General features: G+C 60.3%; 53 protein-coding genes. 24 read left to right on the top strand and 29 right to left on the bottom strand.

All coding sequences use genetic code 11. The features are described from left to right. Positions 1-229 precede the first annotated feature (229 nt). The 4 genes from GG26_RS06375 to GG26_RS06360 form a co-directional block, all read right to left on the bottom strand. Positions 230-2,338 carry an NAD(P)/FAD-dependent oxidoreductase gene (locus GG26_RS06375; RefSeq protein WP_049749753.1) on the bottom strand — a complete coding sequence of 703 codons (2,109 nt, stop codon included), beginning with the start codon at positions 2,336-2,338 and terminating at the stop codon, positions 230-232. A 171-nt stretch (positions 2,339-2,509) separates the two neighbouring features. After that, entirely contained in the window at positions 2,510-4,033 is a 1,524-nt protein-coding gene (locus tag GG26_RS06370; protein ID WP_240527872.1) for an AAA family ATPase, read from the bottom strand. Between the two features lie 154 nt (positions 4,034-4,187). After that, a complete protein-coding gene (locus GG26_RS06365) occupies positions 4,188-5,234 on the bottom strand; it encodes a thiamine phosphate synthase (protein ID WP_011430411.1) in 1,047 nt (348 codons plus the stop codon). A 68-nt stretch (positions 5,235-5,302) separates the two neighbouring features. Next, complete coding sequence (locus GG26_RS06360; protein WP_011430410.1) at positions 5,303-5,608, bottom strand: hypothetical protein; 306 nt, start codon at positions 5,606-5,608, stop codon at positions 5,303-5,305. A 127-nt stretch (positions 5,609-5,735) separates the two neighbouring features. Between GG26_RS06360 and GG26_RS06355 the strand changes: the two genes are divergently transcribed. Beyond that, complete coding sequence (locus tag GG26_RS06355) at positions 5,736-6,905, top strand: lipid-A-disaccharide synthase-related protein (RefSeq protein ID WP_011430409.1); 1,170 nt, start codon at positions 5,736-5,738, stop codon at positions 6,903-6,905. Here GG26_RS06355 and GG26_RS06350 read toward each other — a convergent pair. The 5 genes from GG26_RS06350 to GG26_RS06330 form a co-directional block, all read right to left on the bottom strand. Beyond that, positions 6,902-8,251 (bottom strand): cytosine deaminase, encoded by a 1,350-nt coding sequence (locus tag GG26_RS06350; RefSeq protein ID WP_414389488.1) that lies wholly within the window; start codon positions 8,249-8,251, stop codon positions 6,902-6,904. The genes GG26_RS06355 and GG26_RS06350 overlap by 4 nt on opposite strands. A gap of 75 nt (positions 8,252-8,326) precedes the next feature. Next, the gene (locus tag GG26_RS06345) at positions 8,327-8,656 is read right to left on the bottom strand and encodes a YggT family protein (RefSeq protein WP_011430407.1); all 330 of its coding nucleotides are present in this window, start codon (positions 8,654-8,656) and stop codon (positions 8,327-8,329) included. 162 nt (positions 8,657-8,818) lie between these two features. Continuing rightward, the gene (locus tag GG26_RS06340) at positions 8,819-9,193 is read right to left on the bottom strand and encodes a hypothetical protein (protein WP_011430406.1); all 375 of its coding nucleotides are present in this window, start codon (positions 9,191-9,193) and stop codon (positions 8,819-8,821) included. A 42-nt stretch (positions 9,194-9,235) separates the two neighbouring features. Continuing rightward, complete coding sequence (locus tag GG26_RS06335; RefSeq protein WP_011430405.1) at positions 9,236-11,008, bottom strand: ABC1 kinase family protein; 1,773 nt, start codon at positions 11,006-11,008, stop codon at positions 9,236-9,238. A gap of 152 nt (positions 11,009-11,160) precedes the next feature. Then, positions 11,161-12,447 carry a glucose-1-phosphate adenylyltransferase gene (locus GG26_RS06330; RefSeq protein ID WP_011430404.1) on the bottom strand — a complete coding sequence of 429 codons (1,287 nt, stop codon included), beginning with the start codon at positions 12,445-12,447 and terminating at the stop codon, positions 11,161-11,163. A 117-nt stretch (positions 12,448-12,564) separates the two neighbouring features. On the opposite strand from GG26_RS06330, the gene GG26_RS06325 reads away from it, so the two are divergent. The 3 genes from GG26_RS06325 (at position 12,565) to sat (ending at position 15,127) form a co-directional block, all read left to right on the top strand. Further along, entirely contained in the window at positions 12,565-13,347 is a 783-nt protein-coding gene (locus tag GG26_RS06325) for a ParA family protein (protein WP_011430403.1), read from the top strand. A 122-nt stretch (positions 13,348-13,469) separates the two neighbouring features. Then, on the top strand, positions 13,470-13,841 hold the full coding sequence (locus GG26_RS06320) for a hypothetical protein (RefSeq protein WP_011430402.1): 372 nt from the start codon (positions 13,470-13,472) through the stop codon (positions 13,839-13,841). A 113-nt stretch (positions 13,842-13,954) separates the two neighbouring features. Then, the gene (gene sat / locus GG26_RS06315) at positions 13,955-15,127 is read left to right on the top strand and encodes a sulfate adenylyltransferase (protein WP_414389458.1); all 1,173 of its coding nucleotides are present in this window, start codon (positions 13,955-13,957) and stop codon (positions 15,125-15,127) included. Positions 15,128-15,235: 108 nt separating this feature from the next. On the opposite strand, the gene GG26_RS06310 is transcribed toward sat, so the two are convergent. From GG26_RS06310 to pstS, 8 genes are all read right to left on the bottom strand, one after another. Next, positions 15,236-17,236 (bottom strand): primary-amine oxidase, encoded by a 2,001-nt coding sequence (locus tag GG26_RS06310; protein WP_414389455.1) that lies wholly within the window; start codon positions 17,234-17,236, stop codon positions 15,236-15,238. 244 nt (positions 17,237-17,480) lie between these two features. After that, a complete protein-coding gene (locus GG26_RS06305) occupies positions 17,481-17,657 on the bottom strand; it encodes a hypothetical protein (RefSeq protein WP_414333583.1) in 177 nt (58 codons plus the stop codon). 295 nt (positions 17,658-17,952) lie between these two features. After that, complete coding sequence (locus GG26_RS06300; RefSeq protein WP_011430399.1) at positions 17,953-18,387, bottom strand: hypothetical protein; 435 nt, start codon at positions 18,385-18,387, stop codon at positions 17,953-17,955. A gap of 43 nt (positions 18,388-18,430) precedes the next feature. Next, positions 18,431-19,258, bottom strand: a complete 828-nt coding sequence (locus GG26_RS06295; RefSeq protein WP_414389453.1) for a TlyA family RNA methyltransferase — start codon at positions 19,256-19,258, stop codon at positions 18,431-18,433. Between the two features lie 65 nt (positions 19,259-19,323). Beyond that, positions 19,324-20,151, bottom strand: a complete 828-nt coding sequence (gene pstB / locus GG26_RS06290; RefSeq protein ID WP_011430397.1) for a phosphate ABC transporter ATP-binding protein PstB — start codon at positions 20,149-20,151, stop codon at positions 19,324-19,326. Between the two features lie 36 nt (positions 20,152-20,187). Further along, complete coding sequence (gene pstA / locus GG26_RS06285) at positions 20,188-21,087, bottom strand: phosphate ABC transporter permease PstA (RefSeq protein WP_011430396.1); 900 nt, start codon at positions 21,085-21,087, stop codon at positions 20,188-20,190. 6 nt (positions 21,088-21,093) lie between these two features. After that, positions 21,094-22,062, bottom strand: coding sequence for a phosphate ABC transporter permease subunit PstC (pstC, locus tag GG26_RS06280; RefSeq protein ID WP_099812078.1), 969 nt, complete (start codon positions 22,060-22,062; stop codon positions 21,094-21,096). 24 nt (positions 22,063-22,086) lie between these two features. Beyond that, a complete protein-coding gene (gene pstS, locus GG26_RS06275) occupies positions 22,087-23,166 on the bottom strand; it encodes a phosphate ABC transporter substrate-binding protein PstS (RefSeq protein WP_414389449.1) in 1,080 nt (359 codons plus the stop codon). Positions 23,167-23,514: 348 nt separating this feature from the next. Here pstS and rplI point away from each other — a divergent pair, with 348 nt between their 5' ends. The 8 genes from rplI (at position 23,515) to glmS (ending at position 32,985) form a co-directional block, all read left to right on the top strand. Beyond that, positions 23,515-23,976: a 50S ribosomal protein L9 gene (rplI, locus tag GG26_RS06270; protein WP_011430393.1), complete on the top strand. Its 462-nt coding sequence runs from the start codon at positions 23,515-23,517 to the stop codon at positions 23,974-23,976. Positions 23,977-24,104: 128 nt separating this feature from the next. Continuing rightward, positions 24,105-25,862: a replicative DNA helicase gene (gene dnaB / locus GG26_RS06265; RefSeq protein ID WP_414389485.1), complete on the top strand. Its 1,758-nt coding sequence runs from the start codon at positions 24,105-24,107 to the stop codon at positions 25,860-25,862. 128 nt (positions 25,863-25,990) lie between these two features. Next, complete coding sequence (locus GG26_RS06260; RefSeq protein ID WP_414389446.1) at positions 25,991-26,884, top strand: universal stress protein; 894 nt, start codon at positions 25,991-25,993, stop codon at positions 26,882-26,884. A 23-nt stretch (positions 26,885-26,907) separates the two neighbouring features. Beyond that, entirely contained in the window at positions 26,908-27,717 is an 810-nt protein-coding gene (gene larB, locus GG26_RS06255) for a nickel pincer cofactor biosynthesis protein LarB (protein ID WP_011430390.1), read from the top strand. 252 nt (positions 27,718-27,969) lie between these two features. Beyond that, positions 27,970-28,791 (top strand): TerC family protein, encoded by an 822-nt coding sequence (locus tag GG26_RS06250; RefSeq protein ID WP_228375215.1) that lies wholly within the window; start codon positions 27,970-27,972, stop codon positions 28,789-28,791. Positions 28,792-29,101: 310 nt separating this feature from the next. Continuing rightward, complete coding sequence (locus GG26_RS06245) at positions 29,102-29,839, top strand: ABC transporter ATP-binding protein (RefSeq protein WP_414389442.1); 738 nt, start codon at positions 29,102-29,104, stop codon at positions 29,837-29,839. Further along, positions 29,839-31,026: an MlaD family protein gene (locus GG26_RS06240; protein ID WP_414389439.1), complete on the top strand. Its 1,188-nt coding sequence runs from the start codon at positions 29,839-29,841 to the stop codon at positions 31,024-31,026. Before GG26_RS06245 ends, GG26_RS06240 begins: the two co-directional genes overlap by 1 nt. Positions 31,027-31,137: 111 nt before the next feature. Next, positions 31,138-32,985 (top strand): glutamine--fructose-6-phosphate transaminase (isomerizing), encoded by a 1,848-nt coding sequence (gene glmS / locus GG26_RS06235; RefSeq protein ID WP_099835917.1) that lies wholly within the window; start codon positions 31,138-31,140, stop codon positions 32,983-32,985. On the opposite strand, the gene GG26_RS06230 is transcribed toward glmS, so the two are convergent. Together GG26_RS06230 and atpC are read right to left on the bottom strand one after the other, a co-directional pair. Further along, entirely contained in the window at positions 32,946-33,452 is a 507-nt protein-coding gene (locus GG26_RS06230; RefSeq protein ID WP_206336901.1) for a heavy metal-responsive transcriptional regulator, read from the bottom strand. The genes glmS and GG26_RS06230 overlap by 40 nt on opposite strands. Positions 33,453-33,534: 82 nt before the next feature. Continuing rightward, the gene (gene atpC / locus GG26_RS06225; protein ID WP_011430385.1) at positions 33,535-33,942 is read right to left on the bottom strand and encodes an ATP synthase F1 subunit epsilon; all 408 of its coding nucleotides are present in this window, start codon (positions 33,940-33,942) and stop codon (positions 33,535-33,537) included. A gap of 257 nt (positions 33,943-34,199) precedes the next feature. Here atpC and GG26_RS06220 point away from each other — a divergent pair, with 257 nt between their 5' ends. Beyond that, positions 34,200-34,838, top strand: a complete 639-nt coding sequence (locus GG26_RS06220) for a Crp/Fnr family transcriptional regulator (protein WP_011430384.1) — start codon at positions 34,200-34,202, stop codon at positions 34,836-34,838. A 5-nt stretch (positions 34,839-34,843) separates the two neighbouring features. On the opposite strand, the gene GG26_RS06215 is transcribed toward GG26_RS06220, so the two are convergent. Next, entirely contained in the window at positions 34,844-35,506 is a 663-nt protein-coding gene (locus GG26_RS06215) for a Uma2 family endonuclease (RefSeq protein ID WP_414389433.1), read from the bottom strand. Positions 35,507-35,632: 126 nt separating this feature from the next. Then, on the bottom strand, positions 35,633-36,457 hold the full coding sequence (locus GG26_RS06210) for a creatininase family protein (RefSeq protein ID WP_011430381.1): 825 nt from the start codon (positions 36,455-36,457) through the stop codon (positions 35,633-35,635). A gap of 154 nt (positions 36,458-36,611) precedes the next feature. Here GG26_RS06210 and GG26_RS06205 point away from each other — a divergent pair, with 154 nt between their 5' ends. Continuing rightward, positions 36,612-37,025, top strand: coding sequence for a hypothetical protein (locus tag GG26_RS06205; RefSeq protein WP_011430380.1), 414 nt, complete (start codon positions 36,612-36,614; stop codon positions 37,023-37,025). Here GG26_RS06205 and GG26_RS06200 read toward each other — a convergent pair. After that, positions 37,022-38,278, bottom strand: coding sequence for an aspartate aminotransferase family protein (locus GG26_RS06200; RefSeq protein WP_414389430.1), 1,257 nt, complete (start codon positions 38,276-38,278; stop codon positions 37,022-37,024). The genes GG26_RS06205 and GG26_RS06200 overlap by 4 nt on opposite strands. Positions 38,279-38,368: 90 nt before the next feature. Between GG26_RS06200 and cysC the strand changes: the two genes are divergently transcribed. The 3 genes from cysC to lspA all read left to right on the top strand — a co-directional run bounded on the left by cysC (position 38,369) and on the right by lspA (position 39,909). After that, positions 38,369-38,899 (top strand): adenylyl-sulfate kinase, encoded by a 531-nt coding sequence (cysC, locus tag GG26_RS06195; protein WP_011430378.1) that lies wholly within the window; start codon positions 38,369-38,371, stop codon positions 38,897-38,899. A 77-nt stretch (positions 38,900-38,976) separates the two neighbouring features. Further along, a complete protein-coding gene (locus GG26_RS06190) occupies positions 38,977-39,201 on the top strand; it encodes a hypothetical protein (RefSeq protein WP_011430377.1) in 225 nt (74 codons plus the stop codon). A 237-nt stretch (positions 39,202-39,438) separates the two neighbouring features. Then, on the top strand, positions 39,439-39,909 hold the full coding sequence (gene lspA / locus GG26_RS06185; protein WP_011430376.1) for a signal peptidase II: 471 nt from the start codon (positions 39,439-39,441) through the stop codon (positions 39,907-39,909). A gap of 5 nt (positions 39,910-39,914) precedes the next feature. Here the strand turns inward: lspA and GG26_RS06180 are convergent, their stop codons facing one another. Next, on the bottom strand, positions 39,915-40,799 hold the full coding sequence (locus GG26_RS06180) for a carotenoid biosynthesis protein (RefSeq protein ID WP_414389426.1): 885 nt from the start codon (positions 40,797-40,799) through the stop codon (positions 39,915-39,917). A gap of 244 nt (positions 40,800-41,043) precedes the next feature. On the opposite strand from GG26_RS06180, the gene GG26_RS06175 reads away from it, so the two are divergent. Then, complete coding sequence (locus tag GG26_RS06175; RefSeq protein WP_228375209.1) at positions 41,044-41,928, top strand: M23 family metallopeptidase; 885 nt, start codon at positions 41,044-41,046, stop codon at positions 41,926-41,928. A 166-nt stretch (positions 41,929-42,094) separates the two neighbouring features. Here the strand turns inward: GG26_RS06175 and GG26_RS06170 are convergent, their stop codons facing one another. From GG26_RS06170 to GG26_RS06160, 3 genes are all read right to left on the bottom strand, one after another. After that, the gene (locus tag GG26_RS06170) at positions 42,095-42,712 is read right to left on the bottom strand and encodes a hypothetical protein (RefSeq protein ID WP_228375208.1); all 618 of its coding nucleotides are present in this window, start codon (positions 42,710-42,712) and stop codon (positions 42,095-42,097) included. A 120-nt stretch (positions 42,713-42,832) separates the two neighbouring features. Further along, the gene (locus GG26_RS06165; RefSeq protein ID WP_099887460.1) at positions 42,833-43,921 is read right to left on the bottom strand and encodes a polysaccharide deacetylase family protein; all 1,089 of its coding nucleotides are present in this window, start codon (positions 43,919-43,921) and stop codon (positions 42,833-42,835) included. A gap of 79 nt (positions 43,922-44,000) precedes the next feature. Continuing rightward, on the bottom strand, positions 44,001-44,993 hold the full coding sequence (locus tag GG26_RS06160) for an NAD(P)/FAD-dependent oxidoreductase (protein ID WP_414389423.1): 993 nt from the start codon (positions 44,991-44,993) through the stop codon (positions 44,001-44,003). A gap of 204 nt (positions 44,994-45,197) precedes the next feature. Between GG26_RS06160 and GG26_RS06155 the strand changes: the two genes are divergently transcribed. The 3 genes from GG26_RS06155 (at position 45,198) to gyrB (ending at position 48,848) form a co-directional block, all read left to right on the top strand. Then, complete coding sequence (locus tag GG26_RS06155) at positions 45,198-46,166, top strand: SPFH domain-containing protein (RefSeq protein WP_011430369.1); 969 nt, start codon at positions 45,198-45,200, stop codon at positions 46,164-46,166. 11 nt (positions 46,167-46,177) lie between these two features. Continuing rightward, positions 46,178-46,738 (top strand): ribosome maturation factor RimM, encoded by a 561-nt coding sequence (rimM, locus tag GG26_RS06150; protein WP_414389419.1) that lies wholly within the window; start codon positions 46,178-46,180, stop codon positions 46,736-46,738. Positions 46,739-46,919: 181 nt separating this feature from the next. Further along, entirely contained in the window at positions 46,920-48,848 is a 1,929-nt protein-coding gene (gene gyrB / locus GG26_RS06145; protein WP_011430367.1) for a DNA topoisomerase (ATP-hydrolyzing) subunit B, read from the top strand. Here the strand turns inward: gyrB and GG26_RS06140 are convergent. Beyond that, the gene (locus GG26_RS06140; protein ID WP_414389417.1) at positions 48,799-50,058 is read right to left on the bottom strand and encodes an ATP phosphoribosyltransferase regulatory subunit; all 1,260 of its coding nucleotides are present in this window, start codon (positions 50,056-50,058) and stop codon (positions 48,799-48,801) included. The genes gyrB and GG26_RS06140 overlap by 50 nt on opposite strands. Positions 50,059-50,111: 53 nt before the next feature. Then, positions 50,112-51,188: an isochorismatase gene (locus tag GG26_RS06135; RefSeq protein WP_099812090.1), complete on the bottom strand. Its 1,077-nt coding sequence runs from the start codon at positions 51,186-51,188 to the stop codon at positions 50,112-50,114. Between the two features lie 152 nt (positions 51,189-51,340). Here GG26_RS06135 and GG26_RS06130 point away from each other — a divergent pair, with 152 nt between their 5' ends. The 3 genes from GG26_RS06130 (at position 51,341) to rpsD (ending at position 54,761) form a co-directional block, all read left to right on the top strand. After that, on the top strand, positions 51,341-52,702 hold the full coding sequence (locus tag GG26_RS06130; protein ID WP_011430364.1) for a nicotinate phosphoribosyltransferase: 1,362 nt from the start codon (positions 51,341-51,343) through the stop codon (positions 52,700-52,702). Positions 52,703-52,848: 146 nt separating this feature from the next. After that, entirely contained in the window at positions 52,849-53,985 is a 1,137-nt protein-coding gene (gmd, locus tag GG26_RS06125) for a GDP-mannose 4,6-dehydratase (RefSeq protein WP_011430363.1), read from the top strand. 164 nt (positions 53,986-54,149) lie between these two features. After that, positions 54,150-54,761: a 30S ribosomal protein S4 gene (gene rpsD, locus GG26_RS06120; protein ID WP_011430362.1), complete on the top strand. Its 612-nt coding sequence runs from the start codon at positions 54,150-54,152 to the stop codon at positions 54,759-54,761. Between the two features lie 242 nt (positions 54,762-55,003). Here the strand turns inward: rpsD and GG26_RS06115 are convergent, their stop codons facing one another. Beyond that, entirely contained in the window at positions 55,004-56,554 is a 1,551-nt protein-coding gene (locus GG26_RS06115) for a TolC family protein (protein WP_099812091.1), read from the bottom strand. Positions 56,555-56,862: the final 308 nt, after the last annotated feature.

Below are 56,862 nucleotides of genomic sequence, written 5' to 3'. Positions count from 1 at the left end.
AGCAGGTGGACACAGCTCTTTTGCCGCTGGCCACTACCTGGGAATCGGCTGCTGCGGCAAACAATCTTGTGCAGATAAGGCCGAAAACTGCTAGCAAACCAAAGCAAGGACTGCCAGCACTCCTCGAGATTTTTTGTGAGTTGACTCTGCCGACAAAACAGTTGACGCCCGCCTTTCCTGGAGGCGCCAGAGAGACGGTGGAAACAACGGCTTGGTGAAAGTCTCCGGCCTAGGCCCTTTCTTCTATCCAGGTCGGTATTGGGTTTTGCAGGTTTTGCGCGGCAGGAGAGCTGGGAGCGGGGAGATGAAACTCCAGGCGCGGCTGGCCTACCCCGTAGGTGAGAGTGTAGCTCCAGCTCAGGCAGCGCAACCACAGGCGGGGGTAGCGGGACTCCAGCCAGGGCTGCAGGCGCCGCACCAGCTTGGGAAACCAACTTCCCAGGAGGGCCGAGAGCAAAGCCAGTCCGGTGTAGCTGAAGTAGGTAGGTAGCCACTGGGCAAAGCCTTCCGCTCCTACTGCCTCCCAGATCCACAGCAGCAGCCGCGGGTTCTGCAGAGCCGCTTTGATAGCCATGCGGTTAAAGGCCAGCCAGCCAGCCCGGTCTTTGATAAAGTCGTCCACCACCTCAGGCGGCTCGGTGGCGAGAATACCGAAAAAGCTGTTGAGGATGGCGTTGATGCGCTCGGGCGGCAACACCTTGCCGGTGGGCACCATCATCCCCCGCGAAAACAGCCAAGTGACGGCGGAGTTGCCCTGGTAGGCGCGGATCTGGGCTAGGTCGGCGGCTTTGAGGAGATTATGGCGCAAGGCTGTGTCCAGCAAATCGCACAGGCGAGGGCAGTTGCGCACCAGGGATCCAAACCCCGTAAAGCTCAGGGGCGATTGCAGAGCTGCCGCATCCCCAATTAAAAGGAGGCGGTCGAAGGGCTCTTGGGGAGCTGGCTGCTGGCCAAAGCGTCCGGGGATGTAGCCAAAGGTGGCTTTTTTCCACTGCAGGCGCTCCGGGTCGCAGCGGCGGTATTCCGGCAGGATGGTGAAAAAGTCTTCGTACAGCTCCAAGAGGGAGCCCGGGTTTTCCGGATGCACCTGGTGGTAGTGGAACAGGTAGAAGGTGAGATCCTCCCCCGGCCCAGGGAACAGTTCCCAGATGAGCTGCCGACCGCGGCTGATGTCGCCGTGGCTGGCCAGGATGTCGCCAAATTGGGGATCCCAAACTCCTGGCTCAAACCCCCCTGCAATGGTGGCCCCTACCGTGGGGCAAACGCTGTCGAAGGCGCGGCGGCCGTAGAGCTGCTGGGCAATGGGGGAGGCCGTCCCCATGGCATCCACCAACAGGCGGGATCCCAGAGAGAACTCTTCTTGAGTGGTTAGGTCCTTAACCACCACCGTGACGCCTTGCTCCTCGATGTAGGCCCGCTGAAACTCGCTGCGCTCGTAGATGGCACCACCCCTGGATCTCAAGATTTGACCACAGAGCTGCAGGAGCTTTTCGGCATCAATGGCCAGGTTGAGCACCGTCGGCGTGTGCAGGACGGGGGCGCGCACGGGGCTGTTGCCATCAAAAAACTTGTTAAAACCATCCGTGTATTCCCTGAGGATGAGGCTCTCCATCTCCTCAGGGCTGAGGAGGCCAAACTCCACCAGCGTCTGCAGCTCCCGCCGCGAGATGTTCCACTCCCGGTTCATGCGGCCAAAGGGCAGCCGTTCCACCAGGGCCACGCGGTAACCTAAGCGGGCCATGGCCGCGCCGTAGATAGCCCCCAACGCCCCGCCCACGATCACCAAGTCCCACTCTTGGGGGGCGGGCTCTGGGGCAGGCTGGCGAAATAGCACGGGGGGCCGGCAAGCGTGAGGGGATTGGACTTCTTCCCGCCAGCGTTTCTCCCACCAGTAAACCCGCTGCAGGTCAAACTCCCCGTTGGGGATGCGGCGGAAATACTTCACCGTCTGCGGGTAAAAGGGCTCCAGTTGCTCAAAGATGGATCCCTGGCTGAGATCGACATCTGGCAACTGCGGGTAGCGGTGGGGAAATTGGCTTTGGATAGCCCTTTCCACTTCCTTTAGCCAGCGGCCCTGCTGGGGGAAAGGCCGCTCTGACCACTGAAAGATCTTGAGATAGGTGGTGTTCAGCCCCGACCAGAGGAAAACGGCCAGCTGCGCTCCGGATCCCTCTAGGCGTAGCCCAGTGGGGGTGAGTACCTTTTGGCTGCTCGCAGGCAGAGGCAGGTGCTCCTGCAGCCAGCTCAGCACTTGAGCGGTATCTGGGCAAGGGATCTCGCGGTAGTACAGGAGCTTGAGCACAGCGCCAAGACACAAAAAAAGCCGATCTTTACCCATTGTGACACGAGGGGATGCCGGAGGTGGGGTTATCTCGACCATCCATTCCCAGAGACGAAGGGGAAGAGGCGAACTAATGCCTCAGTGACGGGATCCGACTCCAAGGCCCAAACCCGAGCCTAGGGGGCTTCCCACTCGCTCCCCTCAAGCAGGAAAAATCGGGGATCCCCTCTAGGAAGCTGCAAAACACTGCTTCATCTCCTGCAGCACCTGAGCATCCTGGGAGGCGGTTCTAGCGCCTGCCTGGGCGGCCCAGCACTTAAGGCTTTCGATCTGGTCGCGGGCAATGGAGGCCAGGGGCACAGTTTCGCGGATGGCCTGCAGGATGTCTTCCTGGGTAAAGTCTCGCCGAGCGCCGCTGCCGCTGCCTCCAAAGGCGTTGTACATAGCGTCAACGATAGCCTGCTCGATCTCGGCGCCACTGAAGTTTTGGGCGGCTGCTGCCAGCTCATCTAGGTCAAACTCCCGCAGCCGGCTGGGGCGCAGCCGCTGGAGGTGCACTCGGAAGATCTCCTTGCGCTCGGCCTGGGTGGGCAGGTTGAGAAAGAAAATCTCGTCAAAGCGGCCCTTGCGCAACAGCTCCGGCGGCAAGAGGGGCACGTTGTTGGCGGTGGCCACGATGAAAACGGGGCTGGTCTTCTCCTGCATCCAGGTAATGAGGCTGCCGAACACCCGACGGCTGGTGCCCGAGTCCCCGTCGGCGCTGCTGGTGATGTTGCCAAAAGCTTTGTCGATTTCGTCAATCCAGAGCACACAGGGGGCCATGGCCTCCGCCAGTTGGATCATCTGGCGCACGCGGCTTTCCGATTCGCCAACAATGCCGGCAAACAGCCGCCCAACGTCCAGCCGCAACAGCGGCAGCCGCCACTCGTTGGCGATGGTTTTGGCGGAGAGGGACTTGCCGGTACCCTGGATCCCCACCAGCAGCACGCCCTTGGGATTGGGCAGGCCGTAGCGCCGCGCCTCTTCGGTAAAGGCTTCCTGGCGCACCCGCACCCAAGCTTTGAGGTTGTCCAGCCCGCCCACGCTTTTCAGGGTCTCGCGGGCGGTGAAAAACTCCAGGATGCCGGTCTGGCGGATGGCCTGCTTTTTCTCCTCCAACACCAGGTCGATGTCGGCCTCGTTCACCTCCTGCTTGGCGGCCAGGGCGCGAGCCAAGACGCGGCGGATGCGCTCCCGGCTCAGCCCCTGACAGGCTTTGACCAGTTGCTCGCGGGCCAGGGGGGTGAGCTTGAGTTTTTCCGGGGCCACATAGAGCTGGATGAGGCGGCTGATCTCTTCGCTGTTGGGCAGGGGAATGTCGACGACGGTGATCTCCTCGGCCAGGTCGCTGGGCACTTCTAGAATGTGGCTGAGCAGGATCAGCGTCTTGCGGGTGCGCTTGAGCTCGCGGCTGAGGTTTTTCAGCTCCCGCAGGATAGGGGCGTTTTTGTCGCTGCTGGCGTTGCGCAGCACAAAGTGCAGATCCCGCAACACAAACAGGGTGTCTTCCTGAGGAGCCGAGCGCCACACCCGCCCCAGGGCGGCCATGATGGAGCCGCGATCTTCGCCGCTATCTTGCCAGCCCCGCACCACGTCCCAAAACAGCAGCCGCCGCGGCGGATCGGTTCTCTTGGCTACTTGCACGAGCACAGCATCCGCTGGCTCCTCTTCTGGAGAAACCAAGTAGATCAGGGGGTAGCGAGCCCGGATCATCAGATCCAGCTCCCGCACCAGTTCCCCTTGCACTTCGGTGGCGATCCCGCTCAGGATGGGATCCCCGCCGCTTTGCCGAGTGGGGTCAGTGAGATCTTTTACGGCTTCTGCCATCGGGAGTTAGGAGGGTTTTGAGAAGATTCTGTGTCTAACTTCAGGATAGAGCAGGGATCCGTTGCAGTTCGGCCAGCATGGCACGGGCGGTCTGGGTGGGATCCGCCGCCTCCATGAGAGCCCGCACCACGGCTACGCGGCTGGCGCCTGCCTGGCGCACCTCGGCCAGGTTGTGGAGGTCGATGCCGCCGATGGCAAACCAGGGCAAGTGGGCCTTCTCAGCGGCCAGGCGCACGTACTCCAGGCCGGCGGGGGGTTTTTCCGCTTTGGTGGGGGTGGCATAGACGGGGCCGACACCGATATAGTCCACGCCGCTATTGAGGGCTTGGGCCAGCTCTTCGGCATTGGTGGTCGACAGGCCAATCAGGCGCTGGGATCCCAGCAGGTGCCGCGCCTGGGCAACCGGCAGATCCGTCTGGCCCAGGTGCACCCCATCCGCTTGGCTGACCAAGGCCAAGTCCACCCGGTCGTTGACGATCATCAACGCCTGGTAGCGGTCGCACACTTGCCGCAACTGTTTGAGATCCCAGAGCATCTCCCTATCGGTGAGGTTCTTGCGGCGGTACTGCACCAGCGTCACCCCTCCCCGCAGCGCCTTTTCCACCACCTCCAGCCAGTGGGGCACCGGGCTGGTGACCAGGTAGAGATGGGCCGCCAACAGCCGTTGGCGCAGGGATCCCCCCAGCAGCTCGCTTTCTAGAACATAGAGCCGATAACGCATGTCTTTGGCCAGCTTGGCCAGGCCGGGTGCTACCCAATGACTGGACTCGGCCAACTTGCCGTATTCTTCCAAGACCCGCAGCGCTTCTTGCACACGGCTGCAATTGGCCTGCAGCAGGTGGCCGAGATCCCGCCGTTGCTCCTCTTGCGGATGGGAGATCTGGGTGCCCGGATCGGCAGGGGTGTCGCGGGCCAACCGCAGCGGGTCGCTGTGCCAGCGGGCCAGGGCTTGGCGCATGGCCTTGCATTCGCTGGCCAGCTCGCCGTTTTCTAGGCCAAAGCGAAACCACTCCTCTAGCACCCGTAATCCCTCACGAGCTCGGTCGAGGTTGGCATCCAGGATACGGGCGACGGCCTGCGGTTTCATGTCCCCTGCGCGTGGAAGTTTTAATCTTTTTTTTACTGTAAGTTGAAACGGTTTCTCTGGCACCTGTCCTAGCCTTTGTCCGAAAAGGAGGCAGGCTGTTGCCAAAGGGCGTTGAGGAAAGCTTGCTGTGGCGTGTGTCCCCAGGCAAACTCACGGGGGCCGATCCCTTCCGGCAGGTAGGCCCAAGCATAGCACTCGCAGGCAGGAAAGTAGCGGATCTCCCACCAGGGCTGGCCGGCGGCCACATCCTTCACCGCCCGCCAAAAATACCCCCGCTGACGGGTAAGACGGGTCTCGACGAAGTAAGGGCCTTCCAGGCGCAAAGCTTCCACCGCTGCAATAAACTCGGCTCGTTGTCGCTCATTTCGGATCATTACCCTGGCTTCCCCTCGCAGGTTGGCTCTATTTTAAGAAGAGATTTTTGGTAAGCTACAGGGTTCTGCTCGTTTAGCTCGAATGGAGGCGGCAACACCCCAGAGTTGAACTCCCATCCTCTACCCAATGAATCCACAGAATTTGTCGCGGGTGCTGTGCCTGAGCAATGGCCACGGGGAAGATGAGGTGGGCAGTCGCATCGCCCTGGCCCTGACCGGCCTGGGGATCTCGGTGCAAGCCCTGCCGATTGTGGGGGAAGGCACCGCCTATTGCCGCCGCGGCATCCCGCTGCTGCCCCTGACCCAGGTGATGCCTTCAGGGGGATTTATCTATCAAGATTGGCGGCAGTTGTGGCGGGATCTGCGCGCTGGCTTGCTGGGCCTGACGGGGCGGCAACTGGCTTTGGTTCGCCGGGCGGCGGCTCAGGTCGAGCTGGTGCTGGCGGTGGGGGACATTGTGCCTTTGTTAATGGCCTGGTGGAGCGGCAGCCCCTACGTCTTCGTGGGCACAGCCAAGTCGGACTATTATTGGCGGGACGAACAAGGGCCCTACCGACGCGCTTGGCTGGGACAGCCGGTTTCCGATTACCTGCCCTGGGAGCGCTGGCTCATGGCCCGCAGGCGCTGTCGCGGCTCCTTCTTGCGAGATGAGCTGACGGCCACCGCTCTGCAAAAACGGGGCCTCCGGGCTTTCTACCTGGGCAACCCGATGATGGATGACCTGGAGCCGCGGGGAGAATTGCCTTTGGATCCCGACCGGCCCGCGGTGCTGCTGCTGCCGGGATCCCGCCCGCCGGAAGCCTACCGCAACTGGGCCTTGATGATGCAGGTGGTAGAGCAACTGCCGCCGGAAATCCAAGTTTACGCCGCCCTCAGCCCTAACCTGGAGCGGAACCCCCTTCAAGAGCGGATCCCTGCTCGACGCCGCGACCTGCTCCTGGTGTGGGGAGATTTTGGCACCTGTGCTCACCGGGCAACAGCGGTGCTGGCCATGGCGGGGACGGCCACGGAACAATGCGTGGGCCTAGGGAAGCCGGTGGTCACCCTGCCGGGGGAGGGGCCGCAATTTACCCCCCGCTTTGCCGAAGCTCAAACCCGTCTCCTGGGATCCGCAGTCCACCTCACTTCACCCCAGCAGGCCCCTGCCGTGCTCTGCCGGATTCTGAGCCGCCTGGCCAGCGATCCCGCTTACGCCGACCAACTGCGAGCCCACGGGCAGCGGCGTATGGGATCCCCTGGCGCTGCTCAGCGCATTGCCGCCCAGATTAAAGCCTGGCTCCCCAACCCCGCTGGCTAAGTCCGCCCCACCTTCTCCATCAAGTCGTCCAGTTCGCTGTAGTCCGGCAGAGTCGTGTCGATGGCCTGCCCCTGACGCAACACCACCCGGTCATGTTGGGGTCGCGAGAGCAGCTCGTCAAAGCCACGTCCCTTGAACAGCACCAGATCTGCCGGCAAGCCCACCCCAATTTGCCCTCGCTCGGTCAAGCCCATGATGCGGGCAGGGGTGGTGGTGATGGCCTGGGGCCAATCCCCATAGGGGGTATCCAGGTGCAGGATGCGGGTGGACTCCCGAAACACTTCTAGGCCATCGTGATCTCCAAAGCCGTAGAAGGGATCCCGGCAGTTGTCGCTGGCGATCATCACCGGCACGCCCAAGGCTTTGAGCTCGTGCAGCAGCGTCACCCCCCGCCAGCGGGGCGTGTGGCCGGGGCGGCGGTCTTGCAAATAGAGATTGCACAGGGGCAGGCTGACCACGGCAATTCCCGCCTCTCTGACCAAGGCCATAGTCTTGTGGGCCACCTCCGGCGGTTGCACGGCCAGGCTACAGCAATGGCCACACACCACCTGATGGGGAAAATCGTTGCGCAAGGCCGCCGCTGCTACGTGTCTCAATGTGAGGGATCCCGGATCATCCGTCTCATCCGTATGAAAGTCCAGAGCCAAGCCCCGCTCCTTGGCCAGGGCAAACACCCGATCCAATTGCCGATCCAGCTCTGGCCCCATCGTCACCACCCCACCCAGGAGCCCGCCCAGCTCTGCCACCTTGTCTGCCAGCTTCTCCCCTGCGGGGGTGAGAAAGAAGTCTAGGTCCACCAGCGTTACTGCTTGCAGCTCCAGTCTGCCCGCCCACTCTCGGCGCAACTGGACAAACACCTCCCAGTTGGCCCCCATAACCTGAGGATTCTCACAGACCAGATGGGTGCGCACTGCCTGGGATCCATGGGCATAGCTGCAGCGCAAACCAAAGCTGAAGCGACGGTAGAGATCCTCCCGAAACTGCTCCGGATCCCCGTCATAGGCTTGCTTCATCTTCACCCAATCTTCCTGGCCGGCCTGCCTCGCCCCGGCAAAGGTACCATCGGGATTGGGGGTGCGCGGCCACACATGCCCCTTGTCCAGGTGGGTATGGATGTCCACAAAACACGGCCACACTTGGCCCCGCCTTAGATCCACGCCGGGGATCCCCTGGGGCGGGATCCCTGTTGCCAGCCGAATTTGGCGGATCTGCCCCCCTTCGATTTCCAGATCCAGCAACACCAGGTTATCGCGGTTGGGAACAGCTCCTGGCACCGCCTCCTTCAGTACCGACAGGGGAACCTGAGCATTCAGCAGCCAGTAGTGGGCAACGCCGGGGATCTGCATGGCGGGCAACGAAAAAAGCAGCTCTCCATCGTAAAGGGATCCCGGCCTATCCAGATGAATCCAGTGCTACAGCAGCTAGGCAAACTGGCCCACCACCTGCATGGCAAAACTGAGCAAAATGAAGGCCAGCCAGGGGGAAAAGTCCAAGCCGCCGATGGGGGGGATGAGGCCGCGGAAGAGGTTGAGATAGGGATCCGTGAGCTGGCTGAGCACCGACAGAATGGGGTTAGACCAGTTCAGTTGCGGGAACCAGCTCAGCAAAATCCGCACAATCAACAGCGCGTTGTAAATGACGATGAACTGGTAAAGGGAGCGAAACAGCAAAGACGCGGCACTGCCGTAGACCAGCCCCAGAGAGAGGCCGTCTGTCCAAGGGAGAGGGAGCAACAAAGGGCTGAGCATCATGGTTAGAAACAGCGAGGGAACAACTCTTCAACAACTTAAGCGCTGTCGGCAGAGGCAGACCTGATCCAGGAGAGCAACTCAGCCGAGAGGCGAGAACGCTGGCACTCCCCAGAGGAGAAAGCCAGTGCCGCCTCTAGTTTGGCATGGACAGGGGTCCCCTGCTTAAGGCTTTTCCTCGACAGCGCTAGAAGATATCTCCTTGACGAGCAGTTGTGCGCGGGTGGCCTGGATCGCCTCGTTCAACTCGGCAATCTTGGCTTCGAGGGTGCGGCGGGCCTGGGCAATCCGCTCTGTTTCCTGTTCCCACTCCCTCCAGTCGCCGGAGCTGGGCACAGCCGGCTCACCCGAGGCTCGGAGGCGCGGTCGTTCAGGAGGGACAGAGGTGCCGTTGAGACGGTCGGGATCCCGGCGCTGGCCTTCGGCGGATCCCTTGCTTAGTCGGGGGGCCAGCACAAAGGCGATCACCCCGCCGATGATCCCGCCCAACACAGCGCCGGCTACCACACCGGCAATGAAGTCGCCTTTCTGATCTGCCACGCTTTTGTCCAGCTCACCAAACTTAAGCTATCTTTTTCCGTTTTACCTTTCCTGTCCCACTCCCGCCAGCCAATTCGGCCAGGGCTGGGGAAGTCGCCAGGGGCTGAGCCGCTCCAGGTGGGCCTGCACCTGTTCCCTCAACTCGGCCAAAGTATGTTGCAGATCGCTGGTTGAGGGCAGGGATCCCAGTGCCGCCTGCCAGAGGTGAGTTGGAGACAAGTCGGGGCTGATCACATGCCACAGCCGCTGCAGCTCCTCAAAGTGAAGGCGGTCATCTTCCGTGAGAGAAAGCACCAACTGGCGGCGCAGTTCACGGGCCTCCTCCGACATCAGGTAGCGCAAACCCATGCGGGCGGTGGGTACCCAATCCAGCCCCCCATCGCTGCGGGCAATTTGGATCAGGTTCTCCAAGCGGTTCCAGCGGAACTTGCCATCTTTAATTAGCACTTGCAGCAGCCGCTGGCGAATGCGGGGCGATTCGTCCGTCAGCAGGCGCTTGGCCACATAGGGATAGGCCACGCCGACAATGCGAAACTGCGGATAGAGGCTGAGGGCCACCCCCTCTTGGGTAACCAAAGAGCGGATGACCAACGCAAAGTGGGAGGGCACCTGAAAGGGGTAGCGGTACATCAAATCGGAGAACTGGTCGGTGGCGGTTTTGAAGTTAAAGTTGCCCACCTCCTGGTTCAACACATCCGCCAACACCGTCTCCAAAGCAGGGATCAGCTCTTGACGGTTGACATCCGGCTGTAAAAAGCCCAAGTGAATAAAATCGTCGATCAAGGCGTCGTAGTCGCGATCCACCAGGTGAACCAGCGCGTCCACCAGGTACTCCTTCATTTCTTCGGTGAGCTGATCCATCATGCCAAAGTCGATGTAGGCCAGGCGGCCATCGGGGAGGGCAAACAGGTTGCCCGGATGGGGATCGGCGTGGAAAAAGCCGTATTCCAGCAACTGCTTCAGTCCGGCCACCACGCCGATGCGCACCAGTTGTTTCACCTCCAAGTTGGCCGCCCGAATGCGCTCCACATCGGTGAGCTTGATGCCGTCAATCCACTCCAGGGTCAACACCCGGCGGGTGCTGTAGGCCCAAAAGATGCGCGGCACATACACATCGGGATCGCCGCGAAAGTATTCGGCAAAGCGCTCGCAGTTCCGTCCCTCCTGCAGGTAGTCGATCTCCTCAAACAGCTTGCGACCAAACTCATCCACCACCGCCGTCAAGGTGTTGCCCAGGTTCAGGGGCAGCCAAGGCCCCAGCCAGGTGGAGGCCCAGCGGATGAGGTACAGATCCAGGCTCAGCCGCTCCCGCAGGTGGGGCCGTTGCACCTTCACCGCCACCCATTCGCCACTGTGCAGTTGCGCTTTGTAAACTTGGCCCAAGCTGGCGGCAGCCACCGGCTCGGGCGAGATCTGGGCGTAGATCTCGGTGATCGGACGGCCCAACTCTGACTCAATGCGGGCAAACGCCTCCTGGGAAGGAAAGCTGGGCAATTGATCCTGCAGCTTGGTGAGCTCTTCCAAGTAGTCTTTGCGCACCAAGTCCGGTCGCGTCGAGAGGGCCTGCCCCACCTTGATGAAGGTAGGCCCTAGGTCAGTGAGCAGCTTGCGCAACTGCTCTGCCCGCTGGGGCACTTTGCGATCGCCCTGTCCCCAAAGCTGATCCCAGCGTAGACAGAGAACAAACCAGAGGAGGGGCCAGAGAATGGCCAGCGCCCGACCCATCACCCGGAGCAGGCGCCAGCGGTAGTAACGAGTGATGAATTGCGGATCGTAAACTTCTAGGTCGGCAATGGAGGAAATCCTGTTAACCACGCTCAAGGGATCTCACAATCTGTTTTTAAAGCTCTTAATATCTATCGTAATCTATCGTAATGGCAAAAGCCTCTTGTTTTCTCTTATCTTGCTTAACAGCGCCTCCTCAGCGTTCGCCAGCCAGGTTCTCGGCCAAAGCCGGCTTCCCCCGATCAAATGACGGTGTTGTCCGGGATCACCGAGTCCTTGATGATGGTGACGATGCCGTTGCTGATCCAGATCCCTTCCTCTTCCCGCTGCGCTTCGCTGACGTGATCCTTGTTGAGGATGCGGACATTGCGCCCGATGCGGGCGTTTTTGTCCACGATGGCGTTGACGATGTGGGAGTTGGCGCCGATGCCCACCGGTGGGATCCCAGCCTCCAGCTTGGCCTGCCGCTCTTCTGCCGACTCGTAGTAATCGGCCCCCATGACCAGGGTATTCTCTACAATGGTATTGGCCTCCAGGCGGCTGCGAATGCCGATGATGGAATTGCGAATTTGAGCATTTTTGATGATGCAACCGTCGGCAATCATGGAGTTGACGATCTGGGAATCGAGGATTTTGTTGGGGGGCAAAAAGCGTGGGCGGGTGTAGATGGGCATTTCGCTGTCAAAGAAGCTGAAGGGAGGGTTGGGCTGCTGCACCAGCGCCAGGTTGGCTCGATAAAAAGCCTCGATGGTGCCGATGTCCTCCCAGTAGCCCTTGAACGGGTAGGCCTGCAGATGGTACTTGCCGATGGCTGACGGCAGCACCTCTTTGCCGAAGTCGGTGTGCTCCTTCACCTTCAGCATCTCGATGAGGGCCTCCCGCCTGAATACATAGATGCCCATCGAGGCGATGTAGGGCTTGGCTTTGGCCTCTTCCGGGCTGAGGCCGAGGGCTTGGGTATCCACCTGACAGGCTTTCAGCAGCTCCCCTTGCGGCTTTTCTTTGAAATCGACGATCCGTCCATCGGCGTCGATCTTGAGCAAGCCAAAACCCGAAGCCACTTTTTCTTCGCAGGGGAGCACCGCCAGCGTCACATCGGCTCCGGTTTGCCGGTGATAGTGAATAAAGGGGCGGTAGTCCATGCGGTAGAGGTGATCCCCCGATAGGATGAGGAAGTCCCGCGGCTTCCAGGAGTCCATCAGCCAGAGATATTGGCGCACAGCGTCGGCGGTGCCCTGAAACCAATCCGGGTTATCGGGCGTCTGTTGGGCCGCTAAAATATCCACAAAGCCGCCTGTGAAGGGAGACATGCGGTAGGTGTTGATGATGTGGCGGTTGAGGGAGGCGGAGTTGAACTGGGTGAGGACGTAGATTTTATCAATATCAGAATTGATGCAGTTGCTGACCGGGATGTCGATGAGGCGATACTTGCCTGCCAGAGGCACAGCAGGTTTAGCACGGCGCTTGGTCAGGGGATAAAGTCGGGTGCCACGCCCACCGCCCAGGATAATCGCCAGTACATCGCGCATGGTTGTCCTCCACCAGGCTACACCCAATAGCATAGACTGCTGCGGCGGCACCTGACCCAATCTGGCCAAGGGGAATCGGGAAATCGGAAGCGCCTGAAACAAACCCTGGGGAAGCTGATGGCACGCGTCCTGGCTTTTACCAACAACAAAGGGGGCACCGGCAAGTCCACCCTCTGCGTCCACGCGGCTCAGTTAACGGCTCAACGGGGCTACCGAGTTCTGCTCATCGATCTCACCTCCCAAGCCACCGCCAGCAGCCTTTACCTGGAAGAGGCCGGATCCCTGCCCCCCGAGGAAACGGTTTGGGCCAGCCTGCACCCGCAGTACCGACGTCCTTTGGAAGAGGTGATCTATTGCACCGACAAGGGGGTGGATGTGGCGCCCTCCCACAGCACCATGGCGGAAGTGGCGGCCCAACTGGCGGCTGCTGGCGACTCCGGGCAAGACCTGTTGCAGCATCAGCTCGCTCCCCTGCTGCCGGATTACGACTTTGTCTTTCTCGATACGCCAGGGGAACTGAACGCCCTCACTGCCAACGCCCTGCGGGCGGCCCGGCGCGTGTTGATCCCGACACGGCTCAACCGCGTCGACTTCTCTTGTACAGAGGTGACCCTGCGCTATGTCGAGTCCCTGAAGGGCGAGTTGAGCCAAGTCCGCGCCATCTTGACCATGCTGGACGACCGCTACTTGCCAGGGGGCATCTGGTCCGGATCCCATACCGGGCAATTGTATGTGCAAGCGCAACAGATTTTTGCGGATGTGCTTTCACCCGTTACCATTCCAGATAGCAGCGATTTGCGCACCGCTTTTGACTACGGCTTGACGGTCATGGACTATCGGCCTGGCTCGGTGGTGTGTCAGCGATTGGAGCAGTTTGTCGAACATGAGGTGCTCTTGTGACTGGATCGGACCGTAGCCTCTTTCCTTCTTCGGGAGAAACTTCCCGCACTCGGCGCAAGGCCAGTGCTAAAACCAGTTCAGAGCCCACCCCTGCTACTCCCACGGGCGAGGAGCCGACAACGATGTCTTCTCAGTCTCCTACAGAACCAGCCCCAGAATCGCCGGACCTTGAAACCCTCAAAAGCCAACTGGCCGAAGCTCAACAACTTTTGCAGGACTACCAAAACAAAGTCTCTGCCCTGCAAGCTCAGCTACAGCAAGTCACTGCCCACCGCGACGAATTGCAGAAGGCGCTGGCCCAGTTACAGGCGGTGGCCGAGGAGCGGGCCAAGACCATTCAGGAACTGCAAAGCCGCCGAGGGCAAGTCGCACCTTTACCCAAGCCGCAACCCCAGCCTTCGCCTCTGCACGCGCAAAAGAAGATCATGAATCGGCCCATCTTTGACAACGTGTCGCCCACCGACGAAGATATGCCCCCCTACATGCTGGACTAGGCAGTTGGTACTAGTCTGGATTGCGCCGGAGGAAAGGAGGGTGTAGGGTTAGGGATCCCTGTCTGCTCGGTTGCCGTTCCGGTCTGCACGCTATGACTCCATCCCAGGCGAAGATGACTGTTTCTGGCGATGCCATTCCGCCCCACGGGGGCACCTTGGTCAACCGCATTGCCTCCCCTGAGCAGGCGCAGGAGCTGCGCTCCAAAGCTGAACACTGCCCCATCCTCCACCTCGACGAGCGGGCCCAGTCGGATCTGGAGATGATCGCCATCGGGGGCTTCAGCCCGCTCACCGGCTTCATGGGGCGGGAAGATTACCAGTCGGTTCTGGAGACGATGCACCTGGCCAACGGCCTGGCTTGGTCGCTGCCGGTAACGCTGCCGGTCTCTGCCGAGATAGCTGCCGATCTCAAGGAAGGGCAGACCATTGCCTTGGCCAATGCCGAGGGCAGGCTCTTGGGCCTGTTGGAATTGACCGAGAAGTTCACCTACGACAAAACCCGCGAAGCGCAGCAGGTCTACCGCACTACCGATGAGCAGCATCCGGGGGTAAAGGTGCTCTACGAGCAGGGATCCGTCTATTTGGCCGGCCCCGTCACCCTCCTGCAGCGGGATCCCCACCCTCTTTTTCCGGCCTACCAGATTGACCCGGCCCAATCGCGGCAACTGTTTCGGGAAAGAGGCTGGAAAACCATTGTCGGCTTTCAAACCCGCAACCCCATCCACCGCGCCCACGAGTACATTCAAAAGTGCGCTCTGGAAATCGTGGACGGGCTGTTTCTCCACCCGCTGGTGGGGGCTACCAAAAGCGACGACATCCCCGCCGAGGTGCGCATGCGCTGCTACGAGGTGCTGATCGAAAAGTACTTCCCCAAGGAGCGGGTGATCTTGGCCATCAATCCTGCGTCGATGCGCTACGCCGGCCCGCGCGAGGCCATCTTCCACGCCCTCGTTCGCAAAAACTACGGCTGCACCCATTTTATTGTGGGCCGGGATCACGCCGGGGTGGGCAACTACTACGGCCCTTATGATGCCCAGCACATTTTCGATGAGTTCCGTCCCGAGGAACTGGGCATCATCCCCCTCAAGTTTGAACATGCCTTCTATTGCACCGTCACCGGCACCATGGCCACGGCCAAGACCAGCCCCAGCCAGCCCCACCAGCGCATCCACCTCTCGGGCACCAAGGTGCGGGAAATGCTGCGCCGCGGTGAAGTGCCCCCGCCGGAGTTTTCTCGACCAGAAGTGGCCCGGCTGCTGGCCGAAGCCATGCGAGAGCGGGGTTAACCCTGGGAATCTCCCTAAGTGGCAGTCAAAAAGGGCCTGGGACAGACCAGACCCTCTGTATTGAAAGTTGTATTGAAAGTTGAACTTGAACCAGATTCCAGTCGAGTATCAGGCCGGCTCCGCTAGATTGATTGTCGGGTTGCGGTCGAAGAAGCCCCAAGGTACCAGCCTAAAGCCCGTTCTGTGTACAGGCATCACCGGCCAATCCTCTGGGCGCGGCACATGGGAAACGCCCAAGGAATACCAAACCACCAGATCCTCCCCTTCTAGAGGTTGGTCGTCGCTCACCCACTTCGGCAATCCTTCTCCAGGCCCGCTTTGGTTGGGATAAGGGCCAGCAGCATACAGTTCGCCGGGCTGGTAGTGGGTAGCCCAGAAGTGGTGGGTGGCAAATCCGGCCCGCTCCCGCACGTTGGATCCCTCGACCGGCAGGAACATGGCATTGGGGCCGGGCATGAGGGCGTAGCCGGTAGGAGCGCCGAGGGCGTTGGTCTTGCTGCTGGAGACGATGACCCACTTACGGCTGCTGGCCATGTTCAAGTCCCGTACGGCCTCTTTTTCGCTGAGCAAATGCTTCTCCTCCATGATGAAGGCGTTGCCTGCCGGGTTGTCGGGGCTTTGGGGCAGGGGCTTGAGGTTCATCTCGATAACGGCATTGTCGGTGCCATCCACATCCATATCCAGCCGGAAGCTGAAGTAGTGCTGGTGGTTGGTACCGCCCACATTGGGTGCCATCAGGGGGGCAAAGGGATCCGCGTCAGCAGTCGTCACAGCATCTGTACCCTTGGCCAAGACGATTCCGGTCAGATCTGCCTGCACTTCAAAGGTGCCATCCTGGTGAAACACCCAGCTAATGCCGTAGTCGTAATTGCCGATGGCAGCGGTCATGGTCATGACCAACTCACGGCTGCGGCGCACATCGTTGCGCTTTGTGTTGTACTCGTAGTGCTTCCAGAGCATGCCGTTATCCCGCTCGTAGAGGCCAATCACCCCCGGCATCACGTAGGGCTCCCCATCGTTGTCGGCAAAGACGGCATCCAGCAACAGGCCGTTCTCCGGTACCTCCTTGCCCAGCTCCATGGTGTTGGCGAGCAAGCCAAAGTTGTATTCCCCCACATCAAAGGCGTTGCGGAAATACCAGGTTTCATCGGGATCCCCGTAGGGCACCACCATCTCCGAGAGGCTCACCCGGTAGAACACAGGCCGTTCTTCTTCTCCCTCTTGGTAGCGAGCAGTGTAGAGCACCAATCCCTCGCGCGGGTGCATCAGGTAGCGGAACTTCCAGCCTTGCCAGGTGATCTCGTTACCCTTGATGTCGTAGCTGGCGCCCTCGGGGTGGGTAATTTTTAGAGGTTTGGGGGCGGGGCGAACGCTGCCCAGAGAAGCGAGGTCGTAGTCAAAGCTCTCTTTGGAGAAGGCCACAAGGGTGTCATCGTCGATCAGCTTTGAGACTTTTCCCGTGTTCAGGTTCACAGTGGCCAAAACCCCTTCAATGGGGGCACCGTAGTAGTTCCAGTTGTCGCCTTTGTAGTAAGAAATGGCGCGACAGAAGCGATTTCCGGAGGCTTTTTCCTCTTCGCTCAAGTTGCCCGGCGCCCAACAATCCACAGCCACGCGGTCGAAATCGGTGATCCCCCGCTTGCGCATTGCCTCTTGCCAGCCGGGATCCGCCTTCACCACTTCTGCGGCCAACCCAAACTCGCTGCTCACCATCGCCGGTTGCACACCGGTCACTTCCGTCCAGCTAACCAGCTTGTTTTCCATCAGGTCGACAATGGCTTCGTGGGTGCGGTTGGCCTTCGGTTCGTAAACGATGGCAAAAGCTTCTCGGCGAAAGGGATCCCCCGGCTGAAAGCTGAGCACCTCGGCTTTGTCGGGCTCCCGCAGATCGATCAGCACAAAGGTGGCATCCTCGGCCAAGTTCTCGGCCTTGCGGATAACGCTGGCCGTCATTTTAATTTCCTCGGCAGTCAGGGGATCCAGCGGGTGAGAGGCCTTGGGGGATCCCGGCGAACTGGCGATGGTCAGAGCTACAATACCGACGCCAAATACAACTGTGATAACCAATATCTTTAGCCAACGTGGCCACTGCCGCCCAATGTTCAACATGGATAAACCTCCTTTTGGGTATGCGGATGGGGTGAGGATTGCCGGCCAAGCCCACCCCTCTAAAGTGGCCTCATCCAAGCATATGGACGGGGTTACAAGTGCATCCAACGCTACCAAGTCCGCTGCCGGCCTCTGCCTTATCCCATAAAAAACCCCACGCCAAAGGCATGGGGAGAATGCATGACGGGAATCCGGCTCTCCTACACCCTGAGGTCAAAAAGCCCTGAATAGGTGGCAACAGCCCTCATCCCGCTTCAAACCGGAGTTGTTCGGGATCCACATAATAGCAGCGGGCATTGTCAACACAGATCAACGCCCAGCCATTTTGGTCAACATCGACCAACGTATACTCGGATTGAGGGATGAAGTGGCCCTGGTGGTTGCGGGTCTCGCCTTTAACCCAAACGGTCTGACGGTTCATCTTCAAGTTCCTCCAATTTACAGTCAAAGAAAATCAAAAGCAGAACTCAATTTCAATGCAAGTCGATGCAAGAAGTGTCACACCAAACAGAAACCCTTGCATCTCCTCAAAGCCCAACAAATCCACAGGCTTGCGTGGGATGCAAGCTAACTCACAGCGGTGCCTGAATACCGTCTTGCGATTTGGTAAGAGAAGTCTAGCACCAACTCTATGAGAATATTGTTAAAAGTTGCGGATTAAGTTGACAAGCTCTAGATTTTCCTAAATTCTTGTTGCAAAATCGGGTTAAGCCTGCTTAACCTGCTTGGTCTACTTCAAATAGCCATTGGTGCATCTTGCTCAACTGAGGCCAATTGGGACGGCGGTTCCCTCCCTCTGCCAAGTTAGATTTGACCCCCTCGATCTGCTCGGGATCCCGCGCCAAGATTTGCTTGATGATCTCCACCTGCTGGCGTACCCCTGTTTTTTTCAGCTCCAGCATCGCCAAAGTCAAGTTCACCCGCGGCTGGGCGTCCACCGGGTCTAGCTTCACAGCAGTTTGGGCAGCTTTCAGGGCTTTTTCCGCTTGCCCCTCCAAAAGATAGAGCCAGGACAAGCAAGTCCAGGCTGCTGCCGCCTTCGGGGATCCCTTACAAATGGCCTCGAAGGAAGGGATCAGCGTCTTGGCCGCTTCCCCCGCCTCGTAGCGCCGGATCCCTTCCTGAAACAATTCTTCAATGGCTGCGCTCATCGTTCTCAACTCGGCATAATGACGTATTGACAAGTGCACTACTTTATGGGTGTAAGGCTGCTCTTGCCTGTTCGCTCATCTGTTGTAGCGCACCGGTGTCGGGGAGAGGGATCCCTTCCCCTTCAGCAAGCCATAGCCAGTACTCGATGTTGCCGGCAGGGCCAGTGATAGGCGACCACGTATAGCCCTGCACCCGCCAACCGCGACTCACTGCCGCCTGCATCACCGTCTGGAGCACGCGAGCGTGGATAGCCGGATCCCGCACTACCCCCCTTTTGCCCACCTGGCCTCGGCCCGCCTCAAACTGCGGCTTGACTAGCAGCAAGGCTTCCCGCGGCGAGCGCAACAGTTTCCACAGAGGATCCAACACCTTAGTCAGGGAAATAAAGGAGAGATCCACCACTGCCAGATCCGGCCAGTTGGGAGTGGGCACCTCGGTTCCGTAGAGATCGGCTGGCTGAAGATAGCGCAAGTTGGTCCGTTCCCTAAGGATTACCCGCGGGTCAGTTCGCAAAGACCAGGCCAATTGGCCATAGCCCACATCCACCCCATAGACCCGCTGCGCCCCTCGTCGCAGGAGGCAATCGGTGAAGCCCCCAGTGGAGATGCCAGCATCCAAACAGATGCGACCCTGGACTTGAATGGGAAAAGCTTGCAGTGCCCCCTGAAGCTTTTCTCCTCCTCGCGAGACAAAAGCAGACTTGGCCTGGATGTGGACTACAGGATCTCCGCTTACCCACGTCCCGGCTTTTTCCGCCCGTACTCCGTTGAGGAAGACTTCTCCCGCCAAGATAGCCCGCTGCGCCTGCTGGCGCGAAGAAAAATATCCTCGCTCCACCAGCCAGGTATCCAGGCGGACTCGATCGGCCATGCCCTAGCCACTGGCCTTCCACTCCATCAAGATAGACGACCGGGATCCCTTCTGTCAGCCGCGACTTAGCCAAAGCGCCCGCTCACATACTCTTCCGTCTCGCGGTTGGCGGGAGAGTTGAAGATCTTCTCGGTGCGGTCAAACTCTACCATTCGTCCGTAGCGGATCCCTCTCTCGTCAAGTTCAGTGTTGAAGAAGGCAGTGAAGTCGGACACGCGAGCTGCCTGCTGCATGTTGTGGGTGACGATGATGATCGTGTAGCGACGGCCCAATTCCTTAAGCAGCTCCTCAATGCGCAGCGTAGAAATAGGATCCAGCGAGGCGCAAGGCTCGTCCATTAGAATTACCTCCGGCTGAATGGCCAGGGTGCGGGCAATGCAGAGGCGCTGCTGTTGTCCACCGGAGAGGGAAAGGGCGCTCATCCTCAACTTATCTTTCACCTCATCCCAGAGAACGGCCTGGCGCAGTGCCCGCTCCACGAGCTCGTCCAGATCCCCCTGGTAGCCATTAATCCGGGGCCCAAAGGCAATGTTGTCGTAGATGGATTTGGGGAAGGGGTTGGGCTTCTGAAACACTAGGCCAACCCGCCGCCGCACCTCAGAGGGATCCACATCCGGGTCGTAGATGTTTTTCCCGTGGAAGATAACGGAGCCTTCTACCCTTGCCCCTGGGATTAAGTCATTCATGCGGTTGAAGCAGCGCAAAATAGTGCTCTTGCCGCAACCTGAGGGTCCAATAAAGGCTGTGATGTGATTTTTCGGGATCTTCAGGGAAACCTGCTTAACCGCCAGGTGGGAGCCGTAGTAGACGCTCAGATCCCGCGTCTCTATTTCAACCTCCAACCGGGTGGATTGCTCAGGAGAGCCCGACTTGTCAGAGAGTGGAGAGCGCATAGGCGTGTTGAAAAGAAGATAACGTCACTGCAAGGCTTAGATAGTGATGACTTCTTGGCGACGACTCACAAGGAGCCGGAAACTGACGGTGGTAATCAGGACCAAAATCACCAGAGCCAAAGCCCCTCCCCAGGCAAGCTTCTGCTGGTTTTCAAAGGGGACAAGGGCAAAGTTGTAGATCAACACAGCCAGCGAGGCCACTGGCTTCAACAAACCGCTGGGCCAGAGAAAGCTAAACAAAGCCGTGAAGATCAGGGGCGCCGTCTCACCTGCAGCGCGGGCAATGGCCAACGTCACCCCCGTCAGGATCACCGGCAGAGCCGCTGGCAACACCACGCGAAACACCGTCTGCACTCGCGAAGCCCCCAACGCATAGGCAGCAGCCCGCGTATCGGCCGGCACCAGGCGCAGCGCCTCTTCACTGGACAAAATGATGATAGGCAGGGTCAGCACCGATAGAGCCATCCCGCCGGCAAGGGCCGAGAAGGTTTTGGAGGAAAGCACCAGCACCCCATAGGCAAACACCCCGGCAATGATGGAGGGAACCCCCGTCAACACCTTGATAATGAAGCGCAGAAAGGAGGCCGTGGGGCTGTTTTTGCCAAACTCCGAGAGATAGATGGCTGCGAATAGACCAATGGGGAATGTGATGGAGATAGCAATCGACACCACAATAATCGTCCCCAGCACCGCATTGCCAAATCCGCCCACCTGATCGCCCGGAGGAGGGGGAAGCTGGGTCAGCGTCTGCCAGTTCAGGCGCTCGATGCCCCTGGTGAAAACGTAGTAGAGGATGAGAGCCAGCACAAAAATGGCGAAGATGCTGGAGATAGTTGTCAGCGCTGTCATTCCTACATCCAAGAAGATGCGCTGCCAGGGCTTCGCTCTGCGCTTAAACAAATTGCCTTGCTCTACCGCCTGCACTTGCGCTGTCATGTTCCTCTACTCCCACGAAGCTGTTAGCGCAAACTTGACACGGCGTATCATCAGCTCCGCCGCAATGTTAACCACCAGAGTGATGGCTAACAGAATCAAGGCCAAATACATAAGTGCTGCAACCTGCTCGGGGCCCGCTTCCGCAAACTCGTTGGCCAATAGGGCTGGGATGTTGCTGGCAGGAGCCAGAAGCGAGATGCTAATGCCGCGGGCATTCCCAATCAGCATCGCTACTGCCATCGTCTCCCCCATGGCGCGTCCCAAACCCAAAACCACCGCTCCCAGGAGGCCGCCAATTGCTGCCGGCAGCACGACACCAAAGATGGCTTCCCAGCGAGTGGCTCCCATCGCATAGGCAGCCGCCCGCAACTCTGGCGGAACGGACACCAGCATTTCCCTGGCGATGGCAGTAATGATGGGGATGATCATGATCCCCAAGACAACCCCCGATGTCAACATCCCAGGCCCTACTGGTGGTGTGCTGAAAATGGGCAGCCAGTTGAAGTGCTGGAACAAAAACATCTGTATAGGGCGGAAGAAGGGGATGAAGATAAACAACCCCCAAATGCCGTAGACCACACTGGGAATGGCTGCCAGCAGCTCCACCACGATGATCAAGGCTGTGCGCAAAGGCTTGGGCAAAAAGTCCTCGCTCAAAAAGATGGAGATGCCAAAGCTTAAGGGAACGCCCACGATCAGAGCAATCAGAGAAGTTACCAGCGTGCCGTAGATCTGGGGCCAAGCACTGTAAATGTTCTCAACAGGATCCCAGGTGGTGCCCCAGAAAAAGCCCAGCCCGAACTTCCGAATGGCAGGTAGCGCCTGAATCCCAATCTCCAGGGCAATCCACAACAGTAGGAAAGCCGAGAAAAAGACGGCGATCCGCGTTGCCCAAATGAATAGCCAGTCGCGCCGGCGCTGGAAGACGGGCCGGGGCCGAAATAGAGAACTGCTCTCCGAAAAGGTAGTGGTCATCTGCTGGGTAGGGGGTACAAACCTCTACGGAGTGATTTTTTCCAGGGCAGCCAGAGCTTTCTTCCGCGTTTCCTCCGGCAAAGGCACATAGCCCAGCGGCTCCGCAAAGGATTGCCCTTCGGTGAGGGCGTAGCGAAGAAACTCTTTGACAGCCTTGGAGGTTTCAGCTTTGGGGTAGACTTGGTAAGCCAAGATCCACGTGTAGCCCACAATGGGGTAGGAGTCTTCCCCTTCGGGATCTGGGTCAACCCCCAGCAGCCGCTCGTCGAGCTTGATTCTCGCCAGCGCTGCCTGCTCCGTCTCAACTTTGGGGACGACGAACTTGCCTGCCCGGTTTTCCAGGCGAGCGAAATTTAGGTTGTTGAGCTTAGCAAAGCCGTACTCCACATAGCCGATTGAGCCAGGAATCTGCTTGATTTGTTCAGAAACGCCTTCGTTACCGCGAGCTCCCACGCCAGTTGGCCAGTTCACGGAAGAGCCACGGCCCACTTTTTGCCGCCATTCGGGGCTAATGGCGTTGAGGTGGGTGGTAAAGATGTCGGTGGTGCCACTGCCATCAGAGCGGTGCACAACAGTAATCGGCATATCTGGGAAAGTCACCCCTGGGTTAAGGCCAGCCAGCAGCGGATCGTTCCACTTCTTGATCTTGCCCAGGAAGATATTGGCCAGCGCCAGGCGAGAGAGGCGAATTTCAGGACCTACGCCGGGGACGTTATAGGCTGCCACCAATGCCCCGCCCACCATAGGCACGGCCACCATGCCCTTGGGAGGGTTGGCTTCACCCTCAATCTTGCTAATCTCCTCAGGACGCGGCACGCTATCACTGGCGCCGAAGTCGACGGTGCGGGCCACAAATTGCTGACGGCCAGCGCCGCTCCCCACCGATTGGTAGTTGACTTGGATGTTGGGGTTTTTCTTGCCAAATTCTTGGGCCCACGTTTGGTAGAGGGGGGCCGGGAAGGTAGCTCCAGCGCCGTTGATGGTTATCGTCTTCTGCTGGGCAAACACTCGCTGCCAGCCGGCCTGACTTGCCGCAAAACCAGCAGCAACTGCCGACAAGGACTTGAGGAAAGAACGACGACTCAAGGAATGCGACATCAGCATACAGAGATCTCTCCACTGAAGAGCGTGTCCTAGCCCAGGTCAAAAAGCTGCAACTGTGAAACCTAACTCCAAGAGTTCAGTCCACCGGGCCGAAGAAAGCACAGGATCTCGTTGAGACCGCAGCCTTTGCAACTCGGCCGTTAAGTGTAACGTAAGGTCAACCCTTTTTGGGTTAACAAGAGGTCAAATTCAAGTTATTTCTAGGTTATTTCTAGGCCCAGCAGCCGAGGTCGCGACTGTCGGGCTTAATCAGGGTAGAGACCCCAGGGGGAGGCTGGGGCTGGGCTGACATTGGTCGGGGGAATGCCTAGAATAGAAGACTGTCAAGAGAGTGGGTGCCTTCCTCCTATGGCAAAAGATGTGCAGGTGATGCTGCGCCAGGCGGTTCCTGGGCTCGGCAAGCCGGGAGAGGTGGTGAGTGTCAGGCCGGGCTATGCCCGCAACTACCTTTTCCCGCGGCAGATGGCGGTGCGGCTTACGCCTGGACTTCTCAAGGAGCAGCAGATGCGGCGGGAGCAGGAAGCAGCCCGCAAGCTGGCTGAGAAGCAACAGGCGGAAAACTACAAAAAGGCTTTGGAGACGATTGGCCGTTTTGTCATCCGCAAGAAGGTGGGCGAAAAAGACCTGCTCTTTGGACAGGTAACTGCCAGCGATATTGCCGAGGTGGTGCTGGCTACCAGTGGCCTCGATATCGACCGCCGCAATGTCCTACTCGATGAGGAGATCAAGAAAACGGGGGTTTACCTGGTGCAGGTGAAGTTACACCCCGAGGTTACCGCTACGCTGCGCATTCAGGTCACGCCTGAGTAGAAAAGAGGTTCTGGTTCAGACGGCTATGCCCACTTGGCCCGCTGCGCTAGGGTGTGCAGCCTAGCAGTCGGAGAGCGGGGGAGAGCTTGGTTTTTCTACCCTGGCTGGTGGTGATTAGCGATTACGACCTGACCGGTGGGGATCGGCTTCCGCCTCAGAACATCGAAGCTGAGGAGGAGATCTTGGGCGGCATCCTCCTTGACCCTGAGGCGATGGCGCGGGTGGCGGAGCTCTTGCGGCCTGAGATGTTCTACCTCTCCGCCCACCAGGAGATCTACCGGGCTGCTCTGCAGTTGTACAGCCAGGGCCAGCCCACTGACCTGACCACTGTTTCTGCCTGGTTGGCAGATCACCAGCTCTTGGAGCGGGTGGGAGGAACGGCGGCAATTCGCCGCCTAGTGGAGCAGACGGTTAGCAGTGTCAACATTGACCAGTATGCCCGTCTGGTGGTGGACAAATACATGCGCCGCCGGCTGATTCAAGTCAGCAACACCTTGGCGCGTCTGGCCTACGACACTAGCCAGCCTCTCCCTCAGCTCCTGGATCGAGCCGAGCAAGAGGTGTTCAGCCTCACCCAGGAACGGGTGCAGCGCAGCCTTGTTCCAGCCTCGGAAGTTTTGGTAAACATCTTCTCAGAGTTGGAGGAGAGGTTCCAGAGCGAGGCTCAGATCCCTGGGATCCCGACCAAATTCATTGACCTCGACAACCTGACCCAGGGCTTGCAGCGGTCGGATTTGGTCATCCTAGCCGGCCGTCCCTCGATGGGAAAGACCAGCCTGGCTCTTAACATTGCCCAAAATGTGGCTGCCTACGTCAAGCAACCGGTGGCCATCTTCAGCCTGGAGATGTCGCGGGAGCAACTGGTGCAGCGGCTCTTGGCCAGCGAGGCGCGCATTGATAGTAGCCGTCTGCGATCCGGGCGCATCAGCGAGAATGAGTGGCAACGCCTGGGGCAGGCGATTGGCTTTTTGTCGCAACTGCCTTTGTTTATCGACGACACGCCCAACTGCACGGTTACAGAAATTCGCTCTAAGGCGCGGCGTCTGCAGGTGGAGCAAGGAGGGACGTTGGGGTTGGTGTTGATCGACTACTTGCAGCTAATCCAGGGATCTGAGTCCGACAACCGGGTGCAGGAATTGTCGCGCATTACCCGCGGCCTCAAGGCGCTAGCCAAAGAGCTGATGGTGCCGGTGCTGGTGCTATCTCAGCTCAGCCGGGCAGTGGAGTCGCGCTCAGACAAGCGTCCGCAACTGGCAGATTTGCGGGAGTCGGGTTGTCTAGCCGGCGATACCCGCGTGAGGGACGTGGATCGCGGCAAGATCTGGCGGCTGGAGCAACTGGCAGCCCTGCCGCCTTCAGCAGAACTGCCGCGCCTGCTTAGCCTCAATGGGCGCGGGCGGCTGGTGCCCCAACAGCCAGTGAGGGTATTTTGCAGTGGGCGGCAGCCCACATGTCTTCTAAAAACCCGCCTCAACTTTTCCATTCGTGCCACTGGCAACCACCCTTTCCTAACTCGGGACGGCTGGAAAACCCTCGACGAGCTGCAACTGGAAGAGGAGGTGGCGGTGGTGGTGCAGGAGGGGTTGATCTGGGATCCCGTCGTCTTCATTAGCGAGCCGGGGGAGCCGCAACCGGTTTACGACATCGAGATGCCCCGCCACCACAACTTTGTGGCCAACGGCCTGCTGGTGCACAACAGCATCGAGCAGGATGCCGACGTGGTGATGATGATCTACCGGCCCGAGTACTACGATCCCAACACCAGCGATCGCGGAATTGCGGAGGTAATTGTTGCCAAACACCGCAACGGCCCCACGGGCACGGTGCGCCTTTTGTTTGAAAGCCAGTACACCCAGTTTCGCAACTTGGCGGATCCCTATCGGTGAGCGAAAGCCGCAGCAGAAGTAGATCGGGACTCCTTTCAAGGACAGGTCCGGGGTGCGAGGTGTTAGCCTGAGATTGCCCCCCTACGGCAGGTCGCTGTTGCTGGCTACCTCCCTCTGCCTAAAGCCATATGTTCAAAAGCCTGTTGATCGCCACCGATTGCCGCGATGGACTGCAGCGTTTTGGCAAATGCCTAGAAGAGCTTTACCTGAATGGGATTGAGCGCGTTGCTTTTGTGCATAGCGTTGCTCGGCAGGACGACGACATTGGCCTTCCCGAAGACCTCACCCCCAAAGTGCAGGCGCAACAGGCTCGCTTACAAGAGGTGTTGAGCGCCGTTCCTGCAGGGCTGGAAGTCAAAGTCTTGGTGCAGGCGGGCAAGGCGGTGGATCTGATTTTAAGAGGGATCCAAACCTGCAGCTCCGACTTGCTAATCACAGGCATGGGGATCCACAATCTGCTCACCGAAAAACTGTTTGGAAGCACCACCTTGGAGCTGCTGCCGAAGCTGACCATCCCGGTAATGGTGATGCGTCCGCAACTCATCGCCGCCTTTACTCTGGAAGAATTGCGCCTGCGCAGCCGCCACCTATTTCGCTCCCTCCTAGTGCCTTTTGACTTTGAGGAGCCCCGCCGGCAGCTCCTCAGCCGTCTTGGCCAACTGCTGCCAGGAACTTCCCAGTGTCAGGCCATTACGCTGCTCTATGTGGTGGATCCCAGCGCCCGCCGCAACCAGGGATCGCCGGCAGAAGAGCTCAAGCGCAGGGCCGAGGCCGACTTGGCCCGGTTAGTCGAACCGCTGGTCGAGCAGGTAAAACCGGTGCAGTTGCGGGCCTTGGTGCGGGTGGGATCCCCGCTTCAGGAAATCCTAGCCACCGCTGCTGAGGAGGACATGACCGCCATTGCCACCGCCTCGCCGCGGGTGGGCAGCTTCTGGGAGTGGTCGGTTCGCAGCCTCACTGGCGAGATCCTGCGGCAAAGTTGGCATCCGGTGTTGTTTTTCCCGCGCGGGTCTTTGGCCTAGTAGAGCCGCTCCATCCCCTTGCTATGCCCGACCCAACCCAAACCTTGTGGGAACTGTTCCAAGCGGTGGCCCAAGGGCAGCTCTCTGCCGAGCAAGCCCTGCAGGCCTGTCGCTTTTTGCCCTTCGAGGAGGTAGGAGACTTCGCCCATGTGGATCACCACCGTCCTTTACGCACCGGCTTTCCCGAAGCGGTCTGGGGGCCGGGCAAAACTCCTGAGCAGATTGCCCAGATCCTGGAACGGCTCCACTGGCAGGGATCCCTGGCCGTGGCCACCCGAGTGGAAGCTTCTACCTATGCTCAGATCCGCCGCTGGCTGCCCCAGGCGCAGTATTCCGCGGTGGCCCGCCTGTGCTGGATCCCGGCCCAGCAGACCCTCCGCCGTCCCGGCCAGATTAGCGTGATCTCCGCCGGCACCGCCGATGTGCCGGTGGCCGAGGAGGCCGCTCTCACCGCCGAGCTAGCTGGGTTTCAGGTCAAGCGCCTCTGGGATGTGGGAGTGGCCGGGATCCATCGCCTGCTGCACCACCGCGCCGCCCTGGAAGCCGATGTGCTGATCGTGGTGGCGGGCATGGAGGGGGCCTTGGCCAGCGTGGTGGCGGGCCTGGCCGATTGCCCGGTGATCGCCGTGCCCACCAGCATCGGCTACGGGGCCAGCTTCCAGGGCTTGGCTGCCCTGCTGACCATGCTCAACTCCTGTGCTCCTGGGGTGGGGGTAGTGAACATCGACAACGGCTTTGGGGCTGCGATTCTGGCCGGCCAGATCCTGCGCTGTGGCCAGCGGCTGGCGTCGCGATTGCCCTCGCCTGCATCCCCTGGAGAGGGAGAAGGTTAAGAAATGTAAAACAATCCTAAGCCAGACAGGCTATACTCAGGCCATGGCTAGGCCGGGATTTTGGCTGTCTCCGCTGGGAGGTTGTTTCCAAGAATTGAGGGGTGGGTTCTTTCCTCAGGTATCATTCTTGGGGCGCTCCCTAACGACCATAAAAACGACCATAAAAATGAAAGCAAATGAAAGGAGTTGTCGATTATAGGATAGCAGTCTGGGGTTGGCTGCACTGAACGAACGATTTTTTAGCCGGGGTACATGAAGCTTGCTGCTATGTCCATCGAGGCAATAAATACCGCTGTGGCTCTTGTTCAGGGGATCGTTCAGTCCTTCACTTGGACGGATCTCTTTTTGGTGGTGGCTCTGGTGTTTTTGGAAGCAGCCCTCTCTGCTGATAACGCCGTCGCCCTAGCTGCTTTGGTCAAGCATTTGCCCACCCCCCAGCAACAGAACCGGGCTTTGCGCTGGGGCATCATTGGCGCCTATGGTTTTCGCATCGCCATTGTGTTTGCAGCGGTTTGGCTGGTGGAGTATCCGCCCGCTCAGTTTCTTGGGGCCTGTTACTTGCTCTGGCTGGCCTGGCAGCATTTTCGCGGGGAAGAAGAAGGACCCGAGCAAGACATCACTCGCCAGGCCAATTTTTGGCAAACTCTGGTGATGGTAGAGCTGACGGATCTAGTCTTTTCTTTCGACAGCATCGCCGCTTCGGTGGGCGTCTCCCGCAAGGCTTGGGTGATCATCCTCGGCGGCATTCTCGGCATCACCCTGATGCGCTACATGGCCTCTTTGTTCTTGCGCTGGCTGGATGAGTTTTCCCGCCTGGAAGATGCTGCCTTTGCCATCATCGCCCTGGTGGGAAGCCTCATGCTGCTGGAGGTGTTTTTCCCCCAAATTGAGCTCCCGGAATGGGGGATGGTGCTGGCTGTGCTGCCTTTGTTTGTCTGGGGCTTTTCGCAGCGCCGCAGTCCTTCTCCTCCAGCCGTGGCCCAGCCAGATTCGACTCTGCCCAGTTCGACGGAAGGGATCCCTGCCGGCTTAGCCGCTCTTGCTGAGGTTGAGTCTGCCGCTGAGCTGGACTAAGGGAGCCCAGGGAGGAATTTCGGATCCCTGGGGCCGGTGAACGCCGGCAGGTTGTTCGGGCAACGGGAGGGCCTTGTAGACTAGTAGTGGAGGCAAGCCACCGGAGGAAGGTATCCTGATTCCGCAGTTTTGCCAGAAGTGGTGGGCAAAGTGCTGCCAGCAAGCCACTGCCACAAGCAGGGACAGCCAGCAGAAGCCGCCAGCAGGGGTAGAGAATGGTCAACCTCAGCCCCTTTCCTCTCCAGCCAAGGTAAACGATCCGATCCCTCTGGTAGAGCTGCGGCAGGTCTGCAAGCGCTTTGGGTCTACGGTGGTGCTGGATGGGATTGACCTCAAGGTGTACCGGGGCGATGCCCTAGGAGTGGTGGGGCCTTCCGGCACGGGCAAGTCGACCCTGTTGCGCATCATCGCGGGCCTAACGGAGCCCGACGCTGGCGAAGTGCTCTGGTGCGGTATTCCTTTGCCAGAGATTCAGGCCGGCCACTGCACTCCTCCTTTGCGGCTGGGCATGGTATTTCAGCAAGCGGCCCTGTTCGACTCCCTAACGGTGGAGGAAAACGTCGGGTTTTTGCTCTACGAGCACTCGCGGCTGCCGCGAGCCCGCATTCGGGAACTGGTAGCGGCCAAGCTGGAGGCAGTGGGGCTGGCGGGTAAGGGGAACAGCCTGCCGGAAGAGCTCTCTGGGGGAATGCGCAAACGGGCTAGCTTTGCGCGCGCCATCATAGAGGATCCCTCTCTGCCCCAAGACGAGCCGCAACTGCTACTTTACGACGAGCCCACAGCGGGCCTGGATCCCATTGCTTCCACCGTAATCGAAGACCTCATCCGGGATCTGCAACAGGTGAAAAAAGCTTGCGAGAGCTACATCGTCGTAACCCACCAGCACAGCACCATCTACCGTGCCACCGACCGCGTTGTGCTCTTGGCCCAGGGGCGGGTGCAGTGGGAGGGATCCGTGCAAGAGATCGAAACGTGCGACAACCCCTTTGTGCGGCAATTTTTCAGCGGTAGCGTAGAAGGGCCAATTCAAGTGGCAGGGCAGGTGTGATGCGTTCGCGAGCAATCCGAGAAGGGGCGGTGGGCCTGTTGATCTTGGCGGGGGCACTGGGCTTTGCCGGGCTGTTTTTGTGGATCTACAACTTGCGCTTCGGCAGCCGCGGCTTTCGGTTCACCGTCACCTATCCCAATGTGGCCGGCCTGGCGGAAGGCTCCAGCGTGCGGCTGCGGGGAGTAGCTGTGGGCCGGGTGGAGCGCATCCTGCCCCAGGCAGCCCAGGTGGAGGTGCAGGTGGCTATCGACCAGCCGCTGGTCATCCCGCGCGACGCCCTGTTTGTTACCACCCAGACGGGGCTGGTGGGGGAGACGGTGATGGATATCCTGCCGCAGGCGGCTGTGCAGCTAACAGGATCTCCCTTGGCAGCCGATTGCGACCGCAGCCAGATCATCTGCGATGGGGATAGGGTGGAGGGCGAGCCGGGCGTGGGTTTCGGCCAGTTGCTGGTTCAGGTGGATCGGCTGGTGACGCGCATCAACAACGATGAGTTCTTCGATACCCTCAACGCCACCTTAGAAGGGATCACCCGTGTTGCCAACAGCGTGGCCGACCTCTCGGAAACTGTGGAGAAGCAGGTGGCAGCCCTGCGCACCGAAGATCTGGACTTGTCGCAATTTACCTCGGCTGCTGTGGCTATCCAAGACGCGGCTGGAGCTGTGAGGGAAACGGCCCGCAGTTTTCAAGCGGCTGCCGATCGGTTCACCGTTCTGGTGGAACAGAACCGCACCTCCCTCCAGGCTGCCCTGGAAAACATCCAGCAGGTGAGCGCTGATCTGCAAGCCATGTCGAGCGCGGTTCGCCCGCTGCTTACCGATCCGCAACTGCAGGCGGATGTGCGCCAGATCCTAGTAGGGGCACGAGTAACAGCGGAGAACGCGGCCAAGGCCACTGAGGATCTGCGGCAGCTTGCGGCTGCCCTAAGCGACCCGGGCACCCTAGCAACCTTGCGCCAAACCCTGGACTCCGCCCGCATCTCCTTTCAGAACGTGCAAAAGATCACGGCTGACATCGACGAGCTTACCGGGGATCCCCAGTTTCGCCGCGCCCTGCGAGAGCTGGTGTTGGGGCTGAGCAACTTGGTTTCCAGCGCCCCTTCCAACAACGGGATTCAGCCCGCTGCCGTCCAAGTCGCGCCCGTTTCTTTTACCCTCGCCCCTATGGGGCAGCAGCCGGTTCCCTAAGAGGAAGCCAAGATCCCTGCCGAGATCCGCTCCCCTAGCAGCGGCAAAAGCCATTGAAGGGATCCGGAAGCTGGGGTAGGCTTTGCGGATATTCGGGTTGAGGTGTGAGGAATGTGCGGCATTGTCGGCTATGTGGGCTTTCAGTGGGCAGCTCCCATCCTCTTGGAGGGCCTGCGCACCCTGGAGTATCGCGGCTACGATTCCGCCGGCATTGCCACCGTGGATCCAGAAGAGGGCTTGAGGATTGTGCGGGCCACCGGCAAGCTGCACAACCTGCTGGTGAAGCTCACGGCCAACATGCCCACGGCCAAGGTGGGGATTGGCCACACCCGCTGGGCCACCCACGGCGGTATCAGCGAAGAAAATGCCCACCCCCACTGCGACGCGCGCGGGCGCATCGTGGTCATCCAAAACGGCATTGTGGAGAACTACCTGGAGCTGAAGGAGCACCTGCTGCAGCGCGGGATCCCTTTTCGCTCCCAAACCGATACCGAGGTGATCGCCCACCTGCTGGGCCTGTACACGGAGGAGCTGGGCTGCTTTGAGGCAGCTTTTGCCAAAGTCATGGGACAACTGCGGGGAGGCAATGCCGTGGTGGCCTTGGATCGGGAGGCGCCGGATCGTCTGATTGCCGCCCGCCTGGGCAATGCCGGGGCTGTGGTGATTGGCGAAGGGGAAGGGGAAAATTTTGTGGCCTCGGATCTGCCCGCCATCGTCCGCCACACCCGCAGGGTGGTGTTTCTGGAAGATGGGGAGATGGCCATCCTCACCGACTCCAGCGTGCGCTACCTGCGCATTACCGGCGAAGAGCTGCGCAAGACTCCCATCACCGTAGCCTGGGATCCCGTCTCGGCGGCCAAGGGGGGCTACAAGCACTTCATGCAAAAGGAGATCTACGAGCAGCCGCGCACCACCACCGATACGCTGCGGGGGCGGGTGGATCTGGAAGGGGGGCGGGTGACGCTGGAGGGGCTGGCGCTAACAGAAGCGCAACTGGCCCAGATAGAGCAGATCCACGCCGTGGCCTGCGGCACCGCCTGGCACGCCTGCCTGGTGCTCAAGTATTTCATCGAGAGCCTGGCCCGCATCCCGGTGCAGGTGGACTATGCTTCCGAGTTTCGCTACCGCCAGCCGGTGCTGCGCCCCCACAGCCTGCTGGTGGCCCTCACCCAGTCCGGTGAGACGGTGGATACGCTGGCGGCCATGAGCGAGGCCCGCACTCAGGGGATCCCCACCCTGGCCATCGTCAACGCCATCGGATCCCAGGCCACTCGTCTGGCGGATGCCGGGGTGATCTACATCCACGCCGGGCCGGAGATCGCCGTCGCCTCCACCAAGGTGTTTACCGGCATGCTGGTGGCAGGATACCTGCTGGCCCTGCAACTGGCCCAGGCCAAAGGGATCCTCAGCCCGGCCCAGATCCGATCCCACCTGCAAGCTTTAATCGAGCTGCCGGGCAAGATCAGCCTGTTGTTGAAAGACGCCGCCCTCTACGAGCAGTTGGCGGAGCAGTACCACCACGTCACCGACATGCTCTACCTGGGCCGCTGGGTCAACGCCCCCATAGCCCTGGAGGGGGCCTTAAAAATGAAAGAGGTCAGCTACATCCACGCCGAGGGCTACCCAGCAGGGGAGATGAAGCATGGCCCCATTGCCCTCATCGACGAGCGCATGCCGGTGGTGTGTATTGCCACCCGCGATCCCGTCTACGAAAAAATGCTCTCCAACATCGAGCAGGTGCGGGCGCGGGGCGGGCGAGTCATTGCCCTGATCAATCCGGAAGATACCCAGGTCCGGGAAAAAGCCGACCACGTCATCGAGGTGCCCAGCACCACACCTCTGCTGTCGGCGGTTTTGAACGTCATCCCCCTGCAGCTGTTTGCCTACGCCATGGCGCTGCGCCGCGGGGCCGATGTGGATCAGCCCCGCAACCTGGCCAAGTCGGTAACCGTCGAGTAGCGTCTGCCAACCTTGTCACCGCCGGCCTCTGGCTTTTGCAAAATCGGGCAGATCACGTCCTCCTGGGCCGTCGGTTCCGCTGGGATCCGCCAATCGGAAAGGAGGCTTTCAATTTGGCCTTTTAGAGTTTGCAATTCGGCCATGCGCTCTTCGATTTGCCACAGCTTCTCCTGCAGGTGTTGGCGGATTTCTGGGCAGGGCTGCTCCCCCCGGTCGTACAACTGCAGGATCTGGCGAATTTCCTCCAAGCTCAGGCCCAGGCTTTGGCAGCGGCGAATGAAAGCCAGCCGCCCCAGCACTGCCGGATGGAAGAGGCGATAGCTGGACTCCGACCGCTGCACCGTTGGCTTCAGCAGGCCCAGCGACTCGTAGTAGCGCACCGTGCGCACCGGCAACCCCGCCGCCGCCGCCACCTGGCTAATTCTCAAGCTGCCCAATGCGCCATCGGCAACTGCAGGACTGAACATAGCACCACCAGCTCCCCAAGAGCTTCAGCTTAACAAAGCCAGCCCCGCAGCCGGATCCCCTGCCAAGAAAAGCGGGGATCCCTCAGCTTTTGTGGCCCATCTCGGCGGCTTGGATCAAGGCCCTGGCCCGCTGTTGATCCAACTTGGCCTGCAGGCGCTCTTGCTTGTCGCTGCTGGTGTTCAAAACTTGGCTCGCTTTGTCCAAGAGGGCCTGAGCTGCGGCCTTATCCACTTTTTCTCCCCGCTCGGCGCGGTTGACCAGAACGGTTACCTCGTTATTTTCCACTTCCGCAAACCCGCCCATCACGGCAATGGCCGACCACTTGCCACCGGCCTTGACCCGCATCACGCCGTTGCCGATGGCCGTCAAGAGAGGGGCGTGGTTGGTGAGGATGCCCAACTGACCTGAGGTAGCCGGGAGGATCACTTCCTCGGCGGGGGCATCCCAAACCGTGCGGTCGGGGGTGATCACGCGAACCATCAGCGTCACAGCAGGTCTCCTGAAGGGTTGAGCTTGGCACTTCTATCCTACCGGATCGCGGTTGCTCTCGGTTCTGCCCCTCTGCGTGGCGAGACTTAACCTGGGCATAACCTCTCCTTTACTTCCGTCGAAGAGGCAAGCGGTAAGGTGTTGTCGGGAACACTTGTCCTCTACCCCAACTCAGCCGCGAAGCCAACCCCATGCTGTTATTGGTAGGGGAAAGCCCAACGACCAGTGTGCCCAGTTTGCCCTAGCGGAGCTAGCCTATGCCTGAAACGATGCCCGGCCATTTTGCTGCCGGCCTGCCTACACGGGAGCGGCAATTGCTAGAAGACCTCTACCGAGGCCGCAGTTTATCTCCCTACAGTCCCGGCCAGGTCATCCCTTTGTTTCCCGAGGAGTGGGTGATCGTCTGTCGGGGTGTGGTGCAATTGACTACCCTCTATCCCAATGGCGGCGAGGCGCTGTTGGGATTTGCTGGCCCCTCCATGCCCCTGGGATCCCCGCTGACAATGTTGGATCCCTACCAAGCCAAGGCGTTGACGGCGGTTGACGTGTTGCGGCTGCCGGCAGCCGAGGTGGAAGCCTCAGCAACCCTGAGCCAGGGGCTGCTCAAGCAGTTGGTGCGGCGGTTGCGCCAAACCGAAGCGCTGCTGGCCTTGGCCGGGCGGCGGCGGGTGGAGGATCGGCTGCGCCAGTTGCTCTCCCTATTGGCGGTGGAGTTGGGATCCCCAATGGCGACGGGGGTGCGCCTGCAGGTGCGCCTCACCCACCAAGACTTGGCCAATGCCATCGGCACTACCCGCGTCACCATCACCCGTCTTTTGAACCGTTTCCGCCAGCAGGGCTGGATCGCGGTGGACAAAAACCGCCATCTCATCATCAAGCTGGCCCAAACGCCCTGACGGCTTTAAGCCTGGCGTTGGAGCTGTTGGAGGAGCCAGTTGGCGGCGGCGGTGTTGGTCTCGCTGGCCAGGCGTTCCAGCGCCTGCTCAAGCAGAGCTATCTGCAGGCCCGCCAGCACCTCTGACTGGGCAATGGCCCGATAGCGCCTGTCCTTGGCCAGGGCAAAGGCAAAAACGCGCCGCCCCTTGACATCGATGACCCAGTACTCAGGAATGCCCAGGCTGGCGTAGAGCTGCTTTTGCTCGTCTAGGTCAAGAGCCAGGGTGGTGTCGGCAATTTCGCCCACCAGGTCGGGAGGTCTTTGGAAACGCAAATCAATCCGCCGCGGCTCGCCGGCTTGGTATTTGGGGATGTTCTCCCCTTTGTAGAGCACTAGGTCAGGGGCGCAGGCGTGGGTTTCTGGGTACTCAATCAGACAGCGACCATAGGACTGCAGCGGCACATCCGGGTGCAAAAAGGCCCAGGCGAAAAAAATGGCCGTCATCAAATCGCTGACGGAGGCGTGCTCTGGCCCTTCTTTGCCCATGTTGACCCACAACCAACCCCGATGAAAGGAGAGTTTTTGCCACTCCAGGTCAGGATGGCTGCGAATGGCCACATAGTCCTGCCAAGTGGCGTCGTGCCGCTCAAGGACAGGGGGGGTGGCTGGCTTTGAGGCAAGAACCATCGCTCTTCCCTCAGGGGGTTTCCCTCAAGCCTATCATCAGCCCTCGAGAAGTCGCTCCTCCCGCTCCAGAGAAGCAGGCTAGGGCCGGCCAGAAGCCTCAAAAGGTCAGGAAACCTGCCGGGATCCCTAGACCGACAGCGGGGCTTTGCGCCAGGCCTGGGGCTGTTGGAACTTGTGCAGATCTCGGATCAGCCGCACCCAGCCGTCGGCCATCGACTCGACCAGGAGCTTGCCTTTTTCGGGCGTGGCGGCGGTGGCATCCCCCAGGACGCCGCTCCGGCTGAGGTCGCGGGTTGTCCAGGCAAACGAGATCCGCCCTTCCAGGCTGAGCAAGCTATCTTGCGGCAGATCCGAGGGGTACTCGCAGACCAAGCGGTCGGTGCGCACCGTCTCGGGCAACAGGTACATCAACATGCTGGTCTCGCCGTCTCCGGCGTGAATGCCCAATTCCTGCTCTTTTGCGGTCATCAGCTCCTGGCCTTGGTGGGGAACGCGCCAGACGGACACCGGGAAGAGCAGGAAATCTTCGTACTTCTGGTGCAGGTCGCGGGCCACAATCTGCAGCACCTCGGGCTGGCCGCCGTGGGAGTTGAGGAACACCAGCTTGCGAAACCCAGCCCGGTAAATGCTTTCGGCCACTTCGGTCAACACCGCCATCAGGGTTTGCGCCGAGAGGGTGATGGTGCCGGGGAAATGCCAGTGCTCGTTGGCCTTGCCGTAGCACTGGGTGGGCAGGACATAGGCCGGGATCTCCGGCTCTAGTTTTTCCATGGCCCGCCCGATGATTGCCGTGCCGATGCAGGCATCTACCACCAGGGGCAAATGGGGACCGTGCTGCTCGATTGAGGCCACCGGCTGGATGATGACTACGTTCTCTTTGTCGGGCATGGCCTGGATCTCCGTCCAGGTCAGGTAGGGAAAGAAACGGTGGGGCGGGATAAAGGTGTGCATCATGGCGGGATCCGGTTTCCAGGAATTTGGAGGAGCCTTGCCTGCAAGACTAGCACCATGGGCAATCTGGGATCCCCTCGCAGAACCTGAGAAGGCATCCCTTAAGATCAGGTGTAGTTGGTCTCAACTTTCCTAAGCGGAAGCCAGCCGTTCCATGACCCTGTGGCCCTGTCTGCCCGCTCAATGTGGCTCTGGTGAGGATCTCCCCATTAGGGGACGTCCTCTGCCTGCTGGGAGGACGGAAGTAGGGAGTGTCCTCACCTCACCCCGCCCCATCCTAGCCTTGCCGGGGTCGCAGGCCACCCTCTACGTGGAGCTGATTCAGGTTTCTCTTCACAATCTTGAGGCGGGATCCCCAGCTCTGCTTTGGGTGCGACCCCTGTTGCTCAAGCAGGGATCCCAAGTTTGGAACCTGCGATCCACCTCGGATTTGCTCTGGCCGGCTGCCGGCTTTGTCCCGGCCTACGCCGAGGAGGTGCTGCCGCTGCTGGAGCAGGCCGGGGATCCCCTGCCCCAGGAGGCCCGCCAGCGGCTGCAAGCCTTTTTGCAGCAGGTCTGCCAGGGCTAGGACTCCGTCCCGCTATTGCCAAGGGCCAAGCTCTGCAGAGCCGATTCCAGCCGCGCCAGCGCCTCGTCAATTTCCGCAGGCGTGACGATCAAGGGGGGCACCAAGCGCACCACCTGGGATCCCGCCGGCACCAGCAACAGCCCTCGCTCCAGGGCCGCCCTGACCACCTCAGCCGCCGGGATCCGCATCACCAGGCCCTGGATCAGGCCCCAGCCGCGCACCTCCTGCACAAGCTGCGGGAACTGCTTGGCCAAGCGAGATAGACCCTGGCGCAGATGGGCTCCTGTCTGCTGGGCATTCCAAACCAGGCTCTCGACCATCAGGGTGTGGCAGACCGCCAGGCCAACCGCACAGGCCAGGGGGTTGCCGCCGAAGGTGCTGGCGTGATCCCCCGGCTGGAACACGGCGCAAAAGTCTTTGGCCAGGAGGGCGCCAATTGGGATCCCGCCCGCCAGGCCCTTGGCCAGGGTAAACACATCCGGCTCTATCCCCAGGTTGCAGTAGCCCCAGAGCCTGCCGGTGCGGCCCAGCCCCACCTGTACCTCGTCCAACATCAGCAAGATGCCCCGCTCGCTACAGACCCGGCGCAGCCACTGAAAGTAGGCGGGATCCCCGGGCACAACCCCTCCTTCTCCCTGCAGCGGCTCCAGCAGCACGGCACACACCCGCTCGCCCCAACGCTCCAGCACTGCCGCCGTACCCTCGATATCGTTGTAGGGAACGTAGTCGAAGCCGGGCACCAGCGGGGCAAAGTCTTTTTGGTATTTCGGCTGGCCGGTAGCGGTGAGGGCAGCCAGGGTGCGTCCATGAAAGCTAGCCCGGGCGGTGAGGATCACCGGATCTTGGATCCCGCGCACCGTATGGGCATATTTGCGGGCCAGCTTGATGGCGCCTTCGTTGGCCTCTGCCCCTGAGTTGCAGAAAAAAACCTTATCGGCACAGGAGTGCTGGGTCAGCCATTGGGCCAGTTGCGCCTGGGGCCGGTTGTAGTAGAGGTTGGAAACATGGTGCAACTGTTGCGCTTGCTGAGTCAGCGCCTGGATCCAAGCGGGGTGGGCATGGCCCAGCGTGCAGGTGGCAATGCCAGCCACAAAATCCAGGTACTCGCGCCCTTCTTCGTCCCAAACCCGGCAGCCTTCCCCCCGCACCAGGGTCAAAGGATAGCGAGCGTAGGTGGACATCACATGCCGGTCGAACAGCTCGGCGGTTGTCCCGGAGCCCAAGTCGACAAGAGAAGCGCTTAGCGGCGGCATGGCAGAGGGAGAATGGACAATGTCTCGAGTGTATCACTCTGGGCGGGGGATGATATTCTGGCAAAGCCCAAGGAGAAGGGATCTACACCCATGGGGCGGCGGGGGGTAACGGTCTGGTTTACGGGGCTCAGCGGCGCGGGCAAAACCACCCTGAGCTGCGGTGTCGCCCAGCAGTTACAGGCTTTGGGGTTGCCGGTGGAAGTGCTCGATGGAGACCTGGTGCGGCAACACCTCAGCAAGGAACTGGGCTTCAGCAGGGCGGATCGGGATGAGAACGTTCGTCGCATCGGCTTTGTGGCAGAGATGCTGACCCGCCACGGGGTGATCGTGCTGGTGTCGGCCATCTCCCCCTATCGCGCCACCCGGCAGGAGGTGCGGCAGCAGATCGGCAACTTCATCGAAGTCTTTGTGGACGCCCCCCTGGAAGTTTGTGAACAGCGCGATGTGAAAGGCCTCTACCGCAAAGCGCGGGCAGGCCTCATCCGGCACTTCACCGGCATCGACGACCCCTACGAGCCGCCAGAATATCCAGAGGTGGTCTGCAAAACCGCCGAGCAAAGCATCTCTGAATGTATCGACTTGGTGATGCAAAGCCTGAGAAGCCACGGCTATCTCCAATAGGGCGCTGGGCCTGGCGGGTTTGGGATCCTTGTGGGAAGATGTGAACAAGCATTTCGTTTCTGAGAATCAAGGTAGCTATGGCAGTGACTCGTGCCGGACGAACCTTTGTGATGCGGGGCAGCAGCGAAGGGAACCCTGCCAAGTTTCTGGAAATGGCCAGCTCTCTGATCAACACCCGCACCCGCCAAGGTAGCGGCAAAAAGGTTCAAGATCGCTCCTCCTACGGCAAGGCGGGCAATCCGCAAGAGTTTATACAGATGGCCAGCGAGTTGCGCCGATCCCTGGAGCAGCGGGGGCGGTAGCTGCTCTTTTCCTCTCCTCTAGACTGTAGGATCCCCGTCCGGCTCAGCTAGCCGGACGCTTTTCTTTGTTTTGCCCTCCAGGCAGACAATTGCTGGCCTGAGGCTCCCTGGCTTTCTATTCCACCCTCCCCAACCTTGCTCCTGCGGTTTGCCGCTCACAAAAGAAGAGAGGATGTCAGGATGGGAAAAGTGCTCCTCTGAGCGCTCTTGCCGGTGGACGTAGTGAGGTGAAAAAGCATGAAAAACACGGGCTTTTGGCTGGCCGGGATCCTGGGGTTGCTCCTGGATCAGGCGAGCAAGCGCTGGGCGGTGGAGCGGCTGCTGCCGGGGCCGGAAATCGAGCTGTGGCCAGGGGTGTTTCACCTTACCTATGTGGAAAATACCGGCGCCGCTTGGAGCCTATTTGCCGATTCGGCAGAGTTCCTCAAGTGGGTCTCGCTGGGGGTAGCGGTGGCGCTGGCGCTGCTGGCGATTCGCGGCAGCAGCCTGGGCCGTTGGGAACAGGTGGGCTACGGCTTGGTCTGGGCAGGAGCGATGGGGAACGGCATCGACCGCTTTCTCAACGGCTATGTGGTGGATTTTTTCAACTTCGTCTGGATTGGCTTCCCCGTCTTTAACGTGGCGGACGTGGCCATCAACGTGGGGGTGGCCTGCTTGTTGGTTGGCCTGTGGCAGGGCAGCCCGAAAAAAACGGCGCCGAGACCCTAGGCGACCTACTTCGCCCCCGCCCACTGGCGATCCCCAGCTTCTTGCGCGGCCAACTCAGGCTGCGAGGGAGCCTCAGGATCCGGCGGAGCGCTCCACCACAACCCCACAGCTGGCCCCAATCCCAGCAAGAGCCCCAGCCCTGCTGACGCGACAATGCCGGATCCTACGCTCATCAGCAGGGCAAAGGCAAAATTGGCTACATAGAGCAGCAGCGGCCCCAGCAACTGGCGGCGGTTCAAGACCGGCTGATCTTTCCCCCAAAGGAGGTTGGCCGCGGTCATAAAGGCAGCTCCGGTGAGCATCCAACCGCCGAAGTTTTGCAGCGGCATGCCGAAAAAGGGCCCCGGCTGGAACCACGTCCAAAAGGGGATCAGGCCGCGGGTCATGGCCGGATCCAGCACGAAGTCCCAGGCGGTGAGCAGCAGCGCCCCCAACAGGATGGCCTCGCAGTGGATCAGCCAATGGCGCCCCGCTTGCAACGCCACCCGCGCCAACAGGTAGGACGACAGCCCCACGTAAAACCAAGACAAAGGGATCGTGAAGGGAACCAGTCCGGCGATCTTGTAGCCCAGCCCGCTCAGGTAGCCGTAGTCGCCAAAAGGGATCCCGGTGCTGGTGCCCAGCAGCTCGCTGGCCAAGGAAATGCCCACCGCCGGGATCAAAAACATCAACAGGCGCCGCACCCCCAACAGCCGGGATCCCATCAAAGCCGCCGCCAGCGCTCCAGACACCATGTAGGCCACGCCGCCATTGCCCATGCTCCAAGAGAAGGCCTGCAGACCAATGGGGGGTAAACTGGCCACCCACTCGGGATGCGGTACTACCCACAGTAGGCCCACCAGCCCGAAGAGCAAGGAGAGAATGTGCAAGCCCAGCGCCAAAGCCTCCAACCGCTGCCAGATTGACCCAAACCCAAGGAGAACACCTCGCCTATCAGAAAACCGGAAAGGCAGGCTAACAAGGACACCAGAGGATAACGAGGAGAACAGCCAACGCATGAGAAGCTCCCGTAGGGTGGTTGATCAGAGCCGCCTCGCTACCCCACCGCTTGAGCAGCGGCTGAGGAGAAAAGCGGATGGCCAAAGCAAACTGCCTGGCCTGACCAGGGTAGGCCTGCTGATATTTTGCTGCCTATTGTATCAATTCGTAAACATCCTGCCTGGTTTTCCGCAGAGCTCCTCTTGGTCAGAGGGATCCCTGAGGGGAGTGTACGCTCAGTTGAGGCGGGCTGTGGAGCGCCGGGACTGGGCTCAGGCCTTGCGCCTGGTGGATCTTCTGCTGCAGCGGTCCCCAGATCCCGCCCAGCGTCAGGATCTGGAGCACTATCGGTTGGCGCTGGAGAGCCATCGCTCTTCTAATGGGGATCCGCCGCCGCCCCAGTGGCCGTTTTTGCACAAGCCCTTTGTCGGGGAATTTCCCGTCACCAACCTCTTCGACCACGACTTGCCCTTGGGGGAGGAGGATGGCAACGGACGGTTTGTCAGTGGGCAAGGCCAAGTCTGGATCCCTGGCCCGCTGCACCCCTGCGGCAAAAGCGATGGCCATGCCGGCTATGACTGGGCCATGCCGGTGGGCACCCCCATCCTGGCCGCCGCCCCAGGACGGGTTACCGTAGCGCGTCCGGAGCCAGCGTTTTTCTGCCCTGCCTTGGGTCGCCCGGTCAGGGGGTTGCGGGTGCGCATTCTGCACGAGCCAGCTGGCTTGGAAACCCTCTACGCCCACCTCAGCCAAATCCAGGTGCAGGAGGGACAGAGGGTAGCCGCCGGGGAGGTGATCGGCCTGTCGGGCGACAGCGGCTGTGCCAGCGGGCCCCATCTCCATTTCGAGGTGCGCCGTCTCAACCCAACCAACTCCGGCCAACCCGCCCCCGTCGATCCCTACGGCTGGTTTGGGCCTGGCCTGGATCCCTGGAGCCTGCATCCCCTGGGAGCCGAAAGCCTGTTTCTCTGGCAGGTGGGCCAAGCGCCCAGCCTAGGCGCCTGCTGGCAGGCTCAACAGCTCTCTGGCCCTCCTCAATAGACTAGAGACATTTCCCGCAGCCCCGACCCCTCTCCCAGTGGGAGTCTCCCCTCACCCCCGACCCCTCTCCCAGTGGGAGAGGGGAGTTGCAAGGGACTGCTTTGTGGCAATTTGGAACGAATCCCAGCGGTCTATTGTCTCGTCGCCAATCGGAAGACTTGGGATGTTACAGATCGCGGCGGACAAAGCCATCTCCCTCCCACTGGTAGAGGGTGGCGCGCGAGTCGCGGTTGGATCCCGGCACGCTGGAGATGACCAGGAGCCCTTGGGAGCTGACCCGCAAGCTGGCATTGCTTAAATCGGTTACGCTCAGCAGCGGCACAAACCCCTCCGGCTGGTGTTCCAAGATCAAGACAGACCGCAGCAGGCTGATTCCCCCTCGCTCGGTGAGCAGTACCAGCTTGGGCTGGGCGCTGGAGGTAATGTCGGTGCGCAGGTGCGCCTCCACCAGCCGTCCGGGGATCGGCTCAGCCGCATGGAGCAGGCGAAAATCGTATCCTCCCTGATGGGCGAAGCTGAGAACGCGCACCACCGGCTCCACTGTCGGCTGCCGCTGGATTTCAAACACGGCCACCACATCCTGCCGATCGGAAGCGGTGAGGCTGGCCGCAAACAGGCGCAGGTTTTGGCCGCGATTGCCGCGGATGAACTCCCACCAGATGGATTGACGAAAGAGGGCAACTACTCCCTCGCGCGCGGTGCCTCCCTCAGAAACAGCCGGCAACAGCGGAAGCAGCGGCTGGGGGTGGGCAGAGTTAACAGCAAGGGGTAGCGCCAGAGCCAAGGCTGCTCCCCAACTTATCCGACCCCAGAAATCCAAGGGCTTTCGCATACTTCCCCACTCCTCGACCCTAAGATTTTAAGAGATTGCCCGGTTTTGCTTAAGAGACAGTTGGCAGTTCCCTCAAGCAGAATCTCTAGAAGTGGGCCAGGGCAAAAAGCGATAGCCCGCCTCTTCAACGGCAGCAACGATCTCCGGCAAAGCTTCTGCAGTATGGGGCCAGCGGTCGTGCAGTAGCAAAACCAGGGGTTGTTCAGAGGCTTTCATCACCGACAACTGGGATCGAACCCGCTGCAAAAGCTGGTCTACTGTTTGGCCGGCATAGGCATCCTCAGGACTAAGGTTCCAGTAGAGAACCTGATACCCTGCCTGTTCCAAAGCGCGACGCAAAGCAGAGTCTAAGCGAAAACCGCCCGGTGGGCGAACCACCAGTTGGGGATCCAAGCCCAACGTCTTGAGCAGTTGGGTTGTCTGATCCACCTCGGCATAGAATATCTCGTCGCTGCTATAGAGGCGTCGATAGTCGTGAGTAAACGTGTGGTTGGCTATAGTGTGGTCGTGGGTTTGAATGGCTTTGGCCAACTCTGGAAAGCGAGAAACGTGATTGCCGATGAGAAAGAAGGTGGCCGGAATCTGTAGCTGATCCAAAACCTCTAAAAGGCGAGGGGTGGACTGCGGCCAAGGTCCATCGTCAATGGTGAGAAAGGCAGAGCGAGGTGGCACTTCCAACAAAGGCCCGAGCGCCTCTTCCAAAGGCAGTTGCAAAGGCCGGCTATTTTCCAGCGGATCGAGCAAAGTGGGATCCGCTGTCCAGCCATGCTGCAAAAAGACCTCTACCTGGGCAGGTGCAGGGGTGATCAGCAGGCGCCCAGTCTGTTCGTCTCGGTTGCCCCAGCTCAGCCGGTAGGGCAGCTCCCTAGGAACCTCAACAGCGGTCGAGGGCGTAATCACCGCATAGGGAATATCGATCAAGTAATGCCCATTTACCCGCTCTTGGTAAACCCAGGCAGCAGAAGGAGCCGATAGGTAAACCAGCAGGTCTTGGGGAGGGCTGCCGCGCACAACCCGAACGCTCTCGATCGGGAGAACAGGATCGTATTCTGAGGTTAGAGTCAGCTTTAGATCAAAAAAAGACTGGGCCTCCACCGCGCAGTACTGCAGCCCCACCAATAGGAAAACCAAAAAAAAGATCGCCGCTTTCAGAGAACGCATGGGAGTTTCTCGGGGCTTCGCAACAATCATAGGGCAAAGGGCCATCCCAGCTCCCTCAAGAGGGCGGAATGAGCCCAAACTAAGAGCGCAGGCGCTCTTCCCATTGACGAGCAGGGGAGGCTCGGCGGATGTCCCGCCAAATGGCTGTGGCCGCCAGCGCTCCGTCAGCAACCGCAATCGCCACCTGATTGAGGCCTTGCTTCAAATCTCCTACCGCGAACAGCCGCGGATGGGTGGTGCGGCACCACTCGTCGGTCACGAGGTTTTCGCCCTGCCACTGCAAGTTGGGGATCCCTTTCAAATAGTCGTTGTGGTACTTGGCTCCCATGGCCACCAGGCCGGTAGTTGCCTCGATGTAGGTGCCATCCGCGAGCTCTACACCGCGCATCTGGTGGTTCTCGCCCAGAAAGCGGCGGATGGGAGATTCGTAAAGGGGATAGCCGTGCTCGGCCAGTTTTTGGCGCATTTCAGGGCCGACCGAGCAGAGGCCGTGAGTCAACACCGAGATATAAGGCGTAAACCAGTTGAGGACAAAGGCAGTGTTGATTTGAGCCTCTGAGCCGACGATTAAAACTGCCTTTTGATCCCGCATTTCGTAGCCATCGCAAATCATACAGACATGCAATGAATGGCCGGCATAGTCGTAAACATTTTGCATGTCCGGCAATTGCGGCAGATGATCGATGATGCCTGTTGCCGCGATCAAATACTTGCTGCGAAAAACGGGGTAGAGGCTGTTGACTTTTCCCACCTTGACCTTGACGGCAAAAAGGTCTCCCTCATCCTTCACATTTTCCACATAGCCCCATAGATAGTCCACCCCCAAGCTGAGGGCGTGCTCCCTTCCCTGTCGCAACAGCTCTCGTCCTGGCGTGTTTGGCGGCAGGCCCAGATAATTGCGCAGATCCTGCATCCAAAAAGATCGGCCTTTGCCTTTTTCCACCACCAGACAACTCAAGCCATAGCGAGCCAGATAGATTGCCGCCGACAGCCCCCCTGCGCCGCCACCGGCGACAATGACGTCGTAGGTTTTGTTCAAGCCAACTTCTAGGTTCTTGCTGTTTAGTTTCATAGACAGACTCCCTTTAGGTGCTTTTCAGTCTTTCCGGTTGCCCCCACCGGTCAATGAGGTATGGGTCAAGACATCAAACCTTAAAATTTTAGGAAAAAGCCAGAAAGAGTCTCCGCCTTCAGGGGCCTCGAGGTCAAGGCCGACAAGCCCAGAGAACAATCGTCTAAGATAAGAGGCAAAGGTCCCACTCAGGAGAGACGTCTTATGCCAGGCATCTTAGCGGCAATCGCCCTGATCTTCCTCGGTTACCTGTTTAACTCCGTCAAGATCATCAGCCAGGGCTATGAGGCGCTGGTAGAACGTCTGGGCCGGTTTCACCGCAAGCTAACACCCGGGCTGCACGTCATTTTTCCTCCCATCGACAGGATTGTGTTCCAGGAAACCATTCGCGAGAAGGTGTTGGACGTGCCGCCGCAGCAGTGCATCACCAGCGACAACGTTTCTTTGATGGCGGATGCGGTGGTCTATTGGCGCATTACGGATATGATCAAGGCTCGCTATGCAGTAGAGGATGTACAGCGGGCTTTGGTGAACTTGGTGCTGACGGCCCTGCGGGCCGAAATTGGCCGCATGGATCTAGATCAGACCTTCTCCTCCCGCGCCGAGATCAACGCCCGCCTTTTGACAGAACTGGACGAGGCCACCGATCCCTGGGGGATCAAGATCACCCGCGTGGAAGTTCGAGATATTCAGCCCTCCAAAACCGTGCAGGACTCGATGGAAAAGCAGATGGCTGCCGAGCGGGAGAAGCGAGCGGCCATTCTCAAATCCGAGGGGGAGCAGCAGGCCAGCATCAACCAAGCGGCGGGGGCTGCCAAGGCGCAGTTGTTGCGAGCAGAAGCTGAGAAGCGCGAGCGGCTGCTCCTAGCCGAGGGCACGGCTGAGGCCATCAAAACCATTGCCGCCACTTTGCAGGAAAACCCAGAGGCAGCCAACGCGCTGCAATACTTGATGGCGCAAAACTACATCGATATGGGTCTCAAGGTGGGCAGTAGCCCCAGCTCGAAGGTGATCTTTATGGATCCCAATTCCATCCCCGCTACCCTGCAAGGGTTGCTCTCTATGGTGGATGTGGCCAAGGGAGAACAGGGATCCCGCGCTTCCGGGGCTTCCCAAAAGTTGGGCAGCTCCACGGCTTTCCCGACCGAGGTGAACTTTCCTCAGCTCGACTAGCAGCGACAGCTATGGTAGCTTCAAGGGATACCGCTTGGCTGCTGGTGGGGCAGGTGGTGGCTGCTCATGGACTGCGGGGCTGGCTGCGGGTTAAGTGCTGGTCGGATTTTCCGGAGCGCCTTACCGAGCCAGGGCCGCGCTGGCTGCAGCGGGATAGCGATCCGGAGCCTCTGTTGCATCCTTTGATCGAGGGGCAGTTTTTTCCCGCCAAGGGCCTATACCTGGTGCGGCTGGAAGGAATTCCCGATCGGACGGCGGCAGAGGCTTGGGTGGGAGCTAAGGTGTTGGTGCCGGCTTCCCAGCGCCTGCCCCTCGAGCCGGAGGAGTACCACTACTCCGATCTCATCGGCCTGACCGTTTACCATCAAGGGCGGCTGCTGGGGCATGTCTCGGCCATCTGGGCCGCTGGCCAAGATGTGCTGGAGATCGCCACCCCCGACAAGCGGCAGGTGTTGATCCCCTTTGTGAAGGCTCTGGTGCCGGTTGTGGATTTGGAAAAAGGTGAGCTGCAGGTGCAGCCGCCACCGGGATTGGTGGAGAGCTTTCTCGGCCAGGATCGGGCAAGAAACTGATCTCCATCCCTGCATCCCCTGCCAAAGTTTGCCCTCAGAAGCGGCTGTGTGGCCGTTTTAGCCTTTTGTGCTATTATGGGGGCAGGTTTTTGGCATTTGGATTATCTCTGGCTTCTGGCGTCAATTTCTCTGGGTTTAGGTCGGCGGGGGCCGGGATCTCTCTTCGGGATTGGAGTTACGAATGACGGAGAACTACGGTGCAGAGCAGATCCAAGTTTTGGAAGGCTTGGAGGCTGTGCGCAGGCGGCCTGGCATGTACATTGGCTCCACTGGGCCGAAGGGATTGCACCACCTGGTGTACGAGGTGGTGGACAACTCCGTCGATGAAGCTCTGGCTGGCTACTGCAACGAAATTGAGGTTACTCTCCACCCCGATGGCTCGGTATCGGTGCTGGACAATGGCCGCGGCATCCCGGTAGACATCCACCCCAAGACCGGGCAGTCGGCGCTGGTGACGGTCATGACTGTGTTGCACGCTGGCGGCAAATTCGGCGGCGGCGGCTACAAGGTCTCCGGGGGGCTGCACGGCGTTGGGGTATCGGTGGTGAATGCCCTCTCCGAGTGGTTGGAGGCCAGAGTCTGGCGGGAGGGCAAGGTTTACTTCCAGCGCTTCGAGCGAGGGGCGGTGGTGGGATCCCTTCAGTCCGAGCCGCAGCCTGCCGGTGCCCAGCGGCGGGGCACGGAGGTGCGCTTTAAGCCGGATGAGCTCATCTTCCCGGAGCGGGAGTTTGACTACAGCCTGTTGGCGGCCCGCTTGCGCGAGCTGGCCTACCTCAATGCCGGCTTGAAAATCATCTTCAGCGATCTGCGGCGGGATCCGCCTCACCGCGAAGTCTATCAATTTGCCGGCGGCATTAAGGAATATGTGGCCTTCATCAACCACGAAAAAACCCCCATCCACCCCGATATTATCTATGTGCGCGGGGAGCGGGATGGCGTCGAGGTAGAAGCGGCATTGCAGTGGTGCGCGGATGTCTACACCGATACCTTGATTGGCTTTGCCAACAACATCCGCACCACTGAGGGGGGCACCCACTTGGAGGGATTGAAGACCGCCCTTACCCTCACCATCAACAGCCAAGCCCGCAAGCTCAACAAACTCAAGGACTCCGACAGCAACCTGGCGGGAGAAAATGTGCGGGAGGGGCTGACCGCCATCCTTGCAGTCAAGGTGCCCAACCCTGAGTTTGAGGGGCAGACCAAAACCAAGCTGGGCAACACCGAGGTGCGGGGCATTGTCCAGACCCTTGTCTCGGAAGCCCTTACAGAATACCTAGAGTTCAACCCCAACGTGGCCAGGGGGATCGTCGAGAAGGCCATCCAGTCCTTCAACGCGGCCGAGGCGGCCCGTCGGGCCCGGGAGCTGGTGCGCCGTAAGTCTGCCCTGGAATCTTCCACCCTGCCGGGGAAACTGGCCGACTGCAGTTGCCGCGATCCCGCAGAATCGGAGGTGTATTTGGTCGAGGGCGACTCGGCAGGAGGCAGCGCCAAGCAGGGCCGGGATCGCCAGTTCCAGGCAGTGCTGCCCTTGCGCGGCAAGATCCTCAACATCGAGAAGGCGGATCCCGCCAAGATCTACAAAAACGCCGAGATTCAGGCCATGATCACAGCGCTGGGCCTGGGGGTCAAGGGCGAGGAGTTCGATCCCAGCCAACTGCGCTACCACCGCATCATCCTCATGACCGACGCCGACGTGGACGGCAGCCACATCCGCACCCTGCTGCTCACCTTCTTTTACCGCTATCAGAAGGCGCTTTTGGAGCAGGGCTACGTCTACATTGCCTGTCCGCCGCTTTACAAGATCGAGTGGGGCCGCAACAACGTGCGCTACTGCTACAACGAGGCCGAGAAAGAGCAAGTCCTGCGCAGCCTGCCGGCCAACACCAAGTACACCATCCAGCGCTTCAAGGGCTTGGGGGAAATGATGCCGGAGCAGCTTTGGGAAACCACCATGAACCCGGCAACGCGCGTCCTCAAGCAGATCACCATCGAAGACGCAGCCGAAGCCGATCGCATTTTCACCATCCTGATGGGGGATGCCGTCGGGCCGCGTCGGGAGTTCATCGAGGCCCACAGTGCCCAGTTGGATCTGGCGGCTCTGGATATTTGACGGGGGAGATGTGGTAGCTGCCATCGGCCTGCACCCAGGCAATCTCCGGGATCCGGCAGCGGCGGGCGTAGGCCTCGATTTCTTCGGGGGAGCGGTCCAGCAATTCCAGCTCCACCGCCTCTGACTCGCGCCAGCGGGCGGCCAAGGCCAGCGCCGCCGGGATCCCTGCCGGCACCAGTGGCACCACCAACCGCTTGCACCCCGTTGCCTCGTCCTGGGGAGTGGGGGGCAAAAGCCGCAGCAGGGTATCCGGCAGGAGGGTAAAGCCGATCCCTGGCTGCTCCAGTTGCTGTGGGCTATAGAGGGCATAGAGCCGGTCGTAGCGCCCGCCTAAGGCGATGATTTCTCCCCCCACCACTGCTTGGAAGACAATGCCGGTGTAGTAGGCCAAGGTTTGCAGCAAGCTCAGATCCAACACCACCCGCACTTGCTGGGCTTCCAGAATCTGGCACAACTGCCGCAGATCTCGCAGCCGCTCCGGCGACACAGGAAGCTGGGCCAGCTGAGGTAGAACCTGTTCCGGCTGGCCACGCAATCCCAGAATCTGCAGGCCAATCTGGCGGGCCGCCTCTGGCAGCGGAGCCGCTTCTAGGTAAACGTAGTCAAGCTGGGCAATGGCACGGCGCACCGCCGCCTGGGCCTTGGGAGTAACAGAGTTAAGCAGGCTCTCAGTCAGGCTCACATCTCCCAACAGCAATGTCCAGTTGCTGAGGCCGACAGCGCGCACGCAATCGGCCAAAAGCAGCAAGATCTCGGCATCTGCTAGCCACCCGCCTGCACCGATGAGCTCCACTCCAGACTGGAAAAACTCTTGGCTAGTGTAGGAGCCCTCCTCCCGCCGGCTATTGCGGAACACGTTGCCGTGGTAGTAAAGCCGCAGCGGCAGGGGCCCGCTGGCCAGACGCGTGGCTGCTGCCCGCACGATGGAAGCGGTGAATTCCGGGCGCAACCCCAGCATTGTCCCTTCCCCGTCCCGCAACTGCAGCACTGCCTCGGCGCGGATGGATCCCCCAGCCAGTAGCGTCTCCAGCCGTTCCAGGGTGGGCGTGATGATACGTTGGTAGCCGTAACGGCGAAAAACCTGGGTTAGCTGCGCCTCTAGCCTTTCCCGCCGCTGGACTTCCCGCGGCAAAAAGTCGCGGGCGCCAGTGGGAGAGCGCAGGGAACTGGTTTCCCAAAGCAAATCTGCACCGCCAGGACGATCGTCCACAGGCAAACTCCCACAGCCTGTCCTGCCGCATCCTAGCACTGGGGTAGAGGAGATCAAGTCTTCCGCCACGGAAAGCCAGGCCACGTCCAGAGGGGATCGGTGGAGCGCACCCGGTGCATCCCCGCGGCGGCAAAGCGGGCAAAGGCCGCCTCCGCCTGCTCGCTAAAATCGACTACGCCGGGGATCACCACCGGCGAGGTGCAATCTTCCAGAAGGTAAATCTTCTTGGCCAGGGCGGGATCCCTGGACTGGATCTCCTGCAGCAGGTCGCTTACCGTCCAGGCGACGCAGTGGCTTTTGGCTTGGCCAGCCACGATCAGGGCATCGAATTCCAGTAGGTGGCCGATAAGGGATTCATTTTTCTCGTCGATGGGATCCCCTTCCGGGCCGGTCAAGACTTCCGGGCTGAGGGCGGAGTAGTTTTCCGTCAGGGGGTTGGCCCCCTTGAGCTGCAAGCTGGGCTGGCTGCAGCGGGCAATGGTGTGGAAGAAGATCGCCTCCTCCACCGCCGGCACCAGGGCATGGCCAATCCCACCTAGCATGGAATGGTAGGGCCAGACAATGAGAGGATATTTCCCCCCTTTCTCCAATTGCTCGGCATAGTGGAGGGCGTAGACCTGCAGCCGCGTCAGATCCCCTTGGGTGAGGTTGGCGGCCACCGCGGGGTTGACCCGCCAGCGCCCGGAGCGGATCTCGGCGGCAGAAATGGCTGTAGCTGGCTCGGGATGGGATCCCTGGGCGTCCACCCAGAAGATAGGGTGGAAGATCTGCATGGCGGTGTGGGTGTCCAGGGTAGCCACGATCTGGGTGATGTGGGCGAGGTGGCGGTAGATAAATTGACACAGACGCCGGTTATCCTCCACCGCCCCCAGGCCGCTAGAACCACCCACAAACAGCTCAAAGCCAGGAATGCAGAAGGTATTTTGCACATCGATGAGCAACAAGCCTACCCGCACCTGGTCGGATTCTGCCGATGGGATGCGGTGCTCTTGGGCCCACTGCTCCGCCTCTAGGGCCCGCTGTTGGTAGGGCACCCGCCAAATCTCCCCCACCCGCTCGGGATCAAAATGAACAGGCAAGGGAAGTGTCGGCGGAGCTTGAGTCGTTACTCCCTGGACAGTGGTGTTCATGGCTTTTTAGAGTGCAGTCAAGCTCTTATCGCTGGGGCCACCTCGCCGGGATCCCTGGCAGGCCAAACCTGTTACCATAGTAGCTCCAACTTTGGCAAGGACTTCTTTGCCCGCTCCCCTAGCTTTTCAGCGGCTTGTCCCTTGAGGTTTCCATGGTGAATTCAGACTTCTCCTCCCTGCAGCCCCAGGACTACGGCCTGTTGACGGATCTCTACCAGTTCACAATGGCTGCCTGCTATGTGGGGGAGGGGCTGGAGAATCAGCCGGCGGCCTTTGAGCTGTTTGTGCGGCGCTTGCCTAGCGACTATGGCTACCTCATCGCCATGGGGCTGGCCCAAGCGGTGGAATACCTGCAGCAGTTGCACTTTCCGCCGCAAGCCTTGCAGGCGCTGCGGGAGACGGGCATTTTTGCCGAGGCACCGCAACGCTTCTGGGAGCTGCTGGCTAGCTGCCGCTTCGAGGGGGATGTGTGGGCAGTGCCGGAAGGAACGGCCGTTTTCGCCAACGAGCCGCTGCTGCGGGTAGAGGCTCCTCTGTGGCAGGCGCAACTGGTGGAAACCTACTTGCTGACCACCTTCAACTACCAAACCCTGATTGCCACCAAGGCGGCCCGCATGCGGGATGCTGCCGGGGATGAGGCCATTTTGTTGGAGTTCGGCACGCGGCGAGCCTTTAGCCCCCAGGCGGGCCTGTGGGCAGCGCGGGCAGCGCTGGCGGCGGGGTTCAATGCCACCTCCAACGTCTTGGCAGCTCTCAAGCTGGGGCGCAAGCCGGCAGGCACGATGGCCCATTCTCTGGTGATGGCCATTGCCGCCCTCTCCGGCGATGAGACCCGCGCTTTTCAAGCCTTCCGGCGCTACTTTCCCCAGGCGGTTCTGCTCATCGATACCTACGATCCCATCCAGGGAGCGCGCACAGCGGCCCAGCTCTTTGCAGCCACCCATCCGGATCAACTGGGATCCCAAGGCGAGATCGGCGGCGTGCGCATCGACTCCGGGGACCTGGAGGCCCTCTCCCACCAGGTCAAGGCCATCCTGCCCCAGGGGGCGCCGGTCTTTGTCAGCGGCGATTTGGACGAGTACGAGATCGAACGGCTGCACCGCTCCCAAGCTCCTATCAGCGGCTATGGAGTGGGGACGCGGCTGGTGACCGGCGAGGGCGTGAACGGAGTGTACAAATTGGTGGAGATTAACGGGATCCCAGTGGCCAAGGCCTCCTTTGCCAAAGCCACCCTGCCGGGGCGCAAGCAGATCTTCCGCGGTCCCACAGGGGACTTGCTCGGCCAGGCCGACGAGAGCCCGCCCCCTGGCTACCAGCCGCTGCTGCGCCCGATCCTGCGCAAGGGTGTGCTGTTGGAGCCCCTGCCGGATCTGGAGGCGATTGCCCGCACCAGCCGTGCCTCGGTCCTGCGCCTGCCCCAGGCAGTGCGGCAACTGCGCCAGCCGGCTCCCTGGCCTATGGCCCTGACCCCTGCCCTGCAGCAGGTTAAGGATCGTCACCTGGGCTCTTCCTAAGCAAGCAGAACCCCAGAGAAGGGGTTCCCGCTGCTCTATAATATTCTGGCTTTGGGGTTTCAGCTTTGCGAGTTTGTGCTTGGCAAGGCGCTGAAGTCCCCGCTCTGGCTGAAGTCTTACAAGTGCTTGTTTTCGCCTCCAGCTCTATGACCCAACGTGCCTTAATTACCGGCATCACCGGTCAGGATGGCTCTTACCTGGCCGAGCTGCTGTTGCAAAAAAACTATGAAGTCCACGGCATTGTCCGCCGCGCCAGCACCTTCAATACCGACCGCATCGACCACATCTATGTGGATGCCCACGATCCCAACGCCCGGCTGTTTCTCCACTATGGGGATCTCACCGATGGCACCACCCTGCGCAAGATCCTGGAACAGGTGCAGCCGACGGAGGTGTATAACCTGGGGGCCCAATCCCACGTGCGGGTCAGCTTTGAGGCGCCAGAATACACCGTCGATGCGGTGGCTATGGGCACCCTACGCCTCCTGGAGGCCATCCGCGACTACCAGCAGCGCACGGGGATCCGGGTGAAGTTTTACCAGGCGGGATCCTCGGAGATGTTCGGCCTGGTGCAGGAGATCCCGCAAAAGGAGACCACCCCCTTCTACCCCCGCAGCCCCTACGCCTGCGCCAAGGTGTACGCCTACTGGCAAACAGTCAACTACCGCGAAGCCTACAACCTCTTTGCCTGCAACGGCATTTTGTTCAACCACGAGAGCCCACGGCGAGGAGAAACCTTTGTTACCCGCAAGATCACCCGCGCCGTCAGCCGCATCGTGGCCGGCAAGCAGGACAAGCTCTACCTGGGCAACCTGGATGCCAAGCGGGACTGGGGCTACGCCAAGGACTACGTCGAGGGGATGTGGATGATGCTGCAACAACCCCAGCCGGACGACTACGTGCTGGCTACTGGCGAAACCCACAGCGTGCGGGAGTTTGCCGAACGCGCTTTTGCTTTGGTGGGCATGCCCATTACCTGGCGGGGATCCGGACTGGAAGAACAGGGACTCTACAAAGATCGCGTGCTGATCGAGATCGATCCCCGCTACTACCGCCCCACGGAGGTGGATCTGCTCTTGGGGGACGCCTCCAAGGCCAAGCGGGTACTGGGGTGGCAGCCCAAGGTGACCTTTGCCCAACTGGTGGAGCTGATGGTGCTGGCGGATCTGGAGGCCATCGGCTTGGATCCGGATCCCATCCTGGGGGAGCGGCGCACCCTCAACGGCCTGCTCAGCGAGGATCGCGCCTTCATCCGCACCCAACTGGGGGTTCGCTACGACTAATGGCACCGCTCCCCAAAGTCAGCTAAAAAACAGCTCTCACCCCTTGCTTAAAGGCCGGGCTAAGACCTTAATATAGGAGATCGCCAATTCTTTTGGCGCACGGCCAATGTTTTCGCCTGTGCTCTTCTGCTGAGTATCTTTGCCGATTTCGGAGAAACGCCCGCATGTCCCGCTACACAGGTCCCCGCCTCAAGATCATTCGTCGCTTCGGGGGACTTGATCTGCCCGGTTTGACGCGCAAGCGCCCCAAAAATACCAATCCACCTGGTATGCACGGGGCCGAGCGCAAGAAAAAATCCGAGTATGCCATCCGCCTAGAAGAGAAGCAGAAGGTGCGCCTCAACTACGGGGTGAGCGAGCGCCAGATGCTCCGCTACATGCGCAAGGCGCGGCGCTCCAAGGGATCCACCGGGCTAGCCTTGCTGCAGATGCTGGAGATGCGGCTGGATTGCATCGTCTTTCGCCTCGGCATGGCTCCAACCATTCCGGCGGCTCGGCAGTTGGTAAGCCACGGCCACATCGAAGTCAACGGCCGCAAAGTCACCATCCCCAGCTATGGCTGCAAAGTTGGGGATGTGATCACGGTAAGGAACAAGGAGTCTTCTCGCAAATTGGTGGCCGCCTACGCTGAGTATCCGGGGTTGTTCCTGCCCGATTACCTGGAATTTGACAAAGAGAAGCTGCGCGGGCGTATCAAAGAACTGCCTCCCCGAGAGCAGATCTGCGCACCAGTGAACGAGCTGCTGGTTGTCGAGTTCTATTCCCGTAAACTCTAGGCCTCTCTTTTGCCGTCATTGCGGATCGTGAGGAAACCTCAGGGGCTAAGCCCAGAGGGGGCGATTTTTCTCAGTTCGTCGCGTTTCTTCTGCTGGCGCCAGCGGTACTTGGCACCATGGCTATTTCGAAACGTTTCTCCACATCCTTATTACTACGCAACGCTGTCGCGAACGAGCTGCCCTAGCTCCCCTCTCCCAGAGGGAGAGGGGTTGGGGGTGAGGGAGAAAGAACCGAGCAGAGATCAAAGCCTGCCGACGGCCCGCTGCAGTTGTACCAGGGCGCGGTTGTAGGCGATTACAGCATTGGAGAGGTTGCCACGGACGGTGGTGAGGGCAGTTTCGGCGTTGATCACCTCTGTTTGCGTGCCCACCCCGGCCTGAAGGCGCAGCCGCGCCAGGCGCAGGCTCTCCTCTGCCGAGGCAATCGCTACCTTGGCTGAGTCGATCTGTTCGCGGCTGGAGCTGAGCGTGAGGAAAGCCTCTTCCACACTGCGCCGGATTTCGTTACGGCTGCCGATGAAATTGTTCACGGCCACCTGCCCGTCGATCTCGGCTTGGCGAGCCTGGGCGGCCGCCTTACCCCCGTCCAGCCAAGTCAAACTGAAATTGGCGCCGACCGAGTAGCCGATATCGAAGCTGTCGCGGCTGGCCTTGAAATCGTTAACCGCATCGAGGGTGGCGAACAAACCAATCTGGGGACCGTTGCTGGCTTGCGCCAGGCGCACACGAGCTTGGGCTTGTTCCAACTCTCGGCGTTGGCGCTCCAGCTCTTGCCTTTGGGCAAAAGCGGCAACAATAGTCTCTTCTAGGCTCAGGTCCCACTCTCCCACAGGCTCGATGGGATCCCTGGCCAGCACATCAGTGGGACTGGGAAAGTTCAGCAGCTCGGCCAGGCGGCGGCGGCTCAGTTGTTGGGTGTTTTGGGCCACCAGTAGGGTTTGTCGATTGTTGGCCAATTCGGTCTCCGCCTGGAGAATCTCGAAGCGGGTACCCACCCCAGCCCGCTCTCGGGCTTGGGCATCCCGCAGGGTGGCTTCAGAACTTGCAACGGCAGCCTGGCTGATGGCCACTCGGGCATCGGCGCTCTGCAGATCGTAGTAGGCGTTGGCCACAGCTTGTTTCACTGTCTGCAGGGTTTGCTCCAGTTGCAGTTGGGCGACGCGCAGAGCTTCTTGGGCCAGTCTTAGGTTTTGTTCTCTGATCCCGTTGTCGAAAGCGGTGTAGTCCACCCGCACCACGCTAGCTGAGAGAGTGTGAACTTCGCGGCTTGGCCTGCCACCAGGCGAGGGAGGTTCGCTGTATTGGTAACTGGCTCGAGTGGAGAGGGTGGGAGCAAAAGCTGCCTGCGCCAGGGCAACCCCAGCCTCAGCCCGTTCTACAGCCAGCCTTGCCTGCTGCACCGCTGGGTTTTGGGCAACAGCAATCTCCAGGGCTTCTTGTAAGGACAAGCCCTCCGTCCGCTCGATGCGCACCTCCAAAGGGGATTGAGGCACCACCAGTTCTTCGGCCCTAGCAGCCCCCTGCGAGACCGGGGCAGGAGTGGCAGGGCGGGCTTCGGGCGGGATCGACAGGGTGGGAGGCAGGTTGGGGGTGCGGATGGCTCGGCTATCTGGGAGAACCAAGGCGGCAGGATCAGGCGCTTTCGTTTCTTGGGCAAAGGCAGGCACAGCCCAGAGCAGGCTGAACAGGAGGCCGCAGGGGGCAAACCGGCTAAGGGACGACCGGGATCCCGCCGAGCTTGGCTGTCGTTGAGGACGTCGAAGCTGGCCCCTGGCTAGATGCTGCATCGCCATCGCGTTATCACTCTCAACATCACCTCTAGCAGTATCGCAAAGGAAGGGACGAAGATAAGACGGTTTTCCACAGGCTTGATTGCCGCTCTGTTTGGGCCGGTGGCAGGAAGCCGAACCTTCAGACAGCCCGCAGGAAAATCTTCTGCGCCATCAGGGCCCCTCTTTACCAGCCCCAACAGGTCTCGAGACACAAAAGGATAGCTTGGTAGCCCCGCACTTGAGTGCGCGCCGGAAAAGCCCGCTAGCGACTTTGGTCGCTTACCCATGATGGGGGTCGTTGATATAGTTTCATAGCTCAAACAACCTCT

This window comes from Synechococcus sp. 'PEA 65AY6A-5F PE A', assembly GCF_047462575.1.
Lineage (GTDB): Bacteria > Cyanobacteriota > Cyanobacteriia > Thermostichales > Thermostichaceae > Thermostichus.
This window is presented reverse-complemented; position numbering and strand designations above follow the sequence as displayed.

Coding starts and splice junctions, on each gene's coding strand:
- GG26_RS06200 (WP_414389430.1), bottom strand. CDS start 38,278: ATGCCGCCGCTAAGCGCTTCTCTTGTCGACTTGGGCTCCGGGACAACC.
- GG26_RS06330 (WP_011430404.1), bottom strand. CDS start 12,447: ATGCGCGATGTACTGGCGATTATCCTGGGCGGTGGGCGTGGCACCCGA.
- GG26_RS06135 (WP_099812090.1), bottom strand. CDS start 51,188: ATGAACACCACTGTCCAGGGAGTAACGACTCAAGCTCCGCCGACACTT.
- pstA (WP_011430396.1), bottom strand. CDS start 21,087: ATGACAGCGCAAGTGCAGGCGGTAGAGCAAGGCAATTTGTTTAAGCGC.
- GG26_RS06190 (WP_011430377.1), top strand. CDS start 38,977: ATGGCAGTGACTCGTGCCGGACGAACCTTTGTGATGCGGGGCAGCAGC.
- GG26_RS06210 (WP_011430381.1), bottom strand. CDS start 36,457: ATGCACACCTTTATCCCGCCCCACCGTTTCTTTCCCTACCTGACCTGG.
- GG26_RS06345 (WP_011430407.1), bottom strand. CDS start 8,656: ATGATGCTCAGCCCTTTGTTGCTCCCTCTCCCTTGGACAGACGGCCTC.
- GG26_RS06240 (WP_414389439.1), top strand. CDS start 29,839: ATGCGTTCGCGAGCAATCCGAGAAGGGGCGGTGGGCCTGTTGATCTTG.
- GG26_RS06325 (WP_011430403.1), top strand. CDS start 12,565: ATGGCACGCGTCCTGGCTTTTACCAACAACAAAGGGGGCACCGGCAAG.
- GG26_RS06230 (WP_206336901.1), bottom strand. CDS start 33,452: ATGTTCAGTCCTGCAGTTGCCGATGGCGCATTGGGCAGCTTGAGAATT.
- GG26_RS06165 (WP_099887460.1), bottom strand. CDS start 43,921: ATGCGTTCTCTGAAAGCGGCGATCTTTTTTTTGGTTTTCCTATTGGTG.
- rpsD (WP_011430362.1), top strand. CDS start 54,150: ATGTCCCGCTACACAGGTCCCCGCCTCAAGATCATTCGTCGCTTCGGG.
- GG26_RS06360 (WP_011430410.1), bottom strand. CDS start 5,608: ATGATCCGAAATGAGCGACAACGAGCCGAGTTTATTGCAGCGGTGGAA.
- gmd (WP_011430363.1), top strand. CDS start 52,849: ATGACCCAACGTGCCTTAATTACCGGCATCACCGGTCAGGATGGCTCT.
- GG26_RS06305 (WP_414333583.1), bottom strand. CDS start 17,657: ATGAACCGTCAGACCGTTTGGGTTAAAGGCGAGACCCGCAACCACCAG.
- larB (WP_011430390.1), top strand. CDS start 26,908: ATGCCCGACCCAACCCAAACCTTGTGGGAACTGTTCCAAGCGGTGGCC.
- pstB (WP_011430397.1), bottom strand. CDS start 20,151: ATGCGCTCTCCACTCTCTGACAAGTCGGGCTCTCCTGAGCAATCCACC.
- sat (WP_414389458.1), top strand. CDS start 13,955: ATGACTGTTTCTGGCGATGCCATTCCGCCCCACGGGGGCACCTTGGTC.
- GG26_RS06365 (WP_011430411.1), bottom strand. CDS start 5,234: ATGAAACCGCAGGCCGTCGCCCGTATCCTGGATGCCAACCTCGACCGA.
- GG26_RS06355 (WP_011430409.1), top strand. CDS start 5,736: ATGAATCCACAGAATTTGTCGCGGGTGCTGTGCCTGAGCAATGGCCAC.
- GG26_RS06375 (WP_049749753.1), bottom strand. CDS start 2,338: ATGGGTAAAGATCGGCTTTTTTTGTGTCTTGGCGCTGTGCTCAAGCTC.
- GG26_RS06300 (WP_011430399.1), bottom strand. CDS start 18,387: ATGAGCGCAGCCATTGAAGAATTGTTTCAGGAAGGGATCCGGCGCTAC.
- rimM (WP_414389419.1), top strand. CDS start 46,178: ATGGTAGCTTCAAGGGATACCGCTTGGCTGCTGGTGGGGCAGGTGGTG.
- gyrB (WP_011430367.1), top strand. CDS start 46,920: ATGACGGAGAACTACGGTGCAGAGCAGATCCAAGTTTTGGAAGGCTTG.
- cysC (WP_011430378.1), top strand. CDS start 38,369: ATGGGGCGGCGGGGGGTAACGGTCTGGTTTACGGGGCTCAGCGGCGCG.
- GG26_RS06130 (WP_011430364.1), top strand. CDS start 51,341: ATGGTGAATTCAGACTTCTCCTCCCTGCAGCCCCAGGACTACGGCCTG.
- GG26_RS06350 (WP_414389488.1), bottom strand. CDS start 8,251: ATGCAGATCCCCGGCGTTGCCCACTACTGGCTGCTGAATGCTCAGGTT.
- pstC (WP_099812078.1), bottom strand. CDS start 22,062: ATGACCACTACCTTTTCGGAGAGCAGTTCTCTATTTCGGCCCCGGCCC.
- GG26_RS06205 (WP_011430380.1), top strand. CDS start 36,612: ATGACCCTGTGGCCCTGTCTGCCCGCTCAATGTGGCTCTGGTGAGGAT.
- GG26_RS06250 (WP_228375215.1), top strand. CDS start 27,970: ATGAAGCTTGCTGCTATGTCCATCGAGGCAATAAATACCGCTGTGGCT.
- GG26_RS06370 (WP_240527872.1), bottom strand. CDS start 4,033: ATGATCCGGGCTCGCTACCCCCTGATCTACTTGGTTTCTCCAGAAGAG.
- GG26_RS06155 (WP_011430369.1), top strand. CDS start 45,198: ATGCCAGGCATCTTAGCGGCAATCGCCCTGATCTTCCTCGGTTACCTG.
- GG26_RS06260 (WP_414389446.1), top strand. CDS start 25,991: ATGTTCAAAAGCCTGTTGATCGCCACCGATTGCCGCGATGGACTGCAG.
- GG26_RS06320 (WP_011430402.1), top strand. CDS start 13,470: ATGTCTTCTCAGTCTCCTACAGAACCAGCCCCAGAATCGCCGGACCTT.
- lspA (WP_011430376.1), top strand. CDS start 39,439: ATGAAAAACACGGGCTTTTGGCTGGCCGGGATCCTGGGGTTGCTCCTG.
- GG26_RS06215 (WP_414389433.1), bottom strand. CDS start 35,506: ATGGTTCTTGCCTCAAAGCCAGCCACCCCCCCTGTCCTTGAGCGGCAC.
- GG26_RS06295 (WP_414389453.1), bottom strand. CDS start 19,258: ATGGCCGATCGAGTCCGCCTGGATACCTGGCTGGTGGAGCGAGGATAT.
- GG26_RS06310 (WP_414389455.1), bottom strand. CDS start 17,236: ATGTTGAACATTGGGCGGCAGTGGCCACGTTGGCTAAAGATATTGGTT.
- rplI (WP_011430393.1), top strand. CDS start 23,515: ATGGCAAAAGATGTGCAGGTGATGCTGCGCCAGGCGGTTCCTGGGCTC.
- GG26_RS06115 (WP_099812091.1), bottom strand. CDS start 56,554: ATGGCGATGCAGCATCTAGCCAGGGGCCAGCTTCGACGTCCTCAACGA.
- GG26_RS06160 (WP_414389423.1), bottom strand. CDS start 44,993: ATGAAACTAAACAGCAAGAACCTAGAAGTTGGCTTGAACAAAACCTAC.
- GG26_RS06220 (WP_011430384.1), top strand. CDS start 34,200: ATGCCTGAAACGATGCCCGGCCATTTTGCTGCCGGCCTGCCTACACGG.
- pstS (WP_414389449.1), bottom strand. CDS start 23,166: ATGCTGATGTCGCATTCCTTGAGTCGTCGTTCTTTCCTCAAGTCCTTG.
- glmS (WP_099835917.1), top strand. CDS start 31,138: ATGTGCGGCATTGTCGGCTATGTGGGCTTTCAGTGGGCAGCTCCCATC.